We start from the raw sequence: 57,671 nt of genomic DNA on the forward strand, positions 1-57,671 counted from the left end.
TTGGTGTACTTGAAATCGGCAAACAGGCGGTCAAGAAGTTCTTTTTCGATGGCCATTTGGGCTCCTCAGAGGGTGGGGGGCTGGTGTACCCCGGAATGGCCATTTACACAAACTAAATTACACCCTCCACAGGAATTGAGTGATGTATTGCTCTTGCTATGCTTGTTTTATTCTTCTTTAAAAAGCTATTTCTGGTTGTAATAAAGTCTGGTTCTCTTCTTGCTTCAACCCATTTCTTTACAATATTTATAAGTTCTTCACTCAAAAGGTGATCTATAAAGTCCACCCTGCAAACAACAGGAGCTAGGTTTAATTCGATATCTTCCATTTCGTCTGGGTCTTTTGAGAACAAGGCTTGCATCATTTGCATTGGATTTAATTTTGATACTATTTTGACGGATAGTGTGTGTCTTTGTGGTATGGCATAGGTCGGCCATTTTACAAAAAAGTCCCATTTAATGTTAATATGTTCAACTACATCTGGTATATTCCACTTATATTGCTCGAACTCTTTCCACGTACCAAACGAAACAGACCTATTTGCTTTGTATGAGATGGCAACATTCACCAGTGATACAGGAGTTTGATGCTGAGTGAGCTTTTGCTGAACTAGATCGTTTAATTCACTAATGTCGTTATTGTTAATAACTATTGGTCTTTTAAATAGCTTTGTGTTGCTGTCATGTTTACCTGCCGCTAAATATAATAATGACTTAAGTGTTTCTTTTGGCATAGACGAAATAATCTTGCCAATTTCTGGAATACCTTTATCGGCGCACACCTCGTTGTCATTTTTTAAAATTTCGGAATTAACAGTTTCGGTCATATTCTCTCCAAATTTTTAAGCTAACATTGGTGATATGTGGAAAAATTTCCACTTATTTCCTATAGACTGGACAATTTTCCGTATGTCGACATATTAAATCTGAAACATGGAAATTAAAGTCCGTTTTTATCACTTCGGTATTTTCCATATTTACTCATATTGGTGTCTAATGGTGGAAAACACCCCTTCATCTCAACCTAACCCTGACCTCAAGCTGAAAATTCATGCCCGCCCTGCGCTGAACGGCAAGAACAAGACCCTTGCCTTCGATCATGACGACGCCAAGGTGAAGGGGTCAAAATTCGCTCAGGCCATCCCCCCAAAAACAAAAAAGCCGCTTTCACCGGCAACTCACCGCTAAAAACGACTTATATAACCGCCTTCTCTGCCTGCCCGAACCCATCGGCCATCCTCCTGAAAATCACAACAAAAATAAAAAACTAATGTGACAACTTACCCCTGCCCCCTAGCCAAAGTCAAATCTTTTGCCCGTCAACGGCAAACCCGCACCCATCCCGTGCCGCGATATTCACATCTTCAACTCCCCTCCCCCACCCGAAATCCCGCCACCACCGCCTGTCCCAGGGCCAGGCCGCCATCATTGGGCGGGACCAGGGAGTGGGTGAAGACTTCGAAGCCTTCGGCTTGCAGCAGGCGCGTTCCCCGTTCGACGAGATAGAGATTCTGGAAGACCCCGCCGGAAAGGACCACCCGGTTCAGGCCGGTGGCTTCGCGCAGGCGACGGGCGACGGCGGCCATCATCAGAGCCAGGCTGTTGTGGAAGCGGGCGCTGACGCGGCCGACGGCGACCCCGGCCAGAATCTCGCCGACCAGGGCGCGTACCAGCGGCGCCGGGTCGAAGATCAGTCCGCCCTCCCCGTCCTCCAAGTCAAAAGGATACTCCCCCTCGTCCGGCTCGATGGCCATTTCCAACTCCAGCGCCGCCTGTCCCTCGTAGCTGACCTTATCACGTAAACCGACCAGCGCCGCCACGGCATCGAAAAGTCGCCCGCAGCTGGAGGTCAGGGGCGCGTTGATCCCCCGTTCGATCATCTTCAGCAAAATCGTCCGTTCCCCGGCGGGGATCGCCTTGACTACCGGCAGCGGCGGCAGTTCCGCGCCGAAGGCCTGATGCAAATAGCTCAACGCCATGCGCGCCGGTTCCCGGGTGGCGGCGTCGCCGCCGGGCATGGGGACGTAGTGGAAATGACCGAGGCGCCGGTAGCCGCCATAGCCGCCGGCGAGGAACTCCCCGCCCCAGATGTGGCCGTCGGCGCCATAACCGATGCCGTCGAAGATCAGCCCGAGTACCTCACCGGTCAGCCCCTGTTCCGCCATGCAACTGGCAAGATGGGCATGGTGGTGCTGCACCGCGATCCGGCGCACGCCGGGCAGCGTTTCGGCATAGCGGCTGGAGTCGTAATCGGGGTGGAGATCGTGGGCGACAATTTGCGGATCGACTTCAAAGAGTTTCTTCAAGTGCTTGATTGTCCGCACGAAAGATTCATGGACTTCGAGATTCTTCAGATCGCCGATATGCTGGCTGAGATAGGCGCGATCCCCCTGGGTCAGGCAGACGGTGTTCTTCAATTCGGCGCCGACGGCGAGCACGCTCGCTTGCGCGACGGGGAGAAAAACGGCGCGGGGGACATAACCCCGGGAACGGCGCAGCATTAGGGGGCGACCGGCCATGACCCGGGCGATGCTGTCGTCGGCGCGGGTGTGAATGGCGCGGTTGTGGACGAGAAAGGCGTCGGCGATCCCCCCGAGCCGACTCCGGGCCTCGCCGTCCTCGAAGGCGATGGGCTCATCGGAAAGATTGGCGCTGGTCATCACCAGGGCGGGAAAGTCCCGCAGCAGCAGATGATGCAGGGGGGTGTAGGGGAGCATGAGGCCGAGATAGCGGTTGCGCGGGGCGATCAGCGGCGACAGGCCGTGGTCCGGACGGGCACGGAGCAGGACGATGGGCCGCTCCGGCCCTGCGAGCAGACGCCGTTCGGTCTCGTCGAACTCGGCCAGTTCCCTGGCGGCGGCCAGATCCCGGATCATGAGGGCGAAGGGTTTTTCGTCGCGGGCCTTACGCCGACGCAACTCGGCCACCGCCGCGCCGTTGTCGGCGTCCGCCGCCAGATGGTAGCCCCCCAAGCCCTTGACGGCGAGAATCCCGCCCCGCTTGAGCCGAGCCACCGCCTCAGCCAGGGGATCGCCCGCGATCGCTTGTCCGTCCCGATCGACCAGGGCCAGGCGCGGCCCGCAGACCGGGCAGGCGTTAGGCTGGGCGTGAAAGCGCCGGGAGGTCGGATCGCGATATTCTTCCAGACAATCGGGACAGAGGGGGAAATCGACCATGGTCGTGTTCGGCCGATCGTAGGGGATGGCGGTGACGATGGTGTAGCGGGGGCCGCAGTTGGTGCAGTTGATGAAGGGATAGAGGTAGCGGCGGTCGGCGGGGTCGAAGAGTTCCCGCAGGCAGTCGGCGCAGACGTGGGTATCGGGAGCGATCTGGGCGGTCTTTTCCTGGGTGGCGTCGCTGGCAAGAATGGAAAAACCGTTCTCGGCAATCGGCGGTAAGGCCGAAACCTCGAAGCGGGAGATCGCCGCCAGGGGGGGATGTTCGTCACGTAATCCGTCTAAAAAACGGGCCAGTGACTCCTTTTCCCCTTGCGCCTCGATCAGCACGCCGCGACTGTCGTTGCGGACCCAGCCGGTCAGCCCGCAACGCCGCGCCAGCTGATAGACGAAGGGGCGGAAACCGACCCCCTGGACAATCCCTTCGATACGAATCGACCTGCGTTCCATCGCCATCACTCCCCGGCCCTCGATCCCCGCTCCTGTTCCGCATTCATCACGGGTGCGGACGGCTGTCCGTCGCACCACTCTCACGAAATCCCCGGAGATTGTCAAGGTCGGCGAATTCCGAAAAACCGGCGCGCAAAAGGAAGCGGCACAATGAAATCCGCGGTTTCCGGGCTGGACACAAATGGGCGTTAATGGGAATAATGGAAGCGACTGATATTTTTCGATGGCTCGTCAAATCAAGGAGATCGGCATGACCTGGACCATGGTGGGGGGACTTCTCGGCGGGCTCGGGCTCTTTCTGCTCGGCATGCGCCTGATGACCGACGGCTTCAAGTACGCGGCGGGACGGGCCCTGCGCGGGATTCTCGAGCGCTCGACCCGCACGCCCCTGCGCGGACTCCTCTCCGGCGCCCTGATTACCGCCCTGGTGCAGGCGTCGGCGATGGTGACGGTGGCGACCATCGGTTTCGTCAACGCCGGGCTGATGAGCCTGCGCCAGGCCGTCACCGTGATCTACGGCACCAATATCGGCACGACCATGACCGGCTGGCTGGTGGCGGCGGTCGGTTTCGACTTCGACATCCAGAAACTGGCCCTGCCCGCCATCGGCATCGGCATGTTTCTGCGGGTCTTTCGCGGGGAATCCCGGGCCGGGCATCTCGGCGAGGCCCTGGCCGGTTTCGGCCTCTTCTTCAGCGGCCTCGACGTCCTCAAAGGCATCTTCGGCGATCTCGGGCAGAGCCTGCAATTCACCGCGCTTTCCGGGTACGGGCTCTTCTCCACGGCGGCCTTCGTCGGCGCGGGCTTTCTGCTCACCCTCCTCTTGCAATCGTCGAGCGCCGCCCTCGCCATCGTCCTCACCTCGGCGGCCGGCGGTGTGCTCGGCGTGACCGACGCCGCGGCGATGGTCATCGGCGCCAATGTCGGCACCACCATCACCGCCTTGCTGGTGGTCCTGGGGGCCACCAGCAGCGCCAAGCGGGTGGCGGCCGCGCATATCGCCTTCAATCTGATCACCGGGGTGGTGGCCTTCGCCACCCTCCCCCTGATTCTCAAGTTTCTTGATTTTCTCCAAAACTCCTTCGGCCTGGGCGCCGGGCCGGCGACCGAACTCGCCCTCTTCCACACCCTTTTCAACCTGCTCGGGGTGCTGCTGCTCTGGCCCCTGACCGGAACCCTGACGCGACTTCTCGAGACCCGATTTCTGGTGGGGGACGCCGACGAATCCCAGCCGAAATATCTCGACCGGACCCTGACCACGACCCCGGTACTCGCCCTGCACGCCCTCACCCGAGAACTGGCCCGCCTCGGGAAAATGACCCGGGACCTGGCCCGGGAGGCGATCAGCAGCGAGCGGGTGGCGACGCAAAGCTTCCAGCAGAAGAGTGAAACCGTCGACCGGCTGGGGGAAGCCATCGGCGACTACAGCAGTCGCATGCAGCAGAGCAATCTGCCGCCGATCCTGGCGGAAGTGCTGCCCAATGCCCTGCGCGTCTCCCGCTATTACAGTGAAATCGCCGAACTCTCCTTACTCGTCGGCCAGGCCCATCAGCAAGCCAAGGAACTGGAACATGCGGAAATCCAGACGGCGATCCATGCCTTCAACAGCCGGGTCGTGCGCCTGCTCTCCAGCATCGACGATTACACCCCCGAATATCCAACGGAAGTCTACGACGGCGAGATGAAAGAACTGCAGAGCGCCTACCAGAGCCTCAAGAGCCGCCTGCTACGCTCCGGCACCGAAGGGCGTCTGCCGGTGCGGCGTATCGTCGAGCAACTCGATACCGAAAGCAACATTCGCCGTCTCGCCGAACAAGCCGACAAAGCCGCCCGCTACCTGCAGACCCTGCTCGATTATCTGGAACAAAATGGGGCGGGAACGAAGGTGACGGAGAGCTCCGCCAAGGCATCCTGAAGAAAATTGCCGGGAGAGGATAAAAAACGCCCCGCTTCAAAGGAGGATTGAAACGGGGCCAAATAGCCCTCGGGGAAAGGGCGAAACTGTTGGGTGACGCGCTGCCCCAGGACCAGGATTAAAATGTCCCGGGGCACTTATCTCATTAGCAATAGCGATGCCAACCCTGATAAATCTTCTCAAAAACCTGACAATCAACTCTAAGTATTTATAATTAGGCGTTTAAATAAGATTTTCAAAAATCCTCCCAGCGACTACCACGCCCCCAAAAAAACGAAAGGTGGTCATTTTTGGCCACCTTTCGCACCCCATCGGGTAAATTTTAACCACTTTTGCCCTTCATCCCTCAATCGGGAGCGGCCAGCCGGTATTTTTCCAGTTTGTAGCGCAACGTCCCCCGCGCCACGTTGAGCAGCCGCGCCGTCTTCGCCACGTTGCCACCGGTGATGGTCAGGGCCTTGCCGATCAGCTCCCGCTCCAGGTTTTCCACCAACTTCTCCAGATCGATCCCCGCCGGCGGTATCTCCGAAGGAATCCCTTCGGCGCGACGCGGGGCATCCCCGAAAATCTCCTTGGGCAAGCCTTCGGGACGGATAACCTCGTCCTGGTACATGATGCAGATTCGTTCGACCAGATTGCGCAGCTCCCGCACATTCCCCGGCCAATGATAGCGCATCAGCAGGTCGAGAGCATCGCGGGAGACTTCGCGGATATTCTTGTGGAATTCGCGACTGAACCGCTTGAGGAAATGATCGAGCAGCGGCGGAATGTCCTCCCGCCGCTCACGCAACGGAGGCAAGTGGATAGGGAAGACGTTGAGCCGGTAGTAAAGATCCTCGCGAAATTCCCGGGCGGCGATGGCGCCCTTCAGGTCGCGGTTGGTGGCAGCCACCACCCGCGCGTCGATATCGATGTTGCGGGTCCCGCCGAGGCGGCGGATGCGGCGATCTTCCAGCACCCGCAGCAGCTTGACCTGCAGGCCCATATCCATTTCGCCGATCTCGTCGAGAAAGATCGTCCCCCCCGACGCCTCCTCGAAGAGCCCGATCTTGCGCGTCTTGGCATCGGTGAAGGCGCCGCGTTCGTGGCCGAAGAGCTCGGTTTCGAGAAGATTGAAGGGAAGCGAGCCGCAGTTGATCTCCACGAAGGGGCGTTCCTTGCGCCGGGAAAGATCGTGCACGGCCCGCGCCACCAGTTCCTTGCCGGTGCCGCTTTCGCCGGTGATGAGGACGGTGGCGGTCTCGTGCTTGGCCACCTCCCGCACCTGATGATAGACCTGGAGCATGGCCGGACTCGTCCCGATCATTTCCAGATCGGCGGGCGGGGCCTTGCTCTCCCGCCGCAGATGGCGTACCTCGCGACGCAGGCTGCGGGTCTCCAGCGCCAGCTTGACGATCAGGCGGATGGCGTCGGCCTTGAAGGGTTTTTTGATGTAGTCGTACGCCCCCATTTTCAACGCTTCGACGGCACTTTCCACGGTCCCGTAGCCGGTGATGATGATGACCAGCAGCTCGGGATCGATGTCGCGCAGGGCAGCCAGCACCTCCAGGCCGCTGCGAGGGCCGAGATTGAGATCGAGCAGCACCAGATCGACCTCAGCCTCGCTCACCTGGCGCAGCGCCTCATCCCCATCGGCAGCGGAGAGGGGACGATAGCCGTCCTCGGCGAGAATCCGTTCGAGATTTTCGCGGATAAAGGCTTCGTCGTCGACGATGAGAATTCTTTCCATGTAACCTCGCTTGGTGGAGCCGTAAAAAAGGAAAGCTGGAATTTAACCGGGGAACCCTGGCGAAGGCAACGGCAAAATGGCCAATTTTGGCCAGAAGAAAAATCAGCCCGCGTTATCTTCGGGGATCGGCAGAAAAAGGGTAAATTCGCTGCCGACCCTGGGAGTGCTCGCGACCGTGATGCGGCCACCGTGGTCGGCAAGGATATTTTGGGTGATGGAAAGTCCCAGGCCGGTGCCGCTCCCCTTGCCGGTATAGAAGGGCTCGAAAATCAGCGGCAACTGCTCGGCGGGAATCCCCGCGCCGCTGTCGCGAATCACGATGCGCACTTCACCGTCACTCCGGCTCGCGCGAACATCGAGCCGCCCGCCGTCAGGCATGGCGTCGAGAGCGTTGTTGAAGAGGTTGAGAAAGGCCTGCTTGAGCTTGTGAGCATCGAGGGGAAAGGTCGGCAGATCCTCGGGCAGCTCTTCGATCAGGCGGATGCCCTGGCGCTCGCAGGGTTTACGGATGAGAAAGAGGGTTTCCCGCAAGAGGCTGCCGACATTCGCCGGTTCCAGTCGCGGTTGCGGCGCCGCGGCGAAATCGAGCAGACCGTTGACCAACCCTTCGAGCCGTTCGATTTCACTCAGGGCGCGCCGGATCAGTTCCTGATCCGGCGGCCGGTTCAGCAGCCGGTCATGCAGGTCGTCGAGAAGCAGGCTGATACCGGTGAGGGGATTGCGCACCTCATGGGCGATCCCGGCGGAAAGCCGACCGAGGGAAGCCATGCGCTCCATGCGTGCCAGCTGCCGGCGCATCTCCACCCGCTCGGTGAGATCCTCGATCGTCAGAATTCGATCGGAGAAGCCCCCCGCCGCCAGGGGGACCAGGGCAAGGCGATAGACCCGCGGGCGACCGGAAACCTCCACATCAGCATAGTCGTGCCAGCGCTCGCCAGGCTGTTGCAGACCCGCGACCAGGGCCGTCCGCAGGCTTGGCCAGGCGGCCAGGACGTCGTCGAGGGCGCCCTCCGCATCCCGGCAGAGGCCGAGCAGCCGCGCCGCCGGTCCGTTGACAGAGGTGACCCGCCCGGCGCCGTCGAGGGTGAGCAGACCGATGTCGATCGTCTCGACCAGGGTCTCCTTGAAATCCCGCTCGCGCAGTATCTCCCGGCGGGAACGGTCGAGATCGTCGAGGGTGGCGAGCAGGTGCTGCTGCCGATCCTTGAGCTGCTCAGCCATACGGTTGAAGGAGACTGCCAGCTCGCCGACCTCGTCCCCGGCGGCGACCGGCACCTGGATATCCAGCTCCCCCCGGGCCATGCGCTGGGTGCCGTCGATCAGGGTCGACAGGGGGCGGGTAATCCCCCGGGAAAGAAGATAGGCGGCGGCCACGACCAGCAGGGCGGTGGCGAGAATCATCAGCGCCGCCTTGCCGACGAAACGGGTCATTTCGGCGCGGATCTGAGCCGAGGCGGAATGAGCCGCGGCATGGAAACGGCTGACTTCGGCGCCGATGGTCACGCCGCCGAAAATCCCTTTTTCGGCGAAGACGCCGTAGCCGAAACGGATCGGCGCGTAGGCCATGATCTTTTCCGAGCCGCCGATATTGGTGACGTCGGCGACCCCCGACTCCCCGCGCAACACCGCCGCCGCCACCACCGGATAGTTGGGATGGACGAAACCGGCATGAAAGAGGTTGAAGGGGATGATCCCCCGATCGACCAGGTCGGCGGGGGAATCCTCGGTGTAGGGAGGGACCGGCGCTCCCCCCTCGTCGAGACCGCGCAGATCCCAGTGTTTGGGATGGGCGATCATCCAGCCTTCGTCATCGAACATGAAGGCGTAATTGCCGCTGTCGTAGGAGGAGAAGACGGTGAAAAAGGGGGAATGGGGCAGAATGTGCTGGGTGAATTCCATCAGGTGGCGATGATCGAGGGAGAGAACCGCCACCCCGCGCAGGCGTCCCTCGTCGCCATAGACCGGCATGGCGAAGCGGATCACCCCCCGGTAGCGCTCCCCTTCCACCGCCGTTTCCGGCGTTGGCGCCCCCGCCAGCTGCCGCTGTTTTTCCAGATGCCGACCGGTGACCCGGGTGACATGCACGCCACCGGGCGGCAAGGTCCGGGCGCGAAGGAAATAGTCCTCGCTGCCGTAGGTCGTCCGCGCCGGATCGGAAATATCCCGAAGTTCCGCCGGCAAGCCGTTCGCCAGACGCAACAGTTCGCGGCCGTCGGCGGCGACCCAGGCGATTTCCGTATAGAGGGGCCGCTCTTCCCGGGCCTCGCCCGGATTCGCGTTGCTTCCCTGACGAAACCAGACGGGGCGCCGGTGATGGCGATAAAACTCCCGATAGACCTTTTCCTCAACGGGAAGCTGGGCGAGATCGCGGAGATCGGCGGTCACGTGCCGGAGAAAATCCTCCACTTCAGCGGCGACCATGCCCGCCCGAAGCTCCAGGGCCTCGGCAGCCTGCTGATCGAGAGCCCGGGTCGCGTGAGCGAGCAACTGGCTTTCCACGGAACGCAGGCTGCGGCTGGAAACGACGAGCAGCAGCAGGAGCGGCAAGAGGGAGAGCAGGCAGAAGGCCAGCAGGACTTTTTTGTGCAGGGAAAAGGAGGCGCGAGGCATGACCGGCATTATAGCAGGAGGCTGCCGCCGGCAGGGTCAAAAAGATCGGCCGGCGGCAATTCGGTCAGAAGGGAAAAGAGGGGTGAATTCAGCGGGATTCGGCGCGCAGCTCGCGGGAGTCGATGGCGAGCGGCAGCAGGCGCTGATGCTTGGCCAGCACCGCTTCGAGGGAGGGGGCATCGTTCATGATGACATCCCCCGGAGCGAAAACGGTACGGGCCACATGCGAGCCGTTGGCCCGCTGAAAAACCACCACCTCGTAGCGGCGCCCGCGAATATCGAGTTGCTCGGAATGAATCAGAGTGCCCGCGTCCATAATCCCCCCTCGGCAAGATGGTGTGTGCTCGGTTTGCCGGATTGCTGAAAAAACAATTAGCAAATCCCGAGCCAATCCATAAACCGCGAAAATCCGGGGGAATCCGCGCAAAAAAAGCCCCTCCGCAAGAAACGGAGAGGCCTTTTCACGTTGACATCCAAGCGATATGACCGACCAGCCGCTGACTATTTACGGCGGCTGACGGCGTAATCGGACAACTCCATCAGTGCGGTCTTGACCGGGCCGTCGGGGAAGACGGCGAGCTTGAGCTTGGCCCGCTCGACCAACTCCCGGGCGCGTTTCCGGGTATAGCCGATGCCGTCGTAGCGCTCGATCAGACCGACCACGTAGGCGAGATCCTCGTCACTGAGGGTTTCCAGTTCGACGATCTCAGTCAGACGTTCCCGCTCCTCTTCGCCACAGTGGCGCAGAGCATGAATCAGCGGCAGGGTCACCTTGCCCTCTTCGAGGTCGTGCCCCTTGGCCTTGCCGAACTCGGCCTGATCGGCCACATAGTCGAGGGCATCGTCCATGAACTGGAAGGCGATGCCGAGATCCATGCCGAAATCATGCAGCGCCTGTTCGCGCTCTTCGTCGACCTCGCCGAGCACACCGCCGACCTGACAGGCGGCGGCGATAAGGACGGCGGTCTTGTTGCGCACCACATCGATGTAGCTTTCCTCGCTGAGGTCGAGATCGCAGGTGCTGACGAGCTGCTGCACTTCCCCCTCGGCCATCATCGTCGTGGCGTCGGAGAGGGCCTGAAGGATTTTCAGGCTGCCGCCGCGTACCATGATGGAGAAGGACTTGGCGAAGAGGAAGTCACCGACCAGCACCGAGGCCTCGTTCCCCCAGACCGCGTTGGCCGAGGCGTTCCCCCGGCGTAGGACGGCGCTGTCGACCACGTCGTCGTGGAGCAGGGTGGCGGTGTGGATGAACTCGACCACGCTGGCCAAGCCGACATGCTTGTTCCCCTGGTAGCCGGCGAGCTTGGCGCAGAGCAGAAGAAGCATGGGGCGGATGCGTTTGCCGCCGCTGGAGAGGACATATTCGCCGACCTTGCGAATCAGCAATACTTCGGAAGTCAGGTCCTGTTTAAACTGGGCTTCGACCCCGAGCAGGTCGTCATGAAGAAGTTCCAGGGCTTTTTCCATAATCCGTCAATCATCCTCAAGTCTTGGTTAAATTCGCGCCATCTTAGGAAGCATCCCCCAACTTGTCAAAGGATTTTTCCCCGCTCGTAACGGGCAGGAGCAGGCCGAAGCGCGCCCCGCCGGCGGGAGAATCCGCGACGAAGAGGCTTCCCCCCTGCTCCTCCATCAGTTTCCGGCAGAGGGAAAGGCCGAGGCCGGTCCCCTCCCCCGAGCCCTTGGTGGAAAAGAAGGGATCGAAAATCCGCTCCCGCAACTCCAGGGGGACCCCGGGACCGCTGTCATCCACAGTCAGCGACACCTGTTCCTCGGCACGCTCCAGCGTCACCGCCACTTCCCCCGAACCGCCCATGGCCTGGGCAGCATTGAGCAGCAGATTGACCAGCACCTGCCGCAAGGGATCGGGCTCGGCGAAGACCTCCAGCGGTTCAGGCGGCGCCTGGATGCGAATCGGCACCTGGCGAAAGAGCTTCTGCGGACGCAAGGAAGCCGCCGTCGCTTCCGCCAGTTCGGCAAGGCGCAGCGATTCCCGCCGCACCGCACCGCCCCGGGCGAGACCGAGCAGGCCGCCGGTGATGCGCCGACAGCGCCGGCATTCGGCGATGATCGCCAGGACATCGTCGCGCCGAGGATCCGCTTCATCGAGATCGTCGAGCAAAAGTTCGGCATAGCCGAGAATGATCCCCACCGGATTGTCGATCTCGTGGGAAACCCCCGCCGCCAGCTGACCGATGGCCGCTAGGCGCTCGGAACGGATGAGCTGTTCCTGCACCTGGCGCAGGTTCTCGTTGGCCTCGATCAGTTCCCGGTTCTTGGCGGTGAGTTCATCGCGGCTCAGGGAGAGATTCTCGGCCATGTGGTTGAAGGCCCGGGCCAGCCCACCGATCTCATCACGGTTGGCGATCTGCAGACGGGTGTCGAGCTCCCCCCGGGCGACGGCCCGCGCCCCCTCGGTCAGGCTCTGGATCGGCTGGGAAACGCGCCGCGCCGCCAGAGCGACCAAGGGCAAGGATGCAAGAAGGGAGAGGCAGGCGATGCGGGCGAAGGAGGCGCGCATTTCGGCGAGGCGCGCGTCGACCGAGGCGTAGGTGAGCAGGTAGCGCACCGTCAGCACCTGCTCGCCCGTCGGCCCGAAGGCCGGCATCAGCAGTTCCAGGGCGCGCCCTTCGCCCCAGGGGAGGGTGCGCAGAAGCGGCTCGGCGCCGGGGGAAAATCCGCTCAAATCCTCAGGCGCCGGCGGCTCCGGCCAGGGATGATCTGCAAAAGGGCCGAAGCGGGGAGACTGGAAGAGCACCCGCCCGCCTGGAGAAATGAGGGTGAAGCCGATGAGATCGCGGTTGACGGCAAGAAATTCGACGACCTTGCCCTGGGCATCGTCCTGACCGGGCGCGAAAGAACCCCGGAAGAGTTTGAGCAGCTCGGGGGTGGCGAAGCGGACGAAGGCCCGGCTCTGGGCGTGCAGATGTTCCTCCCACTGACGCGCCTGGCTGCGTTCCAGAACGAGAAAGGTCATCAGCAGCACCAGGGTCAGGGTACCGCCGGTGTAAAGAAAGAGTTTTCGCCCGAGAGTGACCCGCATCGCCTTGACCGATTGCGCGCCGATTTCACCCGCGCCTCAGGCAAAGGGAGAAAACAGCTGCGCCTAAGAAAAATTTGCGCTAATCTGGGGAAACTTTCGGCGGCGCAGGGCCGCCGCGACTCAAATCTGCCAGGAGGTCACCGATGAAAGGATTCACCCTCTCCCTTTGCACCGCCCTGCTGCTCGCCATCCTCGCCTCGGCAACAGCGGCGTTGGCGGCGATTCCCGCCGAAGTCACCCTCGGCACGGCGCGCATGGGGGAAATCCATTTCGACCACAAACTGCATCAGAAGGTCGGCGAATGCGCCGTCTGCCACCACAAGGGGGTGGAACGGGGGGGCTGTCGCGACTGTCACGGGGTGGACACGGCGATTCCCAACATGAAGGAAGCCTCCCACGCCATGTGCCGGCACTGCCACAAGAGAATGGGCGCGCCCTTCGGCTGCAAGGACTGCCACGTCAAGTAAGTAGCATCGGGGCGGGGAGCGGCGCAGGCCGCCCCCGCTCCTGCCGTTTCAGCGCAGCAGCCGTGCCAGATAGAGAAAGGTACCCCCGACCGACAGGGACGCAAGCAGATTGCCGATCAGGTTGGTGATCTGGGAGATCTGGTAACGGGCGGGGTAGGCCTGCATCACCGCCGGCAGATCGAGGCGATAGACCTGGATATAGAGCTCCGAACCCTTCCACAGGAAGATGCAGACGAAGACCACGATAAAGGCGAGAAAACCCTTGCCGATGGGGCTGTCCTTGACGTTGAGATAGATCTTGCGGATCAGGTCGATGTTGATCAGGGAGAGAAAGACCCAGTTGGTGTTACCGACGATGCGGATGGTGCGCAGGGTATCGGCGTCGGGAGCCGGATTGATGAGGATAAAGACCTGGGAGGCGAAAATCACCGCCAGGGTGACGAGATAGACCTGGCCCTTGTTCCCTTCCAGCTCCAGTGTGCGCGAGAAGACGTAATATTCCTGAAAGCCATGGCTCATCACCAAAATGGCGATGGTGCTGATAATCAGGCCCATGGCCTCGACCTGGGGAATACCGGTGCCGGGGAGAAAGGGCATCGCCTTCGGCAGCAGTTCGCCAAAGAGGATCAGGAAGAAACCGACCGAAATACTCGTCCAGACCCGGGCGTTGCCGATGCTGAAATAGAAGGAAACCAGCCCGGCCACCAGCCAGAGAATCACCTGCAACCCGCTCAAATCCATCCCCAAACCTCCCGTCTTACCATAAGTTTTTCATCAGCCGCTTAGAGCTTTTCCTGTGCCGCCCGCCCCATTTCCTCGACCATCCCATTGACCTTGCCGTGCCCGGCGACCAGCCGCGCCGCCTTGCCCAGACGCTCGTAAAAAACGTTCAGGGCCGCCGTATCGAGAGCGCCGCTCAGGTTTTTCTCGAATTCCTTTTCTACCAGCGAGCCGCCGATCTTACCGAGATGGCGCACGGCGATCTCCCGCCAGGCGGCCAGCAGCTCATCCCGCGACTCGGCCTCGCGTGCGGCCGGGTCGACCGCTTCCGGCTCCGCGATTGGCGGCGCGGAAGGTGCGACCGGTTCCGGGGCGGGCCGGCGGGCCTCCAGAATCCGCTTCCAGAGTGCCGGCAGATCCGCCGAGGAAAGCAGGTCGGCGAGCATCCCCTCCCCGACCCCCTTGGTGGTCAGGACGTCGATCTTGGCTCCAGGCAGGCGCGCCACCGACATGGAGGTGTCGGCGGTCGTCTCAATGGCGGTGGAGCCGTCATGGAAGAAGCCCAGGGGATTGCCCTCCCGGTAGAAAATGAGCGCCACCCGGTCGCCGGTGTAGATGCGCAGGCAGCCGGTGATGGCCAACTCCTTGAGCCGCGTGAGCAGCAGCTTGATGTCGATGAGCTTGAGCTCCTGCCCCTTATAGAGCAGGTCACCGTGGAGCAGAGCATGCACGCTCAGGGCCAGTTCGGGGCTGAGGCGATAGACATCGAGTCGCCCTTGCCCTTCCAGGGACTGCTCGAAAATGGCGGCAATGGCGTCGTAAGCGATGAGCCGTTCCCGTCCGTCGTCGAGAAGGGAACTGATCAGGCGCCCCTGCTCGAAAATGATGACCCCGGTCGCCGTGGGAAAATCGAAGCGCAGATAGCCGGAGAACTTCCCCGCCTGCAGCTTTTCGAGGGCACCGGGAAGATTGATCTTCCCCGGATTGGCATTTTCCTTGACGGGATTGCCCTTGGGCAACAGAACCATGTCTTTTCCTCCCCGGAAAAAGGCTCGGGTGATATTTTCTGACAGGCAAGCCCTGCGGTTCGCCGCGTAAGCTCCAGCCGAACAAGGTTGCGTCAAGAAGACTCAGGCGCGGTCTCCTGCAACTCCTCCCAGCGGGCATAGAGGGCTTCGATCTCTTCTTTGAGCCGTGCGTGCTCCGCCGATGTCCGGCGCCAGTTCTCGCCGTCGCGGTAGAGTTCGGGATCGGCCATGCGCTCTTCCATTTCGTGCAGCAGCCCTTCCTGTGCCTCGATTTTCTCCTCAAGCTCGGCCAGCTCCTTCAGCCGGCGGCGCTCCTGGCGCTGGACCTCTTTGCGCTCTTCGTGACTGCGCTTGCGATCTTCCTTGTCGACACTTTCCGACGCCTCCGCCCCGGCCGCCGCTCCCAGCTCGACCCGCTGCCGGGAATGGCTGAGATCCCCCTGCCCGGTGCGCCAGCGCAGAAAATCCTCGTAGTTGCCGATGCAGGACTCGATCCGGCCGCCCTTCACCTCGACCACCCGGGTCGCCAGGCTGTCGACGAAATAGCGGTCGTGGGAGACGAAAACCAGGGTCCCCGAGTAGCCCTTCAGCGCCTGCAGCAGGACTTCCTTCGATTGCAGGTCGAGGTGGTTGGTCGGCTCGTCGAGCAGCAGCAGGTTGGCCGGACGCAACAGGAGAATAGCCAGGGCCAGGCGGTTGCGTTCGCCGCCGGAGAGGACCGCCACCTTCTTGTGCACCTCGTCGCCGCTGAAGAGAAAGGTGCCGAGGATGTCCCGCACCTTCGGCACCATCTCGAAGGGAGCGGCGCTGGTGATCTCCTCGATGACAGTTCGCCCGGGATCGAGCACCTTGGCTTGATCCTGAGCAAAATAGGCCAGATGCAGATTGTGCCCGGCCTCCCGCACCCCGCCCTTGGGCGCTTCATCCCCGGCGAGCAGGCGCATCAGGGTCGACTTGCCGGCGCCGTTGGCCCCGACCAGGGCGATGCGCTCCCCCTTCTCCACGCTCAGGTCAATGCCGTCAAGCACGGTCAGATCGCCGTAACGCTGGGTCACGCCCCGCAACTCCAGGGCGGTACGCCCGCCCTTGGGCGGTTCGGGAAATTTGAAGGCGATCTTCTTGCGCGCCGGCGGGATGTCGATGCGTTCGATCTTCTCCAGCTGCTTGACCCGGCTCTGCACCAGCGAGGCCTTGTTCGCCTGGTAACGGAAGCGGCTGATGAAGGCTTCGATCTTTTCGATCTCCTCATCCTGGCGGCGCTTGGCTTCCCTCAAGGCCGCCACCCGCGCCTCGCGCTCGACCAGATACTTGCTGTAATTGCCCGGATACTCGGTGAGTTTACCGTTCCAGACTTCGACGATACGGCCCACCACCTGATCGAGAAAGAAGCGATCGTGGGAGACCAGCACCACGGCGAAGGGGTAGCTGATGAGATAATCCTCCAGCCAGTCCCGGGCCGGCAGGTCGAGATGGTTGGTCGGTTCGTCGAGCAAGAGCAGGTTGGGCCGCTGCAACAGCAGCTTGGCCAGGGCGATGCGCATCTGCCAGCCGCCGGAGAACTGCTCGCAGGGTTTTTCCCAATCCCCTTCGGCGAAACCGAGACCGCGCAGCACCTTGGCGATTTCCGTCTCCATAGCGTAGCCGCCGCGCTGGCGGAAGGCCTCCTGCAGGGTCGCGTAACGGTCCATGTCGGCCGGCTCATGACGCACGGCGATCGCCTGCTCCAGTCCGCTCAGTTCCGTTTCCATGGCGAGCAGTTCGGCGAAGGCCTCGCGCACTTCGGCGAAGAGGGACCGGCCCCGGTGCTCGAGACCGTCCTGGGGGAGATAGCCGAAGGTCGTGCCCCGCGCCGTCTGCACCTCGCCGCCATCGGGACTGACCCGGCCGGCGAGCATCTTGAGCAGGGTCGTCTTGCCGGCGCCGTTCTCCCCGCAGAGACCGATGCGGTCGCCGGGACGGATATGCCAGTCAATGCCGGCGAAAATACGCCGGTCGGCAAAATCTTTAATGACATTTTTTAGCTGTAACATGGGGCTCTTTATAGCATAAGGATTGACGCCATAAAACCTTGAATTTTCTGGCTTGCCCTTTCACAGTTTCCCTCTGTTCAAAATCTCGGGGCTCTGTTATAGTTGCGACGATTTTACGGCAGCCATCCATCCTCGAACGGATGTCGAATCGGCCGCTGCGAACAACCGCCTCCATCGAGCGCCATGCTCTGGATATAGCGAACCCCTTATTGAGGGCTATGGGAGAGAGCGTCGGTTCCGCCCTTTTTCGCCGCAAGCGAAAAGCAAACGGAAACTGGCCATCCTCCGTATCCCCGGTTGCGACCCCGGTCGTTGCTGAACTCCCTGTTGCGATCCCTCCGCGGATGGATCAGAAGGAATTCCATGAGCAAAAAGATGCTGATTAACGCCTCCCACTCGGAGGAACACCGGGCGGCCATTGTCGAAGACGGCGCCCTGACCGAATTGGAAATCGAAGTCGTTGGCCGGGAACAGACCCGGGGCAATATCTACAAGGCGGTGGTGGTCCGGGTCGAAACCGGGCTGCAGGCCGCCTTTGTCGATTATGGGGCCGACCGTCTCGGCTTTCTGCAGATGGGGGAGATCCACCCCCTCTGCTACCGGCGCAGCGGAGCCGGTGCCGAAAGTAAGGGACGTCCACGCATCAACGACATCCTGCAACGGGGCCAGGAACTCCTCGTCCAGGTGGTCAAAGAAGAGCGCGGCACCAAGGGGGCGGCCCTGACCACCTACCTCTCCCTCCCCGGCCGCTATATGGTGCTGATGCCCGAGAGCGACACCAAGGGGGTCTCGCGCAAGATCGAGGAAGAATCCCAGCGCAAGAAGCTCAAGAGCTCCATGGCCTCCATGAATTTGCCCGAGAATATGGGCTACATCGTGCGCACCGCCGGGATCGGCCAGACCAAGGAAGAACTCAAGCGCGACTTCGACTACCTGTTGCGGGTCTACGACAATATCCAGGAACTGGCCCGGCGCTCCAAGGCTCCGGCGCTGGTCTACAAGGAATCGAACCTGGTCATCCGCATGATCCGCGACTACTTCAGCGCCGACATCGACGAGGTGCTGGTCGACGATGCCAAGGTTTTCCAGGAGGCCAAGGATTTTTTCCAGCAGGTGATGCCCGAATACGCCCGCCTAGTCAAACTCCACCAGGAAAAACGCCCGATCTTCTCCCGCTACCAGATCGAAGAACAGATCGAGACCATCAGCAAGAACAAAGTCCCCCTCCCCTCCGGCGGCTCCATCGTCATCGACAGCACCGAAGCGCTGGTGGCCATCGACGTCAACTCGGGGAAAATGGCTTCCGAGCAGGGGGTCGAAGCCACCGCCTACAAGACCAATCTCGAAGCCGCCGCCGAAGTCGGCCGGCAGCTGCGCCTGCGCGACCTGGGCGGTCTGATCGTCATCGACTTTATCGACATGCGCGATCGGAAACACATTCGCGACGTGGAAAAGTGCCTCAAAGAGGCGCTCAAAATGGATAAGGCGCGGGTCACCATCGGCCACATCAGCAGCCAGTTCAGCCTGCTGGAGATGAGCCGCCAGCGGATCAAGGCGACCCTCGCCGAAGGGGCCTTTCTCACCTGCCCACACTGCGAAGGGAGCGGCCGGATCAAGAGCACCGAGGCCCAAGCGGTGGCCTTCATGCGCAAACTGCAGACGGGGATCGCCAAGGGTCAGATCGGCTTGGCCGAAGGGGATGTGCCGATGGAAGTCGCCACCTACCTGCTCAACTCCCGGCGCGAGGAGCTGCTGCTCATGGAGCGCCAGCACAAACTCGCCATCGTCATCCGCGGCTGCAAGGATCTCAAACCGGGCCAGTTCGAGCTGACCTTTGCCAAACGGGAAAAGGAAGAGCAGGCGGCGGAATTTGTCGACGCGACCCTCTTCACCCGAGCGGCGGCAGAGGATTACGGACGTCCGACCACCGAAGAGGTGGAGGATCTGCCCGCCGAGGAGATGGAGACGGAAGCCGTCGCTGAAGCCGACAGCGAGGTGGAAGTTACCGAAGTTGCCGAAGGAAGCGAAGAGGCGCCGAAGAAAAAACGTAAGCGGCGCCGGCGCAAGAAAAAGAATGGCACGTCCGCCGAAACTCCGTCTGGCGATGAGACGGCGGAGGGTACGGACGATGAGGATGAAGAGGAAGAACTTCCCCCGGAAGTTCCCTCCGACCAGCCGCAAGAATCGACGGAAATCTCCGCCGAGGCGGCGGAAGGCCAAAATTCCGAATCACCCGTGCAAGAAGAAGCCAAACCCGCCAAGAAACGCCGTCGCCGTCGCAAGAAACCGGCTGGGGCCCCGACTTCCCCGTCTGAAACCGAAGGGTCGGATTCCGGCGATGCTCCGCCGATTTCGACGGACGCGACAGAGGAAAAAGTCGAGACCACTTTACCGATGGCCGCCCAATCGGAAATGCTCCAGCAGCCGGAACCCGGAACGACGGATGGGGCGCTGGAGACGGAAAGTACGCCCAAGAAAAGACCGACGCGCAGTCGGAGCCGCAAACCGGCCGGGCGGGCCACTTCTGCCCCGGAAACCCCTTCCCCCGCGGATGTCGGGACCGAAACCGGACCGAAACCTGAAGAGACCGCAGCGGCAGGGCCTGCGCCGATAGCGGCCGACCAAGAGCAAGCGCCCGTCGCCAAACCGGCCCGAAAACCCCGCGCCCCACGGAAGAAGGCAGCGGAACCGGCCACCGACGAAGCGGTCGCGAAAGATGAAGCCAAGACTGCGGAGGAAACAGAAAAACCCAAACCCAAAAGGGCGCCGCGCCCCCGAAAAGCCCCGGTGACAGCTCCCGAGATCGGGGAGCCCGAGGCGAAACCCCCACGCCGCGCCCCACGTAAGAAGGCGACGGAAACGCCCCCGGTCGATGAAACGACCAAGGACGCAACCTGATACACGGCAAAAGGCCGGAGCGACAAGCTCCGGCCTTTTGCATTCACGGGCACCAGCTTCCTGAACAAAAACCTATAGGAAGATCCCGGTCTCCTTGGCTTCGGCACTCTCCTTTGCCATCGTCTGGATGCGGGTTTCCACAGCGGCTCCATCGTAGGGATAAGCCCCGACCGGGCAATGACGGGTACATTGCTGACAGAGGATGCAGGAGTCGTCGATTACCGGGAAGGGATCGAGACGGATCGCCTCCACCGGGCAGATTTGCACACACTCCCCGCAGCGGGTGCAGATATTTTTATCCGCCGCGCGCAGCGGCTGCATCGCCTTGATCGCGGCCAGACTCTTGGCGGCGGATTGTGCTTTGAGCGCGGGGGGAAGATAGTCGAGCCGCTCCGCAGGCAGGATTTCCGTCCGGCCGCGCGCGATCTTGGTCAACACGCTCTCTACCAACGCCTCTATCCGGTTCAGATCCCCGGCGTTGGGCCGTCCGGCCGCCAGGGGCTGGAAGGACTGCCACAGGGAGGAATGCTCGGCCAGCACTTTGGCGGCGCCGAGAACGGCAAAGCCCGGTTCCGTAAGGCACGCCGCCATCTCGGGAAGGGCGAGGCCGCTGGTCACCGCCCCCCAGGTGACGAAGGGGACCGCGAAACCGCTGGTAGCGGGCAGGGAACGGACGAAATCTTCCACCAGCGGCACGGCATGGTCGCAATAGACGGGACTACCGAGCCACAGGCAGAAGGGTTGCGCGTCCGAGACGAACGACGCGGCCGGGTTTTGCCGCCGTGCCAGATCGAGCAGGCTCACCGATTGGCCCCGATCCCGCAGAAAATCCCCAATCGCCTCAGCGACTTGCCGGGTGGTTCCCGCCGGGGAAAAATAGACGATTCGATGTGTGATGGTCATGATCTTCCCTTTCCTTGAGATCTCTTGATCAGCGCTAGTCGCGAGGGGGCAGGTTTTTCTCGGCGCTCTTGAGAAAAACCGCCAGCGCCCCGTCGCCGCCGAACTGGCGCGGCGCCCTGCCCCACTCGGCAACGCGGGCGCGCCCCTCGCCGGCCAGATAGCCTTCGATGGCGGCGCGCAGCACCGGTTCGCTCTCGGAACGCAGTCCTTTGCCGGTGACGATCAGGAGCGTCTTGCGCCCGTGATAAGCAGCGTTGTCGAGAAAATGGCCCACTCGTTCCAGAGCCTCTTCCCGGCTCAAGCCGTGCAGGTCGAGGGTTGCCTCGGGCATCAGCTTACCCCGGGCGAGGAGTTTCATACGGCGCGGCGTGACGGTGGGGACGGCTTCGTCCTCCTCGGGAAACTGGTCGCTGAAAACCGCATCGAGTTGACCAAGGGCGGCGACGAAAAGGTCGGCGTCGCCGACCGGCGCCGAGGGCGGGTCTTCGACCGGGGGCATGGTTGGCCGGGGCGTTTCGCGCTCCTGGGCTTTCAGCTTACGGACCCCGATCCGCGCCATTTCTTCGGTGAAGGCGACCGGTTCCTCCGGCGCGACGGAGCGCGGTGAAGGGGCAGCTTTCGCCGGAGGGGATGGCTCCGGAGCGGAAACGCAAAACCCCTTCAAATCCTTGAAGGGGTTATTGCGCATTTGCGTCGTTTTTTCCGGTTTGCGGTCTTTTTTCTCTTTCACGCCTAACGCCTCTGAATTTTGCGCCGCCCCTGCATGGCCTTGGTCTGCTGCTTGATGAGGGTGCCCTGGCTTTCCAGGTGAAACTGGTACCAGAGATCGCCGAATTCCTGCATCTTCATCTTCTTGCCCGCCTTGAGCAGATCAAGGTTTTCCTGCAGGGTGTCGTTGCCACCGACCTTCTTGATCCCCTTTTCCATGACCGCGATGGCCCTGTCCTTCTGGCCGATCTTTTCCAGACAGTAGGCGTAGAGGTTCCAGATCATCGGTTCTTTGCGGCTGGCGGCGGTCGCCTTTTCGAAGGTATCCCGCATCTTTTCGGGCTTGTTACGCTTCATGTAGCAGATGCCGAGCATGCCCATAGCGACCCAATGGCGGACAAAGCCCTTTTGCAGGTAGTCGAAAGCCTCGTTGAAGTCCCGTTTGAGATAGAGGATGGTGCCGATCTGGGCATTGAGCTGCCCCTTGATGTAGAACTGCCACTTGGCGTACTTGAAACCGCCTTGCAGGGCCTTGACCGCCTTTTCCGCACGCCCGGCCTGCAGATCACGCTGGGCGCCCTCCATCAGGATGCCGATCTTCTTCATAATGAAGCGGGTCATCAGGAAATAGAGGAGGAAAAAGGTCACGATCGAGGCGGCGGCGGCGATCCAGGGTTCGACGCCGGCAAACAGAGTCAGTCCCAGATGCACCAGGACGGAAGCGAGCAGGGAAAGGGCGAGATTAAGCATTCTTCGGAGGGTCCTTTCGGGAAGCGTTGGCTTGCGCTGTCAAAGCCTGCGGAGTGTAGCAATCCGCCCCACAAAAGTCAAAGGGATATCCCGCGCGCTGCGGCCTTCAACGCGGCAGGCGGGGATGGCACACCAGCCGGTCGATGCCGAGGGCGGCGAGGTCGGCAGGGAGGGAATCGTGACGGAGAAACTGGGTGTTCCCCCCTTGCAGCAGGGGGATCGCCGTTTCGTCGCAGCTCAGGGTAAAGACCTCGCCGCAGGGGGCGGGGCAATCCGCTCCGCCGGGCTCCTCGCGAAAGGGGCAATGACGGCCGCTGGTGACCATGGCGTAGGGATGATGCAGGGAGGCGCGAAGGCCGGGCGGCAGCGGCGCCAGGCCTTGCAGAAGGTTATCCAGTTCGACCCGGTGGATGCCCAACTCCGCCAGCAGCGCGGCGCTCTCGCGGCCGTGCCAGCGGCTTTGGCGGAAATAGGCGCGCTGCTCGGCGGTCAGTTCCAGATCGAGGATGCGTGGCCCGCGCTTCTGACCGGAGAGGGCGCGACCAAGGATGATCGGGATGTCGGGGATCAGGGAGCGGGCAGGTTCCAGGGCGCCCCAGTCGGAGATGAGCAGTTCATCCCCGGCCTGCAGCCAGCGCGCCGCCGCCACCAGTAGCGATCGCAGGCGCGGCAGCACCGGCTCGATCAAAACCGGGGTGACTAAAGTGAAGGTGCGGCCGTCACTATGGGCGGCGCGGCAGGCCCGCTCGGCGGCTTCGGGCGTGGGGAGCAGCCAGGGACAGAACTCGGCGCCGAAGTAGATCCGGGCATAGCCCTCGGGGAGCGGTTCCTCGGGACGGGGAAGAAAAAATGCCCGCTCGGGATCAGCTGCGATTGCCATCGCGCACCAAAAGGGTCAGCTTGTCGCCCGGGCGCAGGATGTGATTCTTCGCCAACCGGTTCCAGCTCTGAATCCGCTCCGCCGAAACCGCAAATTTGCGGCCAATGGCCGACAGGGTATCCCCCGATTTGACCCGGTAGACGATCTTGCGCTCCCCCTTGACGGCGGCCGTCTTTTTCCCGGCGGCCTTGACCTTGGCCACCTTGAGAATCTGGCCGGGACGCAGGGTACTTTTGGCGGTCAAACCGTTCCAGGCCCGCAGTTCTTTCTCGCCGGTGCCGAAACGCCGGGAAATCGCCCACAGGGTATCCCCCTTGCGTATCTTGTAGGTTTTACTGGCCGTCGGCGTTGACTTCCTTTGGGCTTCGGCCGTCCCCGGCATGCCTGGATGCAGCGGCAGAAGAAGAACCGATCCCAGGGGGAGGATTCGGGGATTTTTCAGCTTATTGAGGGCGATCAGATCACCTTGCCGCAAATTGTAGCGACGGGCGATGGTGGAAAGCGTATCCCCCTTGGCAACCTGGTGGCGGTGATAATTGGCCCGGCGATCGGATGGAATCTGGGCATAGAGTTTCTCGAAGCGGGATTTGCTCCCGGCAGGGATGCGCAACTCGTAATCCTTCGCATGGGGCGGCGTACACCAACGCTTGAGTTCCGGGTTTAACGCCCGCAGTTCCTCGGTAGAAATCTCGCAGAGTTGCGCCGCCAGCTCGAGATCGGTCGCTTCGGGAAGACGCACGACGTCATAGGTGAAAGGCTCGGCTGCAGGAAGATCGGTGAAACCGTAGGCGGCGGGATCGCGGACGATAGTCAACACCGCCAACAACTTGGGAACATAGTTTCTCGTTTCGTCCCGCAGGGAAGAGTTGTCGCAGAGTTCCCAGAAATCCTCGGCACCGTTTTCGTCCATGGCCCGGGAAATCCGACCGCCGCCGGCGTTATAGGCGGCCACGGCCAGATACCAGTCGCCGTCGAAACGGTCGTAAAGCTCACTGAGAAAACGGGCCGCGGCCCGGGTCGATTTCTCGAAATCGCGCCGTTCATCCCGCCATTCGTCATTGTTCAGACCGTAAATCTCGGCGGTGCTTTGAATGAACTGCCAGGGACCGGCGGCATGGGCATGGCTGTAGGCGTGGGGATTGAATCCCGACTCGACCAGGGCGAGATAGGTCAGATCCTGGGGCAGGCCTTCCTCTTGGAAAATTCGGCGCATGAAGGGGATGTAGCGTTCGGCCCGGTGCAAGAGACGGGCGAAGACCTCCCGCCCTTCCCCGGTGTAATAGTCGATATAGGAACGCACCTGCTCGTTATCGACCAGGGGAAAATCGAAAATCAGTTCATCCTTGAGCAGGGTCAGCCCTTCGTGCCCCGCCCGGGGGGGAGCGTCGTCGGCCAGATGCAGATGTTCGAGGACATCCCCAACCTCATCGGGAGAAGGTTCCTGCGGTCGGGAAGGGCGAGGTTCGGCCAGGACCGAATAATTGGGGCGTCCGGGCACCTTGCGCGGCGGCTGAATCAGCTCGCTCTTGGCGGCGGCGGACTCCTCCGTCGCCGGGGGGGGTAAGGCCGTTTGCGGATTTTGCGTCCCCGGCAGACAGCCGGCCAACATCACAAGGAACAAAAACAGCAGGACAAATTTCATCGGTGGTTCTCCTCGAAGGGCGCGCTCCCGGCCGAAACCGGCGGCGCGCTTCTTCAATCGTCGTCAGGCCAGAAACGTCGCTGCAATTCGGCGAGCAGGCCGTCGAAAGTGCGGCGGTCCAGGGCGCTGACCGGCACGGCGTCGAAACGCCGGCACAGGGGAGCGACTTCCTCCGGCGGCACCTGATCGGTCTTGTTGAAGACCAGCAGCCGGGGAATGCGGTCCAGTTCGAGTTCGCCGAGAATCCGCTCCACCGCCTGGATATGATCCTCGAAGCGGGGGTTGGAAAGGTCGACGACATGCAGCAACAGATCGGCGTCCTCCAGTTCCTCCAAGGTGGCTTTGAAGGCACCGAGCAGGCTTTTCGGGAGTTTACGGATAAAACCGACGGTGTCGGTGATGATGACTTCCCGTTCCATGGGAAAACGCAGCCGGCGGGTGGAGGTGTCGAGGGTGGCGAAGAGCAGATCTTCGGTAAAGACTTTGCTTTGGGTGAGGGCGTTGAGCAGGGTCGACTTGCCGGCGTTGGTGTAGCCGACGATGGAAATGATGGGCACCTCGGCGCGGATGCGGCGCTGACGGCGTTGCAAGCGCCCCCGGGCGAGGTTGGCGAGCTGTTTTTCGAGGCGGGCAATGCGCTCGCGAATGCGCCGTCGGTCGATCTCCAGCTTGGTCTCGCCGGGACCGCGCCCGCCGATCCCCCCCATCAGCCGGGACATGGCGGTCCCCCGGCCGATCAGCCGGGGCATGATGTATTTGAGCTGGGCCAGCTCCACCTGCACCTTGCCGTCCAGGGTATGGGCGCGGCGGGCGAAGATGTCGAGAATCAGCTGGCTGCGGTCGATAACCTTGATTTCGGTGATGGCCGAGATGGATCGCACCTGCACCGGCGACAGATCCTGATCGAAAATCAGCACCGTCGCCCGCTGCTGCAGGGCGCGGATAATGACCTCCTTGACCTTCCCCTCCCCCATCAGGTACTTGGGGTTGAGCTGGCGGGGACGCTGCACCACCCGGTCGAGGACCACCACGTCAGCGGTGCGGGCGAGTTCGGCCAGTTCGTCGAGGGAATCCTCCGTCTCTTGGCGCGGCGCCAGGCTGACGGAGATGAGAATCGCCCGCTCGCGACCGTCGGAGAGATCGATGGTGTCGTCGACCTTGCGTTCCAGTTCCCCTTCGAGGGCGCGGGTGAAGGCGGCGAAATCGAGGTCGAGATCGTGGATCGACGGAACGCTCTCCACCTCGACAGTCTCGCCGCCGGTCACCGGCGGCAGCAGATGGGCATAATCGACCCGGCCGGGGAGACCGTCTTGGCCCACCGCCAGCGCGACCATGAGATCGAGGCGCAACAGCGCCAGGTCGGTGAGGTCATCCTGGGAGAGGGGTTCGCCTTTGAGGTGGGTATGAATGCAGCGCAGACCACGCAGGCCGCCGCGACCAAGGCCGTAGCCGGAGAGGTCGGGAATGACGATTTCGCGGTCATCGCCAACGATGACGTGTTGGATCTCCCCCTGGCGATCGATGATCACCCCGACCTGGCGGCGCAGGTCGAAGGCGCGCTCGGTCAGATAACGGGCGAGCTCGACGGAGATCACCTGGTCGACGGGAATGCGCCGCCGTTGGATGCGCTCCAGAGCCTGGATCTGCCCGGCCTTGAGGCCGGAGATATTGCCGTGAATCACCGCTCGCCTCGTATGGGCAAGGGCAGAAGGGCTTCAACGAAAAAGGGGCCTTTCCGGCCCCTTGCTCGAAGAATTTCAAAAAGGGGGGTCATGCGCCGGTAACGCTGAATCCGGCGTCGACGTAGTGGATTTCGCCGGTCACCCCGCTGGAGAGATCGGAGAGGAGATAGACGCTGGACTTGCCCACTTCTTCCTGGGTCACGCAGCGCTTGAGGGGGGCGCGGTCATCCATGAGTTTGAGCTTTTCACGGAAGTTGGCGATGCCGGAGGCGGCCAGAGTCTTGATCGGGCCGGCGGAGATGGCGTTGACGCGGATCTTTTTCTCGCCCAGTTCCACCGCCAGGTAACGGACCGAAGCTTCAAGCGCGGCCTTGGCCACACCCATGACGTTGTAATTGGGAATGGTGCGGACGGAGCCGAGATAGGTCAGGGTGACAATGCTCCCGCCCTCGGGCATGAGCGGAATGGCACAGCGGGTGACGGCGACCAGGGAATAGGCACTGATATCGAGGGCCAGCTGAAAACCGGCGCGGCTGGTCTGGCTGAAGCCGTGTTTGAGATCTTCACGATTGGCGAAGGCGACAGCATGCACGACGAAATCGACGGTGCCCCACTCCTTGCGCAGGGTTTCGAAGACCGACTCGATCTCGGCGTCGCTGCCAACGTCACAGGGGAGAACCAGGGTGGCGCCAAGGCTTTCCGCCAGGGGGCGAACCCGTTTTTCCAGCGCTTCATTCAAATAAGTAAAAGCCAGGGTAGCGCCTTGCGCCCTGAGCTGCTGTGCGATTCCCCAGGCGATGCTCATTTCGTTCGCCACACCAAAGACGATGCCGCGCTTGCCTTCCATCAAACCCATTGTCTGCATTCTCCTTCGTGATCGACCTCGTTTGAAGGCAATTCTTTAACAGATCATGTTCGATAAAGCAAGCACTTTGACCGCCCGCGCCAGCCCAGCTGAGAGAGGATTAATCATTCACCCGATTCGCCGTTGACAAAGCAAAAGGGAGAGAAGACAATTCCGCCGTCCTTTTGTTCCGGAGGAATTCCCCATGACCCTGACCACCATTTTCGGCATCGCCCTGGCCCTGGCCATGGACGCCTTCGCCGTCTCTCTGGCCGCCGGAGTAACCCTGGAGCGCATCACCGGCCGCCATCTCTTCCGCTTCGGCTTTCACTTCGGCCTCTTTCAGGGCATGATGCCGGTCATCGGCTGGCTGGCGGGGATCAGTGTGCAGCGCTGGATTGCCGACTACGACCACTGGATCGCCTTTGGCCTGCTCGCCTTCGTCGGCATCAAGATGATCCGCGAAGCCTTCGAGAAAGAGGATGAAGAGGCCGAGGCGAGCGACCCGACCCGCGGCCTGACCTTGGTCATGCTCTCCGTCGCCACCAGCATCGATGCCCTGGCGGTGGGGCTCTCCCTGGGGATGCTCGGGGTCGACGTCTGGCTGCCCGCCGCCGTCATCGGTCTGGTCTGCGGCGCCCTGACCGTCGCCGGCATGCTCCTGGGCGGCCGCATCGGCCGGATGTGGGGAAAACGGGTCGAAGTCCTCGGCGGCCTCGTCCTCTGCGCCATTGGCCTGAAGATCCTTCTCGAACATACCCTGGGACAATAGCTTTCCGGCATTTGGCGATAATTGGGTTGGGGAAAAAACGGAATTTACCGGAGAAATGGAGAATCCGCCGAATGCCGGTCGGCACGGAGAGTCCCTTTGGTCCCTGATTAACTCCAATATTCGGCATATCGCGCTTTTCGGAATATTTGTTGCTTAATCCAGGTTGACAGCGACGATTTTGCCGCGCCTATTTCGGCCCAAAGACCTGCCTGATCGACCGTTTCTCATAAGGATTCCATGCCCATCGGATTTCCACGACATCCGTTGATCCTTCTCCTGCTGCTGCCGGCTCTCTTCCTTTTCGCCTTTCCCGGGGAGGTTGCGGCGCAACCGGAGACGGATCGACGCAAGGAGATGTTGATCCTCCACTCCTACCATCCGGGCCTCCCCTGGACCGACGGGGTCATGGCCGGCATGCAGGAAATCCTCGACCAGCCTCCCGAAACCATCCACTACCATGTGGAATATCTCGACACCATGCGTCATCCGGACCCGGAGTATTTCGCCCACGTCCTCGACGCCATCCTCCACTACAAGTTGGAAAAACGTTTTTTCGATCTGGTCATGGTCTCGGATAACGAGGCCCTGAATTTCGTTCTGGAACATCGTCAGGCGCTTTTTTCCGATACGCCGGTCGTCTTCTGCGGCGTCCCCGAGTCGACCGAGGAGTTGAACAGATCGCTTCCGATGCTCACCGGCATCCTCGAACAGCCCGATTATCGCGGGTTGTTGCGCCAGGCCCTGGAGCTCAATCCCCGCACCCGGGAATTCATCGTCATCGGCAGCACCCGGGATATTTCCGGCCGTCTCGATCGGGAGGCGCTGCAGGAAGCCGCCAAGGAATTTTCCGTCCGAACCTATTTCACCTACTGGGACGATCTCCCCGCTGCGGAACTGGAGACGCGTCTGCGCCAGCTGCAACCGGGGCATGTGGTGATTGTCAATGGCCTGATCGCCGATGGGCAGGGACAACCGCTCCTGCTTCCGGAACAGGAAAAGCTCTTTCGCGAAGCCTGCCCGGTCCCTCTCTTCAGCCATCAGGAGGCGCTGCTCGGCCGGGGAAGTATCGGCGGTCCGGTCGTCAACGCCCGCCAGCAGGGGCATCTGGCGGCGGAGTTGGCGCTGCGCATCCTCCACGGGGAGGTCGTGAGCGATCTGCCACCGCAAATGCCGTCCCTATCCCCTCCGGCCTTTGACTACCAGCGCCTCAACGCCTTCCGCCTGCCCCTGGAGGTTTTGCCGGAGGGGCATCGCCTGATCAACCAGCCCTTGAGTTTCTACCGCCTGACCCATCAGCAGGCCGGGATTCTCATTGCGGTTCTGGGCGGCTCGTTGACGGTGACGCTCCTTTTGACCAGCAACACCCTCAAACGCAAAAAGGCCGAAGCGCGCCTGCGGGAGAGCGAACAGAACTACAAGCAGCTTTCCCAGCAGTTCCAGATCATTCTCGAAGGGATTCCCGACGGCCTGACCCTGATCTCCAAGGACATGAAGGTGATCTGGTCCAACCAGGGGACCGGGAGCTATTTCAACCGCATGCTCGGCTCGGTGCCGGGGGAATACTGCTGCAAAATGCTCTACAACCGCGCCGAGCTCTGCAAAAACTGCCCGGCGATTCAGGCCTTCGCCAGCGGCCGGAACGAGGAAGCGACCATCACCACCCTCGACGGGCAGATCCTCGAAGTGAAAGCTTTTCCCATTCTTGACGGCACCGGCGAGATCCTCAACGTCATCATGCACGCCACCGACATCACGGAAAAAACCCGGCTGCGGGAAGAGGCGCTGCGCAACAGCCGGCTCGCCTCCCTGGGGGAACTGGCCGCCGGCGTCGCCCACGAAATCAACAATCCCAACGGGCTGATTCTGTTCAACAGCGACCTGGTGCGCAGCAGTTGGCAAGCGGCGGAACCGATCCTCCAAGCTCACTACCAGACTCAGGGGGATTTTCCCTTGGGCGGGCTCAATTACTCGGAAATGCAAACTGAAATCCCCCAACTGCTCAACGAGATGGTCGAGGGGGCCCAGCGCATCCGGCGCATCGTCGATGACCTCAAGGATTTTGTCCGCCAGGACGGCACGGACCTCAAAGCTCGAGTCGATCTGAACGAGGTGGCGCGCACCGCCGTGCGTCTGATCAAAAATCCGATCAAAAAGGCGACGGATCATTTTGAGCTCGTCTGCGCCGAGCCCCTACCCTATTTCATCGGCAGCTTTCAGCGCATCGAACAGGTGGCGGTGAATCTCATCATGAACGCCTGCCAGGCCTTGCCGGGGCGGGAGCAGGGGATTCGCGTCGAAACCCGTTTCGATGAAAGCGGCAATCGTTTACAATTAGTGGTGCGCGATCAGGGGGTGGGGATCGCGATCCGGGATCTGCCCCACATCAGCGAACCTTTCTTCACCACCAAGCGCGAGCACGGCGGCACCGGCCTGGGGCTTTCCGTCGCCGCGCGTATCGTCGCGGAACATCGCGGCACCCTGGAATTCCAGAGCACCCCGGGGGTCGGCACCACGGCCATTCTGTCCCTGCCGGCCTTGAGCGAAGGAGAGAGTCATGACTGAAGCCCTTTACCCCGAATTGCCGATCCTTCTGGTCGACGATGAAGAGGCCTGGCTGCGCTCATTGGCCCTGACCCTGCGCGGCGCTCTCGGCATCAACAACCTGATCCGTTGCTCCGAAAGCCGCAAGGTCATGGAGATTCTTTCTGAGCAGGATATCGGGATGGTCCTCCTCGACCTGACCATGCCCTATCTTTCCGGCGAGGATCTGCTGCAGATGATCGGCCAGGAGTATCCTGAGATTCCGGTCATCATCCTCAGCGGCCTCAACCAGCTGGAGACCGCCGTGCGCTGCATGCAGCTCGGCGCCGTCGACTATTACGTCAAAACCGAGGAAAAAGAACGCCTCATCGGCGGTATCCAGCGGGCGATGGCCGCCCGCTCCCTGCGGCAGGAGAACCGCCGCCTGAAGAAACAGGTCCTTGACGGCGAACTGGAACACCCCGAAATCTTTGCCACCATCCATACCACCAGCCGCAAAATGCAGTCACTCTTCCAATACATCGAGGCGGTGGCGACGAGCAGTGAACCGATCTTGATCACCGGGGAGAGCGGCGTCGGCAAAGAACTCATCGCCAAGGCCATCCACCAGCTCGCCCGTCCCCAGGCTCCCTGGGTCGCGGTCAACGTCGCCGGCCTCGACGACAACCATTTTTCCGATACCCTCTTCGGCCATACCCGGGGCGCCTTCACCGGCGCCGACCGGGAACGCCGGGGGATGATCGAAGAGGCCACCGGCGGCACCCTCTTTCTCGATGAAATCGGCGATCTCAGCCTCGTTTCTCAGGTCAAGCTGCTGCGCCTGCTGCAAGAGGGGGAATACTTTCATCTCGGCAGCGACGTTCCCTGCAAGGCCCGCGCGTCCTTCGTGCTGGCTACCAACGTCGACCTGGAAGCGCTGCAGAACAAAGGGGCTTTCCGCCGGGATCTCTACTACCGGCTGAAAGCCCACCATGTGCACATCCCTTCCCTGCGCGAGCGCCTCGAGGATCTGCCGGTGCTGCTCGACGCCTTTTTCGATGAGGCGGCGCGCACTCTGAACAAGAAGAAGCCGGCCGTCCCCCATGGCCTCGCCGAGCTCCTTTCGACCTACGCTTTCCCCGGCAACGTGCGGGAACTGCGGGCGATGGTCTTCAACGCCCTGAGCCTGCACAAATCCCACAAACTCTCTTTCGACTACTTCAAGCAGGCCATCGGCTTCGGTCAGACCGACGCCCCGCCTCAGCCCGAATCAACTGCACCGGAAGAAGAGACCGGGGTTGCCTTCCCCAACCGACTACCGACCCTGGATGAACTGGGGGAACTGGTGGTCACCGAAGCCATGCGTCGGGCGAAAGGTAACCAGACCCTGGCCGCGAGCTTTCTCGGCATCACCCGCCAGGGTCTGAGCAAACGGCTGAAAAAGCTGCAGGTTCCGGAAGAATCCTAAGAACAAACGGCGTGGCATTGGCCCACGACGGTTGTGATTCCCCGGTTTTCCGCGATACTTTAAGCTCACGCCCACAACCGGAGTTGCCATGCCCACCCGCCCCCTGCGCCGCATTCTGTTCCTGCAATCGACCCTGGTGGCGGTTCTCCCCTTCCTCATTGCCGCGATTTTGGTCATCGCCTGGCTCTTCCCCCAGATCGACCGGGAAATCCTCGCCCGCCAGACCGAGCTCGGCCGCTCCGTCGCCGCCCAGGTCGACGACTATCTCAACTTCCCCATGCACCACGCCGAAGGGACGATTGAGCTGATCCTGGGAAAACATGACGGCTGGCCCGATCTGCAGCATGTGCTGGAGGCGCATCTGGTCATTCCCGAGTCCCTTCAGGCCCTGTACATCGCCGATCCGCAAGGAAAGATTCTGGCGACGGGGCTGCGCGACGATGATCCGGCAAAACAGCGCAAATTGAGCAGTCTCGATCTCTCCACCGCTCCCCTGGTCCGGGATGCCAACAGCCGCGGCCATGCCTGCTGGTCCGACACCTTCGTCTCCCCCCTTTCGGGAAAACTCGCGGTCGCCTTTGCCCTCCCCGGCGAAAAGACCATGGTGATCGGTGAAGTCGACCTCAGCCGCACCACCCAATTCTTGAAACGAATCGCCCTCGACCCCGAACAAGTGATTTTTATCATCGACGATCAGGGCCGGGTCGCCGCCGACCAGGACGGCCGCTACACCGCACGACAACTCGATCTCTCTGACATTCCCCTGGTCGAAAACGCGCTGACTTCATCTCGACACGGACATGGTGAGTTCAATTTCGAAGGGCGCGCCATGATCGGCAGCTTGACTCAGATCCAGGCTCTCGACTGGCATGTGCTGGTGGCGCAACCAGTGGCTCAGGTCTACCAGAGCGTCTGGACCTCGCTGCGAATTACCCTGGCAAGCCTCGCCGGTGCCCTGGCCTTTGCCGTGGCGATCGCCTTCTACATGAGCCGGCGCTCGGCCCGGATCTTCGAAAAACTCACGGAACACGCCCGCGGCCTCGCCGCCAATCAGCTTCTGCCCGCTTGGCCCGGCGCCGATATCGAGGAATTCCAGGAACTGGCGGGCAATCTGCAAAGCATGTCGGAAGCGATACGGGAACGCCAGCAGCGCCTCTCAACGTTGCTCAGCAACCTGCCGGGCATGGCTTACCGCTGCCAGGCCGATGGAGCCCGGTCGCTACTCTTTGCCAGCGAAGGCTGCCTGGAACTGACCGGGCTCAATTATCGGGATCTGCTGGAATCCTCCGCCCCCGGATTGAACGCTCTGATCACCGAGCCGGAGCGAGAAGCGGTGCGATCCGAAATCGAAATCTGCCTGCGGGATAAGCGCCCTTTTCAGCTCGTCTACCCCCTGCGCCATACTGACGGTAGCTGGCGCTGGGGATCGGATCACGGCCGCGGCATCTGGGATGAGAACGGGCAACTTCTCTACATCGAAGGGCTGATCACCGACATCAGCGCCCGGCGTCTCGCCGAAGAGGCCCTGAAAGAAGCCCTGAGCGAAACCCAGGAAACCAAAGACCGCCTCGAACTGATCCTGCGTTCGGTAGCGGACGCGCTGATCTTTACCGATATGGATGGGCGCATCGTGCTGCTGAGCACCTCGGCGGAGAGTTTTCTGGGCCTCGCCCAGACCCAGGCACGGGGATGCCGGCTCAGCGAACTGGTGGGCAATCCCGCTCTGGACGAACACCTCGGCCTGCTCCTCGAATATCACCATCAGACCGCCCAGAACGAATGTGAATTCGCCGCCGATTCCACGGGCAAGGGCCGGACCTTCCAGGTCAGTTCCACCCTGGTGAAAAGCCGCGAAGGGTTGGCCGACGGCGTCATCACGTTGCTCCACGACGTCAGCCGCGAACGGGAACTCGATCGCATGAAGAGCGAGTTCATCTCCACCGCCGCCCACGAGCTGCGCACCCCCTTGACGGTGGTCCTCGGCTTTTCCGAACTGCTCGAACGGGAAACGGGGCTGGACCCGAAGCACCGGGAATACCTGGAGATCATTGTGGAAAAGGCCTGGACCCTGCAACGCCTCATCGACGATCTGCTCGATCTCGGTCGGGTCGACACGGGGAAGCTGGTCCACCTGGAAAAAGAGCACTGCGATCTCCGCGCGGTGCTGACCCGGGTGCTTGGCGATTTCCAACTGACCTGCCCCAATCACCGCTTCGAGTCATCCCTTCCGGACCATCCCGTCGAACTTCTCGCCGACCCCTTGCGTCTGACCCAGGTGATGGAAAACCTCCTCGGCAACGCCGTCAAATTCTCGAAGCCGGAAAGTCTGGTCCGCGTCGCCTGCGAAACCCACACCGGCACCGTCCAAGTCACCGTCGAGGATCAGGGGATGGGGATATCCCCCGAAGAAACGGAGCGCGTCTTTGAAAAATTCTACCGGGTGGACGCCTCTTCCACCGGCAAACCCGGATTGGGACTGGGACTGCCTTTGGTCAAGAACATCATTGAGGCACACGGGGGGGAGATTCGCGTGGAAAGCGCCCCGGGTCAGGGCACCCGAATGATCTTCCAGTTGCCCCTGGCTGAACCGGAGACGATCTTTGCTTGATCGACCCCGGGATATCCGGTAAAGTCGGGCTTTCATTTTTTATGAAGGAGAGCTGCAATGGAACGAATGATGAGTAGAAAAGCCTGGACGGCTTGGGGGATGGGGTTCTTTCTGCTGCTGACGGGGTGTCAGACCGCCTATTTTTCGGCGATGGAAAAGATCGGCTACCACAAGCGGGATATTCTCGTCAGCCGGGTCGAGGAGGCGCGAACCTCGCAGCAGGAGGCGAAGGAACAGTTCCAGACGGCGTTACAGAAATTCACCGAACTGACCGGGTTCAAAGGCGGGTCGTTGGAGGACAAATACCAGAAACTCAACAGCGAATACGAAAACAGCAAGGCCCGGGCCGAAGCGGTGCGCAACCGCATCGCCGCCGTCGAAGATGTGGCCGAAGCTCTCTTCGCCGAGTGGAAGAACGAAATCGGCCAGTACAGCAACGCCGGCCTGCGTCAGTCGAGCCAGCGTAAGTTCGATGAAACCCGGCAGCATTACAGTCGCCTGATCGCCGCCATGAAGAAGGCGGAAAGCAAGATCCCACCGGTTCTGACCGCTTTCAACGATCAGGTTCTCTATCTCAAACACAACCTCAACGCCCAGGCCATCGCCGCCCTGCGCGACGAACTGGCCACCGTTGAAACAGACATCGGCGCCCTGATCCGCGACATGGAATCCTCCATCCGCGAAGCCGATAGTTTTCTTGACGCCATGGCCCGCGAATAGTCCTACCCTTCCCGTCCCGGGCGCCCTCCTGTCGGTTTGGGCAGGGCGCCCCCGCGCTGCACCAGGTCATTGAAGAAGTGGGGATCCTGGCAGTATTGCATCGCCGCCTCTACCGCCACCTTCTGTTCCCGCACCAACTGCGCCAGACTCACATCCAGTGAACAGAACTCATCCATACTCTGCTGCATCAGACTGCGGATCTGGTTTTCCTTGCGCTCCTTGATCAGATTTTTGGTGCGCGGGGTGTTCTCCAGTTTCTCGAAAGCCAGCACCCGCCCCTTACCGTCCTTGCTCGCCACCAGCCGCTGATTGAGAATGCAGACGAAGTTGTCCGCCAGCTGGATGCGCACCTGATGCTGCTGCTCCGGCGGGAAGACGTCGATGATGCGGTTGACCGCCATCACCGCGTTGTTGGCGTGCATGCAGCTGATCACCAGATGGCCGCTGTCCGCCGCCTGCAGGGCAATGGAAAAGCTTTCAGCGTCGCGCATCTCGCCGATGACGATGACGTCCGGCGCCTCGCGGAATATCCGCCGCAGCCCCTCCTGAAAAGACTCGGTGTCAACCCCGACCTCCCGCTGGTTGACGTTGCTCGATTTGTGGGTGTGCAGGTATTCGATGGGGTCTTCGATGGTGACGATGTTCTTCTTCTGCCGGGCATTGATGATGTCGAGCAGTGCCGCCAAGGTCGTCGTCTTGCCGTGGCCGGTGGGGCCGGTGATGAGGATCAGTCCCTGGGTTCTCAGGGCGAAATTCTCGAAGGACTGGGGCAGACCGAGAGTTGCCAGGCTGGGAATCTCTTCGACGATATGCCTGATCGCCAGGGAAATAGTCTTGCGCTGGCGGTAGGCGTTGACCCGGAAGCGTCCCCACTCGGGGAGGGAATAGGCGAAGTCCGCCTCCTGGGTCTGAAGAAACTGGTCCCACTGGAAATCGGTCATCATCCCCCGGGCGTAATCATGCACCGCCTGGGGCGTCAGCACCGGCAACGGCAGACGCACCAGCTCGTTGTTGAGTTTGAGGCTCGGCGCCACGCCGGCGACCAGCAACAGATCGGAAGCGTGGTTGACCACCATCTTGCCGAAAAGATCGCGCACGTCGGGAAGGACCGTCTCCTTCGGTTTGGCGACGCAGGCCCGGGCGATCTCGGCACCGGGGATCGTCCGTCCCGGCCGCTCACCGAGGTTCTCGATCAGCCCGAGGGCGGCACTCATCTGGAAAGAAGGCACCACCAACGGTCGAATCGACTGGCCGAGGATGAATTGCAGCTCGCCGAGGGTCTGGATATCTCCCGGATTGGCCATGGCCATAGCGATTTTGCGATCCTTGGCGGCCACCGGAATCACCTGATGCTTTTTCATCGTCTCCAAGGGCAGCAGAGCGAGCAGGGCGGACTGGAGATCGATCCGCTCCAGATTGAGCCCTTCGACCCCGGATTGCATGGCCAGGGCCTTGACCAGTTCATCGACACTCAGATAACCCAGTTCGACCAAGGTCGAGCCGAGCTTGTGCCCTTCGAAGCCCTGCTGACGCCGGGCGTTTTCCAGCTGTTCCGGGGTCACGAAACGATGCACCAGCAGCAGTTCCCCCAAGCGCAGGGTGCGCCGACTTTTGTTTTCCTGGGTCATGTCCATCTCCTTGCCGGTACGGCCGGCGCTCAATCCGCAATTACCGGGGGAGCTGTCCCCCCCGCTCTCGGTGCCTTTTGCCCTCGGGCCATCAGGTCTGCGGCAAGCCCTTCTCCCGCAATAGTTCCAGCACCTGGCTCGACCGTGGCCGTTCCAGATGACGAACCTCGCCGCCGAAGGCCCGAGCCAACCGAGCCATCTCCTGCTGGCGGGGATCGGGCGAACGGCTGTCGATGACCAGGGCAGGGATTCCCTCGCCACTCATGCGCGCGGCGATATCGAGCACTTCCTCCATGACCTTGCGCCCCGCCTCCAGGGGGACATTCGCTTCGCCGTCGGAAATAACCACGAGCAAGGGGCGCGCCCCGGGATAGCGGGCCCGCTCACGGCGAATGAGCCGCCAGGCGCTCCAGAGACCGTCAGCCAGGGGCGTGGCGCCGCCGACCGGCAGGCGCCGCAAGCGCTCCCGCGCCAGGGCGATACTGCGGGTCGGCGGCAGCAGCACCTCGGAACGCTCCCCGTGAAAAGCGACCAGCGCCACCCGGCAGCGCTCGACATAGGCCGCGCGCAAAAGGGCCAGCACCGCCCCCTTGGCCGCCGCCATGCGCGCCACCGCCCCCTCCCCCATCGATTCGGAGGCATCGACGAGAAAGACGATCAGCGGATAGCGCCAGCGGCGGCGGATTTTCTTGTGCAGATCGGCGCCAAGGATTTGCCCGGGGCCCGCGCCCCGTCGGGCCGCCGCCCGCAGGCTCGCTTCCAGCGCCACTTCGAATCCCCGTTCGCCGGAGCGCGCCGGCCGCACCGCCGTCACCGGCCCGGCCGCTTCCTGCCCCCGCCGCCGCAGCCGGGGAGGCAGACGGCGCGGACTGAGTTCGAGATCGCCCAGATCGATGCGATCATCGGCCTCTATGTAGGTTTCCGGGCTTTTTTTTTCAGGAAGGCGAAAAGGATGCTACCTGCCGCCATCGATCCGGGGACTTCCATGGAATCGGTCATTTCGTCCAGAACTTCAGGGACTTCAGCTTCCGTCTCGGCCGTGCCGGGGGGCTCCTCACCGGCGATCAGGCGACCGATGACCCCGTCCAGACGCTCATCGAGATTGGCGTCGCTATCGAGGGGCGAACGGGCCATGCGGTGGGGGAGTGCCAGCCGCGCCGCTTCGGCCACCTCCGTCGCCGTCACCGCCGTCTTTTCAAGGAGCGCCGCCAGCGCCCGCGCCCCTTTGATGATGGCCAGATCGGCCCGATGCCCCTGGGCACCGACCTCGATCGCCAGGCGCACGACCAGATCGAGCATCGCCTCGGGCACGGCGACGGCGGACAAGCGCTCACGGGCCAGGACGACCTGGTCGGCGAGCAGGCGCTCTTCGGGCTCCCAGCGCCGATGAAAAGCGGCGGCATCGGCTTCAAAAGCGAGGCGCCGGGCGACGATCTCGCGACGGGCGGCCGTGTCTTCCAGCCCCTGGGCGCCGACGCAGAGGCCGAAACGGTCGAGAAACTGGGGACGCAACTCCCCCTCTTCGGGATTCATGGTGCCGACGAGCATGAAGCGGGCCGGATGCTGATAACGCAGCCCTTCCCGTTCAACCAGGTTGATCCCCGAGGCGGCGGCATCGAGGAGCAGATCGACGAGATGGTCGGCGAGAAGATTGACCTCGTCCACATAAAGGATCCCCCGGTTGGCGGCGGCGAGCAGGCCCGGCTCGAAACGGCGCTCGCCGGTCTTCAACGCCTGCTCCAGATGCAGGGAGCCGACCACCCGGTCCTCGGTCGCCGACAGGGGGAGATTAACCACCGGCATCGGCCGGCGCAGGCGGGGCAGAGACTCCCCCCGGGCCATGCGCTCGGCGCATTCGGCATGGGAGGTCGCGGAATCGTCCGGGTCGCAATGACAGGGGCAGCCGTCCACCACCTCGATCTCCGGCAGCAGCGCCGCCAGTGCCCGGGCCGCCGTCGACTTGCCGGTCCCCTTCTGGCCGCGGATCAAAACCCCGCCGATGCTCGGATCGACGGCGTTAATGAGCAGCGCGGTCTTCATGGCATCCTGGCCGAGGATCGCAGAGAAGGGATAGAAGATCGTGGGCATGGAGGAATCCTTCAACAAATTTGGAGGTTTGCAGGCATTTCGATTAAAAATAGCAGAGCCCGGGGGGACAAGGCAAGCCTTCCCTCAGGATTCCGGGGCGTCGTAGCGGGCCAGATAGCCTTTCACCGGGAACTTGCGGGCGGTGTTTTCCGAACTCATGTAGCGCACCGTGCCGAAGATCGGCCGCTCCGGCCCCCAGGCTCGATCATAGAGTCCCAGGCACCAGCCGATGCCGCTCAAGGAATTGGGATCGCGGCCGTCCAGGGCGTAGCGGTCGTTGAGTTCCAGCATGATCGCCAGCGCCGCCTCGGGGCCCGCGCTCCATTCGAGAATCTTTTTGCCCCAGAGCATGCGCAGATAGTTGTGCATCCGCCCCTCAAGCCGCAACTGGCGCTGGGCCGCGTTCCACAGCGGGTCGTGGGTGCGCGCCGCGGCGAAATCCTGCAAATCGTAGCGATAGGGGCGAAAATCGTCGCGATGCCTGGCCAGGGTTTGTCTTGCCCAATCGGGCAGGGCCCGCCAGGGATCGTTCAGTTCGCCCAGGGCGCAACCGTTGAAACTCAGCTCCCGCCAGGTCACCAGCTGATCGACAAAGGCCTCGGCCGCCGCGCTCAATCCCCACCAGCCGCTGCGCTTGCCCCGGCTTTCCGGCGAAAGCCGACCGGGGGACCAGCCTTCGCGGGCGAAAATCGCGCCGAGGATCTCGTGGCTGCCGATCTGGCCGAAGTGCAGATAGGGGGAGAGCCCGCTGGTGAATTCCCCTTCCGGCTCACTCCGGCGTTCGTCATAAAAGGGGAGTCGTTCATCAAGAAAGCGTGCCAACGTTTCCCGGGCCGCCACGAAGCCGCCCCGGATCGGTGCCGGTGGAACCTCATGGTCGATGGGCAGACGCTTCAGAGCCTCCGGGCTTCCCGATAGCAAGGCTTCATCGGCATGGGGCCAACGGGTCGTGATGCGCTCCGGCAAGGATTTCAGTTCGGGAAGACTCACCCCCGCCAACGGATCGGCGAGGGGAACGTCGAGGAGATGACCGGGCAGGGTTTTCTGCAGAAAGCGGCGAAAGGCGTAGGCGGTGGGAAAGGCGCGGTCGGCGACGCGCAGGGGAAGAATGCCGTTGGCATCGACCGCCTCCAGCAGAACCGGGACGCGGTCGGCGGCGGCCGCGATCATGCGCGGCAGGAAAAAGGCCGGATAGTCGTCGGCGACAATGAGACAGGCGCGCGCGGCCAGGGCTTCGAGCAGGCCTTTGCCTGCTTGCGAACCCACTTCAACATAGGGATGGTAAAGCACTGGATAAGCGGCGAAATGTCGCATATGGTCGGTCATGCCATCGAGCACGAAGCGATGCAGGCGGTCACTGGCGAAGGGATAGTCGCAGCGCAGCCCTTCGAGAACAACCAGCGGCTTGCCCAATGCCAGCGACCGCTCTACCGCCCGTTGCAGAGCGAAATTGTAAAAAGGACGACGAAAGGCGGTCATCCAGTAAAGGACGAAGTCGCCGTCATCGCGGATCGGGCACGCATTCGAGGGACGGCAGCGTTCGGACGAAACGGGCATGGGCCCTCCTGCACAGGGAAATGACTTTCTTCTTTATCGCCCATCGTCCCCTTTTCTGTCCACGTAAATCCCCTCCCCTTTTGCCGTTAGTCCTGCTAGAATCCCGGCCGTCAACCAGCCCCTTCCCTTGCCTGTCGGAGTCTTAAATCCATGCGTGCCCTTGTCGCCTGCTTCCTCGCCCTGTCGCTGCTTACCTCCTGCGCCGGCGGCCACCCCCTCGATCAGATGAAATCGGGGATCTCCCACTTTGCTGAAGAAAAATTCCGCAACAGTCTCGCCGGGCAACTGGTCAAAGGCCTGGGCCAGGGGATTCACCTGGTGGCGAACGAACTGGCCCGCCCCGGCGGCTACCTCGACAACCCGCTGGTTCGCATCCTGCTGCCGCCGCCGGTGAACCTCGCCCTCGGCCTGATCCGCGACATCCAGGCCAGGCCCGATGTCAATCCCCTGCTCCTCGTTATGAACCGCGCGGCGGAAACCGCCGTCCCCGGCGCCGTACCCGTCCTGCTTGCCGCCCTTGACCAGATCGACGCCATTCGGGCGCGGGGCCTGCTCGACGCGGGGAAGACCGCCGCTACCGACTATCTGAAAGAACAGACCGAAAACAAACTCAAGGAAACCCTGACCCCGGTGGTCATGGAGACCCTGGCCAAAAACAGCGGACTCGCCCAGTACGGGCAACTTCTCGCCACCCTCCATGCCCAACGGCAAGTGCGGGATCCTGACCCGGCCGCACCGCCGACCTTCGACGAACCCCAAGTCGATCTTGCCGACTATGTCACCCAGCAGACGATCAACGGCTTGTTCAAGGCTATCGGCGTTGAAGAGGAACGGATCCGCGACGACCTGGACCGCACCGAACTGGATCTGCCGGAGATGCTCAAGCCCGCGGAAAAAAGACCTTGAAAACAAAAATCCCCGCCTGGCAGCGGGGATTTTTTTGTATCGGAAATCTTGGGGAGGGGGTCAGCGGGAGGCGGAAGAGGTTTTGTAGAGCAGCATCTGGATGCCCACGGTCACTCCGGCGATTACGCCGATCACGATCAAAAATGTCATCATGGTCGATCTCCTTTCCTCAGAGGGAAGTGGCCGGCCGCGCTCTCGCGGTGGCGCGATGGTTTATCATCAACAAAAACAGAACAACGTTAGTTATTATCAAGAAAAATCATTCGTAAAATCAGCTTGGTTAAACACTATCAAAAGACTAAACATCTAATCAAGAAAAAAATAGAACATTTTTTGATTTTGGTCAAAAAACATCTCGACGCTCAAAATCCCGCATATTTCTCATAAAAAAGGGGGCGAAAACGCCCCCCCTTTCACTCGTACCGGACTTCCATCAGACAGAGTCCCTGCGGCGGCGCGGTGCGCCCCGGCCGCAGCCCCGGTTCCCCTCGCAGCAGCCCGGCAAGCTCGTCGAGGCTGAGCTTGCCCCAACCGATCTCCACCAGGGTACCGGCCATAATGCGCACCATGTTGCGAAGAAAGGCGGTTCCCCTGACGTCGATATGGAGCAATTCCCCCTCCCGAACCAACTCCACCGAACGCATTTCCCGCACCGTGGTCAGGGCGTCGCAACCGGATGTGCGAAAAGCGGCGAAATCGTGACGTCCCACCAGCATTTCCGCCCCTTGACGCATCCGTTCTTCGTCGAGGGGGCGCGGCACATACCAGGAGAAACGGGCCGCCAGGGGGGAGCGCACCGGCGCGGTAAGTAGGCTGTAGCGATACCACTTGCCCCGGGCATCGAAGCGGGCGTGAAAATCGTCCGCCGCCTCGACCGCCGTGCGCACGGCAATATCCGCCGGCAGCAGACAGTTGAGCCCTTCGCGATAGGCGCTCATCGGCAGCTCGCGCTCGGTGCGGAAATGCGCCACCATCCCCCGGGCATGAACTCCGGCATCGGTCCGCCCCGACGAGGTGATCCGCACGGCATGGCCGAGTATCTTCGTCAGGGCCTCTTCCAGCACCTGCTGCACGGCCGTGCCGTTGGCCTGAATCTGCCAGCCGACATAGGCGGTGCCGTCATATTCGATGGTCAGGCGGATGGTTTTCATGCAATGTCACCGCGAACGGAAAGAGATCAGAGATAGGCCCAGATGAGCAGCAATGCCAAGAGGGCACCGGTAGCCAGGGAACGGTTCCAGGGGGATAGGGCGCAGGTCGCCGCGCCGATGGAATCGAAAGATTCACCAGCCGCGACGCTGGTCCGGGCCAGGGCATCGGCGCGGTCGACCAGGCCAAGGATCAACGGCGCCAGCATCCGTGCCGCCAGCCGTCCTCGCGCCGTCAGGGAGCCCTGGCCAAGCTCCTCGCCCCGGGCGCGAAAGGCCGCGACCTGCAGGGCCGTCTCCTCCCGCAGCAGAGGGATGAAACGCAACACCAGCTGCCCGAGGCGGATCGGTTCCGTCACCGGCAGCCCCAAGCGGCGCAAAGGCAAAAGGAGCGCGGCGACGGCGGCGGCCAGCGCCTCGACGGAGGTGGTCAGGGTCAGCAGCGAGGAAAAAGCCATCGCCAGCAGCAGCTGGACAGAGACGGTGAGCCCGCGCAGAAGCCCGTCGTAGGATAAAAATTCGAAGCCGAAGAGGGTCCGGCCGGGGGTCAGAAAAAGGTGCAGCAGCAGGGTAAAGAGCAGCAGCCAGCGCAGGGAACGGAGGCTCCGTAACGCGAGTCGCCAGGGCAGGCCTGAAAGAAGAAAGAAGGTGATAAAGCAAAAGACCAAAGCCGCCAGTCGCGCCGGGACAGCAGTGGCGAAGCTCGCCACCGCGAAAAGAGGCAGGACGCAGAGCTTGAGCCGGGCATCGAGACGATGTAAGGGAGAATCCCCCGACACATAGCGCCCCAGCATCAGATCATCCAGCACAGACCCCACTCCCCACTCCCCACTCCCTATGAATCACTCCTCACGCCCTAAAAACAGCAATTCCGCCACCCGTACCGCCGGCAGAGCCGCACCGGCCCGCAGGTTATCCGCCGCCAGCCAGAGATCGAGCCCGCCGGGGCGGGAGCCGTCGACGCGCAGACGTCCGACCTGCACCTCATCCTGACCGGCAGCATCGACCGGCGTCGGGTAATCCCCCTCGGCCGGCTCATCGATCAGGGCCACACCGGGGGTTGCAGCCAGGGCCGCGCGCGCCTGAGGCAGAGAGAGCGCCCCTTGCGCTTCGACGTTCACCGCCGCGCTGTAACCGTAAAAGACCGGAACCCGAACTGCCGTGGCACTGACCCCCAGTTCGGGAAGGTCAAGCAGCCGCCGCAGGTCGTGAACCAGCGCCGCCTCTTCGGCATCGACCCCATCGGCATCGAAAGGGCCATTTTGCGGCAGGCAGTTGAAGGCGATCTGTCGGGGAAAGACCTTGGCGTCGCAGGGACGGCCATTGAGCAATTCGCCGCACTGCACTCGCAGCTCGTCGATCCCCGCCTGGCCGGCTCCGGAAACCGCCTGCACGCTCGTTACCACCAGCCGCCGCAGAGGGCTGAGCTGATGTAGCGGCTTGAGCGCCACGGCCAGGGCAGCTGCCGCCGCACCGGGGATAGCGATGATTTTCTTGCCCCGGGCCCGGGCGATTTCATGGGGATTAACCTCCGGCAACACCAGCGGTACATCGGCATCGATGCGCCAGGCGCCGGAAAAATCGATACAGACCGCCCCCGCGCCGGCGGCGATGGGGCAGAAACGGGCGCTGACGGCCGCCGGCGCGCAGAAGAAGGCGAGGTCGATGCCGGCGAAGGCCTCCTCGTCCAGCCTTTGCACCAGCAGCGAACCCCCGCGAAAGTCGAGAAACTCTCCGTCGGAACGCTCCGAAGCAAGCAAGCGCAACTGTGCCACGGGAAAATCCCGCTCTTCGAGGATTTCGAGCAACTGCCGACCGACAACACCGGTGGCGCCGACCACGGCGATATGGAACTCTTTGGACATGGATTTGAGACTCCCTGGATTTCTTCGGGGCTGAAAAAACACAAGGCACGGGAGAACCGCGATTCCCCGTGCCCTGTCTCTATGGCTGTGGCGATTAAAGGTTGGCGATGATCGCGGCGCCGATTTCGACGGTGTTGACCTTCTTCTCACCGGCTTTGTTCTGGAAAATGTCGCCGGTGCGGTAGCCCTGGTTGAGGGTCTTTTCCACCGCCGTGTCGATGGCGTCGGCGGCATCATTCATGGCGAAGGAGTAGCGCAGCATCATCGACGTCGACAGGATCTGGGCGATGGGGTTGGCGATCCCCTGGCCGGCGATATCAGGGGCGCTGCCGCCGGAGGGTTCGTACATGCCGAAGGTGCCTTCGGCCAAAGAGGCCGAGGGGAGCATGCCGAGGGAGCCGGTGAGCATGGCGGCCTCGTCGGAGAGGATGTCGCCGAACATGTTCTCGCAGAGCAGCACGTCGAATTGCTTGGGCCAACGCACCAGTTGCATGGCACCGTTATCGACGTACATGTGGGAAAGCTGCACGTCGGGATACTGCTTGCCGACGCGGGTGACCACTTCGCGCCAGAGCACCGAAGTCGACAACACGTTGGCCTTGTCGATGGAGCAGAGCTTCTTGTCGCGCTTCTGCGCGGCCTTGAAACCGACATGGGCGATGCGCTCAATCTCCGGCACGCTATAACGCATGGTGTCGACACCGACCCGGGCATCCCCTTCTCCGTCGATCCCCTTGGGCTGGGAGAAGTAGATACCGCCGGTCAACTCTCGCACCACCAGGATGTTAAAACCACCGGCGATGACTTCTTCTTTGAGACTCGACGCGCCGGTCAGGGCCGGAAAGATGATCGCCGGACGCAGGTTGGCGTAAAGGCCGAAGATCTTGCGCAGGGGGAGCAGGGCGCCGCGTTCGGGCTGCTCGTCGGGAGGCAGGCTCTCCCACTTGGGCCCGCCGACCGAGCCGAAGAGAATGGCGTCGGAGGCCTTGCAGATGTCGATGGTCGTTTGCGGCAGCGCCTTGCCTTCAAGGTCGATCCCGGCGCCGCCGACATTGGCGAAGGTGCGGGCGAATTTTACGTCGAACTTCTTTTCAATGACATCCAGCACCTTCAGCGCCTCGGCCATGACCTCGGGGCCGATGCCGTCGCCGGGAAGAACCGCTACTTTGTACGTCTTTGCCATGCCTGCTCATCTCCTTTAGCCGGACCAAATAGGTTTCATGTCGAATAAACAAAAAAGACAGATTTTTCAAACGGTTGCCAATAATAAAGAGGTGCATGGGGAGAAGTCAAACCTTTTTTGCCCGGCCCGATGACCGACTCGGGCAACGGTAAAGGGAAGTCCGCTGGACTTTAACGCACGCCTGGGCTAAACTCTACCCCAATTCCCTTAAGCCTTCAGCCTTAGTCTGCTTCTCTATGCCCCTGCTGCAAAACCCCATCGTCATTCTGCTCACGATCATCGTCCTCGGCGAACTGCTGGGCAAGGCACGGCTGTGGAATCTCTCCCTCGGCCCTTCGGCGATCATTTTCGTGGCCCTGGCTTTCGGCCACTTCGGCTTTATCGTCCCCGCCGGGGTGCAGACCATCGGCCTCGCCCTCTTCATCTACGCCGTCGGCTTGCAGGCCGGTCCCGGTTTCGTTAGCTCCTTCCGCAGCCACGGCATCCCCATGACCCTTGCCGTACTCTTCATCGCCCTCTGCGGCACCCTAATCACCTGGGCCTGCTGCAAGGTGTTCGGCTTCGGCGCCGGCACCGGCGCCGGACTCCTTTCCGGAGCCATGACCAGCACCCCGTCGCTGGCGGCGGCGGTAGAGGTCGTCGGCCATGAACACGCACCCGCCGCCTACGGCGTGACCTACGGCTTCGGCGTCATCGGCATGGCCGTCCTTATTAAACTGCTGCCGCGCCTGCTCCGAGCCGACATCCGCGCCGAGGAAGAGCTCCTGGCGAAGGAACTGACGGAGGAAAACCCGCCGATTACCTCCATGCACATCGAGGTGAGCAATCCCAACCTCTTCGGCAAGCGCGTTGCCGACATCTTTCTCAAAAGCATCGCCCCAGTGACCATCACCCGCCTCCTCGCCAAGGACGCCGAAGAGCCGGTTCTGGTCGGCGCCGACACCCTATTGGAAGAAGGGGATCAGCTGCGCGTGGTGGGGCGCCCCGCCGACCTGGAGAAGGTGCAGCTCTACATCGGCAAGCCGGTGGATCGGCAGATCGCCTTCGAGCGAATGCTGGGCAGGAAGAGCATCGTCCTCTCCAAACGACAATTCGCCGGCAGCACCCTCGGCTTCTTCAACTTCCGGGAAACCTTCAATGTGCAGGTGGCGCGCATCACCCGTAACGGTATGGACCTGCCGGCCGACGCCAACACCCGCCTGCATCTGGGCGATGTGCTCCATTTCGTCGGGGACGAAAGGGCCATGCGCAACATCAGCCGGATGCTTGGAAACGACCTCAAGGCCACCTACGACATCAGCCTGCTGCCGATTCTGGTGGGCTTGCTGATCGGCCTGCTCCTCGGCAACCTGGTCCTGCCTCTGCCGCTGGTCGGACCGCTCAAGCTCGGCACCACCGGTGGCACTCTGCTCACCGGTCTCCTTCTTGGCGCCCGCTACCAGACCGGTCCCCTGATCTGGGACCTCCCCGATGCCGGCAACCGGCTGATCCGCGATCTCGGCCTGGCACTCTTCATGGCAGCGGTCGGCACCTCGGCCGGGACGACCTTTGTCGACACCTTGCGGGAACAGGGCTGGCCGCTGCTCGTTTCCGGGATGCTCGTCACCCTGGTGCCGGTGATCCTCGCCGCCCTCGTCGGGATGTATCTTCTGCGCATCCGCCTGCTGCGTCTGATTGGCGCCCTGGTCGGCGGCATGACCAGCGCCTCGGGCCTGGCCGCCGCCAACGCCCTCTCCGCCACCCCCTACGCCGCCGCCGCCTACGCCACCGTCTACCCGGTGGCGCTCATCGGCAAGATCCTCGCGGTCAAGATTCTGCTGCTGATCCTGCCGGGATAAAAAACGCGCGGCCCATCCATCGGACAGGCCGCGCGCCTTTCTTGAAAAATCCATCAAAAACTTAATTACTGCTGATAGAGAAACTTAGAGCTGATCTCTTTCGCCCCTTGTGCTTCGTCGAGCTGCAGCATTTTCACCGTCCAAGCCAGACGCTACTCTTTTTTTTTCCTCCGCCGCCTTTTCCCGGGCACGACCCAGCCAAAAACCAGCCCCTCCGCAATCATGCGCAGCTTGTCCAAGGCAGAGTATGTCGTCTTCTTCGGCGCCGGCTCGGCGATATCCTGACGCAGAAAATCGGCGATGACCTCTTTTGCCCGTGCTTCATAGGCCTCATCCACCATGATGGTCTTGCGGTTGAGAAATTCGATCTGGATGCCGACGTACAACGAACCGAAATGATCGTTGTGGACGAAAAAGGGGATCCCTTCGGCTTCAAGCAGGCTCTTCGCCAAGGCGAGTTGCACTTCGTTTTCGGGGGAGAAAAGTTTGATCAATATTTACCTCCCTGTCCGGTGCCGCGGGAATGGAGGTTCTTCGTCCTCCCTCTCGCCCAGAATCAATGAAACCGCTAACGGGATATCCCCCCGCAAGCGGCTTCCAGTTGATGATTCAATCGGCGAACTTAAGTTTAATCCAGCACTTCGACGTGGTTGATGACGATCGCTTCCTTGGGCAGGTCGTCGTGGCCGGCGACTTTGGTCGTGGCCTGCTGTTCGATGGTGTAGACCACCTTCATGCCGTCGACCACCTGACCGAAAACGCAGTAGCCGAAATCCTGCGCGCTGGTCCCGGTGTTGTCGAGGAATTTGTTGTCCTCGGTGTTGATGAAGAACTGGGCGGCGGCGCTGTCGACTTCCGTCGTCCGGGCCATGGCGACGGTTCCGGTCTTGTTCTTGAGCTTGTTGCGGGCCTCGTTGACGATGGGGGGACGGGTCGGCTTTTCCTCCATCTCCACGGTGTAACCGCCCCCCTGGATCATGAAGCCCTTGATGACGCGATGAAAAATGGTGCCGTCGTAGCGGCCGGCCTTGGCGTAGGCGATGAAGTTCTCGACGGTAACGGGAGCCTGTTCGGCAAAGAGTTCAAGGACGATCTCGCCCAGAGAGGTGTCGATCTGGACAAGGGGATTGGATGCGCTCATCGATGGTCCTTTCGTTACAGATATTCAAAAGATTCGACATCCCCCTTTTCAAAGGAGGAACGAGGGGAATTTTAACCTTTACGCACGAAGATCTCCCGTGCCAGCTCCTGGTCGACGGCAAACTCCGAATGACCGACCTTGAAGATGAAGGTCGGATAGGTGCGGCTGAGTTGCAAGGTATTGCCGGGCAAGACCCCCATGCTCATCAGCTTCTGCATCTTCTTCGGGTCGCTGGTGGAGAGGTAGGCGATCTCCCCGGTGCTGCCGGCCTTGAGTTCAGTCAGGGCGACGACGCCGGTCTCTCCTTGGCGACGGGCTTCCTCGCAGCATTCCCCGGGCGGAATCGGCTTGCCGTGGGGGCAGGTGGTGGGATGGTTGAGCAGGGTGCAGAGCTTGGTATCGACACCAAGGCGCAGCAGATGCTCGAACTCGCAGGCGCGCTCGTCACCGGAAGTGCCCTTGAGGTCGAGCACGTCCATAAGCAGACGTTCGGCCAGGCGGTGGCGGCGTACGGTCATGCGTGCCTCGGGCCAGCCTTCCTGGCGCAGATAGACCCGCTCGCCTTTGATGTCGATATAGGCGAGCCGATCGAGTTCGCGCAACGCCTCGTCATCCGGTCCGACACCGAGGGTGCTGAGATGGGCGGAATTATCCCCCTCCTCTTCCGTGGCGATCCACAGGGCCTCAAGAATATCCTCGGCTTTTTCCGATAGATTCATGAATGGTCATCCTCTTGGTGAGTTTGGCTTTTGGCCTCTTTTTTTTCCGCCAGTCGGCGCAGATAAGCGGGGGTCGCGGGGTTTTCATGGCCGCAATAGGGACAGTGTATCTTACGACAGCCGCCCTTGCACATCCCGCAGGATTGTTGGACGTGATCGGCGGGGATTTCCCGGCCGCAGAATCCGCACTTCATGAGAGTACCCCGGTGAAGAGAAGCAGCCGGTTCAGACCCCAGCCGACGGAAAAGGCAAACAAGGTGACGAAGACGAAGATGCCGCAGGCGACCTTACCGCCGCGCTCCTTGAACATGACCAGAAACTGGGCGACACAGGGAACGAAAAGGGTCAGGGTCACCGCCGCCACAGTGAGCTGCGCCGGGTTGAGCAAGCCGGCGGTCTGCAGATCATAGAGTCCGGCGGCGCCGAAGTCACGGCGGAAGAAACCGAAGATGAAGGCGGCGGAAACTTCCGTCGGCAGCCCCAGAGCCAGCATCACCGGGGACATGGCCCGAACCAGCCAGTCGAGGGCACCGGTCATCTTCCCGGCCCAGAGCATCACCGACGCGAGAATGAAGAGCGGGAAGATTTCGAGAAAATACCACTGCATGCGGGTCAGGGTCTTGACCAGCACATTGCGCGGTTGGGGCATGCGCAGAGGGGGGATTTCCATGTAGAACATCGGTCGCTCCCCCGGCACCATCCGCGCCGAGAGAAAGCCGATAAAAAGAAAGATCGCCGCCAGGGTCAGCGACCAGACGAGCAGCGAACCCGGCACCTCGGAAAGCAGGCCGAGGATGACGCCGAGTTGGGCGCTGCAGGGGATCGCCAACGCCAGCAGGATGGTAGCAATGATGCGCTCGCGCACCGTCTCCAGGGTGCGGGTGACGATGGTCGCCATGGTGTCGCAGCCGAAGCCGAGAACCAGGGGAATGACCGCCCGACCATTGAGGCCGATGCGTTTGAAAAGGCGATCGACCAGCATCGCCAACCGGGGGAAGTAACCGGTGTCCTCGATCACCGAAAAGGCGATGAAAAAGGTACCGACGATGGGGAGAACGATGGCCACGGCATAGCGGACGCCGAGGGTAAAAATACCATATTCCCCGACCAGCAATTCATAAAGCCAGGTCCAGGGGAGATAGCGCGTCCCCAGGTCGACCACCCAGGGATTGATGATTTCCTCGAAGAGCCGCCCTTCAAAGAGATCGACGATGGTCCCGGCGCCGAAGCCGCCGACAAACTGGTACAGACCGAAATAGAGGACCGCCAGCAGTAGCGGCACGCCGGTCCAGGGGTTCATGGTCCAGCCCGAAAGACGTTCGGAGAAGGTCGGGCCGCCCCCCTGCCGCTGGCTAATCACACCGTCGAGCAGCCCCTTGCAGACCCGCTTGCGTTCCAGGCTGATACGCAGATGCAGATCGACACGGCGTTCGAAGACGATGTCCTTGACCACGTTGTCGATGTCCTCGCGCCGCTCCTCCTCCACCGCCAGCACCCGCTGGTGGATTTCCTCATCCTTCTGCAAGAGCAACAGCGCCAGGGCGCGCCGGTCGAGGCGGTAGTCGCCGTGCAGCAACATCGCCACCCGGGCGATATCTCGCTCCAGGTCGGCGGCATAGGCGAAACGCGCCCGGTGCAGGGGATCAAAAGCGGCGATGGCCGCGCGGATTTCCGCCAGCCCCCGGCGCCGCCCCAGGGCCGCGCCGACCACGGGGATCCCCAACTTTTCCTGCAACAGCGGGATATCGATACTCATGCCGACACTCTCGGCTTCATCCAGGATATTGACCACCAGCAGCACCGGCAGCCCTGCTTCGATCAGTTGCAGGGTCATGGGCAGCATGCGCTCGATGTTGCGCGCCGCCAGGACATGCACCACCACCCGGGGGTCTTCCTCCAACAGGATGGTCCGCGCCACCCGCTCCTCCTCGGTGATGGGCAACAGGGCGTACATGCCGGGGGTGTCGAGAACCTCGTAGCGCTCACCGTCGATGTCGCAGTGGCCGCGGGAGACTTCCACCGAGGTACCGGGATAGTTGGAAACGGTGGTGTAGGCACCGGTCAGAGAATTGAAAAGGACACTCTTGCCGACATTGGGATTGCCGACCAGGATGATTTTGCGTTGACCGTGGGAAAGCTGCGTTTCTGACATGCGATTCACTTCCGGAGGCAATGACGAAGAAAACGTCGCCCGATAAGGATAGGCGTCCGCGCCATTTCAGGATGAACGATCATTTTCATACCGCGGGCCGGAAAAATCACCCCGCCTTTTCCTGGCAGAGAGGACAGCGGCCGAAGATTTCGTGACGATGACTGAGCAGAATGAAACCGTGTTGACGGGCAATCTCTTCCTGCAACGCTTCGATGCGCGGATCCTCGAATTCGACGATGGCACCGCAGTCCTTGCAGATGAGGTGGTCGTGATGTTCGGCGTCGGTGGTCGATTCGTAGCGGGTCTGGCCATCGCCGAAATCGCGGGAAGCGGCGATACCGCATTCGGAGAAGAGCTTCAGGGTACGGTAGACGGTGGCGTAGCCGATATTGGGATGTTTCTTGCGCAGCTTGAGGTAGAGATCTTCCGTCGAAGGATGGGAGCCGCAACGCAAAAAGGCGTCAAGAATGATCTCCCGCTGACTGGTCGACTTAAGTCCCTGCTGAGTCAGATAATCTCGAAAGATCTGTGTTTTCTCCCGCATCGGCTCGCCCCTTTATTGAAATTGGATTTCAAAATACAACAAGAGCCGAAGTTGGTCAAGGGGATTTGAGGGGTTATGAAAAAAGAAAGGTGGCATCACCACCCGTTCGCGGCGCTCACAAACACACAAGGGCAAGGAGAAAACCGGGAATTGAATCCCAGAGTCCTCCGTGCCCCTGTGGTTCAGCGCCTACCCGGTCGCCGATAATTGGCCGATCAGTTGATCAGCCGGTCATGGGGAGAAAACGGTACAGATACCCCGTGAGTTTTCCGAAGAGGTTGAAAAAGAGCATGAAGCCGACAATCATCAGCAGCCCGCCGGTAATAATCTCCATGACGCGGATGTGCTTGCGGAAGCGGTTGAAAAAGGAAAGAAAGCTGTGAAAGAGCACCCCGGCGATCAGAAAAGGGATGCCAAGACCGGCGGAATAGACCGCCAGCATAAAAATCCCCTTGGCGTAATCGGCCGAGGTCCCGGCCACCAGAGCGAGGATGCCGCCGAGAATGGGGCCGATACAGGGGGTCCAGCCGGCGGCGAAAGCCAGACCGACGAGAAAGGTGCCGAGGAAACCGCTCGGCTTCTCTCGCAACTGCACCCGCTTTTCCCCCAGCAATACGCCGAAGTGGAAGAGTCCGGACATATGCACACCGAAGAGAAAGACGAGAATGCCGCCGATGCGCTGCACCCAGACCAACCCTTCACGCATGTGTTCCTGAAAGGTCGAAGAAGCCACTCCGGCCAGGGCGCCGAGGCTGATAAAGACGACCGAGAACCCGGCAATGAAGGCCAGGCTGTGCAGGATGACCGCCATCCGCACCTTGGCCGAAGGGTTGGCGTCCTGCAGCTGGCCAAAAGAAAGGCCGGTGATGTAGGTCAGATAAGAGGGAATCAGCGGCAGCACGCACGGGGAAAAGAAGCTCAGCACCCCGGCGGAAAAAGCGATCCAGTAGGTCAGGTCGGCAGCGTTACCCATAAGGTCTTATCCCTTCGCCAGAAAGCTGAGGTAGTCGACGGTCGAAGAATCGTCCCATTCCCGGGCGCCGAGGATGTGATTGAGAATGATGCCATCCTTGCCAATGATTAAAGTTTCAGGGAAACGGAAGACACCATAGCGGTTCTGCGCCTTCGCCCCCGGATCGAGCAGAATGGGGAACGTATAGGATTTCCCCTGGAGAAAGTTCGGAACCGTGTGCTCCCCGTCGGGCTCGACGTTGAGCGCAAGCATGACGAAATCGAGTCCCGCCATCTTGTCGTTGAGGCGCTGCATGGCCGGCATCTCGGCCCGGCAGGGAGGACACCAGGTCGCCCAGAAGTTAAGCATGACGACCTTCCCCCGAAACTGTTCAAGGGTGACGGTCTTACCGTTCAGATCGACAAGCTGAATATCGGGCGCCAGAGCACCGACCTTGACCCCGGCCGAAGGCGGGACTTCGGGGCGCGAAACACCGGCGAAAGCCGGCACGGCCGAGCCGAGCAGAAGTGCAAAAAGGCTGACTAAAAGGGATGAACGCATGAATGGTCCTTTCATATGAAAAATTCGATATTTGAAATTTGTACTATTGGATACGAAAAAAGTCAAGATTCGCCCGCACCCGGTTTCACTGCCAGGCCGTCCGAGGCCTCCGCCCAGAGCGCTTCGATGACATCCATCTGCTCTTCGCTGAAACCGAAATAATGGGCCAGTTCGTGGATGATCGTCTCGCGCACGATCTTGCCGATCGACTCGCTGGTTTCGTCCCGGTAATTTTCCACCGCCCCCTGATAGATGGTGATGACGTCGGGCAACCCGGTATAATCGTGGGTCCGTTCATCCAGCGGCACCCCGCGATAGTAGCCGAGCAGGTCGCGGGGATCGTCAAAACCGACCTCGGCCAGGGTCTCGGCGTCGGCCCAGGTTTCGACTTGAAAGGAGAGATTACGCACCTCGGCGAGAAACTCCCCGGGGATTTTGGCGACCATACGCGTCACCAGATGTTCAAAGGTGCGCCGATTCACGCCTCGAAACCCTGATTGCGGGCGACGCGGAAGACCGAAGTGAAATGGGCGACCTCCGTCCCCTGCTCGTCGAAAAGACCGGCCTCGCCGTAAAAAGTACGACCTTCCGGTCCGCGCACCTCGGCCCGGGCCGTCACCCTTCCCTCTTTGACCGGCGCCAGAAAGCGCGTGGTCAACTCGGTCGTGGCAAAAATCGTCCCCGGCGGCAGCAGGGATTTGATCGCCATGGCCACCGCCGTATCGGCCAGGGTCGTCAGCGCCCCGCCGTGCATGAAACCACCCCCCATGGCCAGTTTCACCTGGAAATCGACGGTCAGCAGCGCTCGGCCTCCTTCCGCCTCGACAATACGCAACCCCACCAGATCCTCGAAGGGCGCGGTGTCGATCCAGCCATCCAGAGCAAACTGCCGCTCCAGCGGCCGCCGCAAAGCCTCCCCATCCACCAACAAACGCGCCATAAAATATCCTCTCACAACGTCGATTTAAAGCCCCTTCAGTCTTCAGTCTTCAGCCTTCAGCCTGCTACAACTCCACATAATACCCGCGGCCGCCCCGCACCACCAGAAAACGCAGAGGCTGCCGGCCATAGAGGCGTTCCATCAGGCGACTGAACTCATCGACCGAGGAGAGCCTCACCCCGGCCACCTCGGTGACGAAGTCGCCGGGGCGGATACCGATCTCTTCCGCCTTGCTCCCGGCACTCACCCCTTGCACCCGCAATCCCTGGCGGCTGTCGGCCAGGCGCAGGCCGAAAACGCGCTCGGCATAATCGACGGCATAGCCTGCGGGAATTTCGGCCAGCTTCAACGTCAGCGCCAAAGGCTCAGCGCCACGCAAAATCCCCAGGCGCAGAGGGTCACCGGGGGTATAGGTACGCAGCAGAGAGCGATATTCATCGGTGGTGCCGATGGCATCATCGTCGATGGTGAGCAGCACATCGGCAATCCGCAACCCGGCCTTTTCCGCCGGAGAGCCGGGCTCGACGCCGTGAACCAGCACCCCGCCCGCCCCGAGGCTGTTGCTGAACGCCTGCCCCACTTCACCGGGAAGAATGCCGGTAAAGGCCGGGCGCACCCGGCCGAACTCGATGAGGTCGTCGAGTACCCGCTTGGCCGTGTCGATGGGGATGGAGAAGCCGATTCCCTGAGCCTGCTGGATGATCGCCGTGTTGATGCCGATGAGATCACCGTTGATGTTGATCAGCGGCCCCCCGGAGTTACCAGGGTTGACCAGCGCATCCATCTGGATAAAAAGCCCGAATTCGTTATTTTCGGTGGACATGCGGCGCCGGGTCGAGCTGATGACGCCGGTGGTGATGGAATGGCCGAGCCCCAGGGGGTTGCCGATGGCGATGACCGTCTCCCCCACCAGCAGATCGTCGGAGCGGGCCGGTTTCAGCGCGGGGAAGGGTCCGGCGCCGAGAATGCGCAGTACCGCCAGATCGAGCTGATGATCCTGGCCGACCAGTTCCGCCTCCAGTTCGCGGCCGCCGGTGGTCAGGGCCACAAAAATTTTCGAGGCCTTTTCGATAACATGGGCGTTGGTCAGCACCAGCCCTTGCGCATCGATGATCACCCCGGTGCCAAGGGACTGGGTCTTGTACGTGCGTGGCGAAGCGAGTTCCCGAAAAAACTGCTCGAACAGGGGATCAGAGAAGCCGAAGAAGGGCGTTCCGCCGCGCCGAACCAGCTTCTCGGTGCGGATGTTGACCACGGCCGGTCCGGCTTTTTCCACCGCCGCGACGACCGGGGTGCGCCGCTCCGCAGCGACGGCATTTCCACCCCAGAAAAGACTCAACAAAAGAAGAATCAAACCGCAGCCGATGCGCCGAAAGATCATGACAGGCCTCCAGATTCAGGGTTTGCGAATCTCGTATTTTTCCATGCGGTAGAGCAGGGTATGGCGAGGAATCCGCAGAAAGGCGGCGGCGCGGGTCTGGTTCCAGTCGTTGCGCCGCAGGGCCTCGAAGACCGCCTCCTTCTCCAGTTCCTCCAGAGGGTAGCCCTCCTCGGGGAGATTCAGCACCCCGGCGACGGGAACGGCGACCGACGGCCGCGGGCGCCGGATCTTCGGTGGCAGGTCGTCCAGCTCAATGCCTGCACCCCGACGGAGGATCAACATGCGCTCGACGGCATTTTCCAGCTCCCGCACGTTGCCCGGCCAGTCGTAGTCGGCCAGCGCTTCCAGCGCCGCTTCAGAGCAGACCACCGGCGGATTTTTTCCGTGCTTGTCGAGAAAATGCCGGACCAGCAGGGGGATATCGTCACGACGCTCGCGCAGCGGTGGCAAATGCAAAGGGATGACGGCCAGCCGGTAATAGAGATCCTCGCGGAAACTCCCGTCCCCCAGGGCCGCTTCCAGATCGCGGTTGGTCGCCGCCACCAGGCGGACGTCGATTCTGCGCGCCGTCCCCCCGACCGGTTCGATCTCCCGTTCCTGCAGGGCGCGCAGGAGCTTGGGCTGCAAATCCAGGGGGAGTTCCCCCACTTCATCGAGAAAGAGCGTCCCCCCTTCCGCCTGCTCGAACTTCCCTTTGCGCTCCTTGATCGCGCCAGTAAAGGCGCCGCGGGCGTGGCCAAAGAGTTCGCTTTCGAGCAGATCGCGGGGAATGGCCGCGCAGTTCACCGCCACGAAGGGACCAGTCTGCCGCTCGCTCCCTGAATGAATCGCGCGGGCGACCAGCTCCTTGCCGGTGCCGCTTTCGCCGCCGATGAGGACCGTCGCCTCGCTCGCCGCCACCTTGCGCACCAGCGCGAAGACTTCGCGCATGCTCTCGGAGATCCCCACCAGCCGGGAAAAATCGGCCTTGTCTGACAACTCTTCGCGCAGCTTGCGGTTTTCTTCGCGCAGCCCGTCGTAGGCCAGAGCCTTGCCGACGGTCAGGGTCAGCTCGTCGCGGCTGAAGGGTTTGGTCAGATAGTCGTAAGCGCCAAGCTTCATCGCCTCGACCGCCTTCTCCACCGTGCCGTAGGCGGTGATGACGATGACCAGCGCCGCCGGCGAGAGCTCCTTGATCTTTTTCAGCACCTCGTAGCCCGAAAGCCCCGGCATCTGGATGTCGGTGATGACCAGAGCGGGATTTTCCTGCGCGAAGAGGCGCAACCCCTCGCCGCCGTCGGCGGCGGTCAGCACCCGGTAGCCCGCCTCGTGCAGGGTGAATTCCGTGACCCGGCGCAGGGATTGATCGTCGTCGATGAGGAGGATGGTGGGACGGGGCACGAAAGTCTCCTACGAATGAGTCGGTCGGGGCAGATGCAGGGTAAAGGCGGTTCCCGCGCCTGGGGAGCTGGCGACCTCGATGCGTCCGCCGTGCCCCTGAACGATGCGGTGGGTAATCGCCAG

The 57,671-nt window shown here is 61.7% G+C and carries 48 protein-coding genes (1 of these 48 running past the window's edge); 11 read left to right on the plus strand and 37 right to left on the minus strand.

Features of this window, described 5'->3' with window-relative positions; translation table 11 throughout:
- Positions 1–112: 112 nt before the first annotated feature.
- Complete coding sequence (locus BQ4888_RS17400; RefSeq protein WP_140396664.1) at positions 113–826, minus strand: hypothetical protein; 714 nt, start codon at positions 824–826, stop codon at positions 113–115.
- 106 nt (positions 827–932) lie between these two features.
- Here BQ4888_RS17400 and BQ4888_RS17405 point away from each other — a divergent pair, with 106 nt between their 5' ends.
- Positions 933–1,187, plus strand: coding sequence for a hypothetical protein (locus tag BQ4888_RS17405; RefSeq protein WP_140396665.1), 255 nt, complete (start codon positions 933–935; stop codon positions 1,185–1,187).
- 176 nt (positions 1,188–1,363) lie between these two features.
- On the opposite strand, the gene hypF is transcribed toward BQ4888_RS17405, so the two are convergent.
- Positions 1,364–3,631: a carbamoyltransferase HypF gene (gene hypF, locus BQ4888_RS13700; RefSeq protein WP_092057834.1), complete on the minus strand. Its 2,268-nt coding sequence runs from the start codon at positions 3,629–3,631 to the stop codon at positions 1,364–1,366.
- Positions 3,632–3,875: 244 nt separating this feature from the next.
- Here hypF and BQ4888_RS13705 point away from each other — a divergent pair, with 244 nt between their 5' ends.
- On the plus strand, positions 3,876–5,540 hold the full coding sequence (locus BQ4888_RS13705; RefSeq protein ID WP_170232875.1) for a Na/Pi cotransporter family protein: 1,665 nt from the start codon (positions 3,876–3,878) through the stop codon (positions 5,538–5,540).
- A 346-nt stretch (positions 5,541–5,886) separates the two neighbouring features.
- Here the strand turns inward: BQ4888_RS13705 and BQ4888_RS13710 are convergent, their stop codons facing one another.
- The 5 genes from BQ4888_RS13710 to BQ4888_RS13730 all read right to left on the minus strand — a co-directional run bounded on the left by BQ4888_RS13710 (position 5,887) and on the right by BQ4888_RS13730 (position 12,925).
- Entirely contained in the window at positions 5,887–7,269 is a 1,383-nt protein-coding gene (locus BQ4888_RS13710; RefSeq protein ID WP_092057836.1) for a sigma-54-dependent transcriptional regulator, read from the minus strand.
- A gap of 102 nt (positions 7,270–7,371) precedes the next feature.
- On the minus strand, positions 7,372–9,888 hold the full coding sequence (locus tag BQ4888_RS13715) for a PAS domain-containing sensor histidine kinase (protein ID WP_092057837.1): 2,517 nt from the start codon (positions 9,886–9,888) through the stop codon (positions 7,372–7,374).
- Between the two features lie 79 nt (positions 9,889–9,967).
- Positions 9,968–10,195 carry a hypothetical protein gene (locus BQ4888_RS13720; RefSeq protein WP_092057838.1) on the minus strand — a complete coding sequence of 76 codons (228 nt, stop codon included), beginning with the start codon at positions 10,193–10,195 and terminating at the stop codon, positions 9,968–9,970.
- A 185-nt stretch (positions 10,196–10,380) separates the two neighbouring features.
- Positions 10,381–11,349, minus strand: coding sequence for a polyprenyl synthetase family protein (locus tag BQ4888_RS13725; protein ID WP_092057839.1), 969 nt, complete (start codon positions 11,347–11,349; stop codon positions 10,381–10,383).
- Positions 11,350–11,392: 43 nt separating this feature from the next.
- Positions 11,393–12,925: a sensor histidine kinase gene (locus tag BQ4888_RS13730; RefSeq protein WP_092057840.1), complete on the minus strand. Its 1,533-nt coding sequence runs from the start codon at positions 12,923–12,925 to the stop codon at positions 11,393–11,395.
- Positions 12,926–13,068: 143 nt separating this feature from the next.
- Here BQ4888_RS13730 and BQ4888_RS13735 point away from each other — a divergent pair, with 143 nt between their 5' ends.
- Positions 13,069–13,392, plus strand: a complete 324-nt coding sequence (locus BQ4888_RS13735; RefSeq protein WP_092057841.1) for a cytochrome c3 family protein — start codon at positions 13,069–13,071, stop codon at positions 13,390–13,392.
- 48 nt (positions 13,393–13,440) lie between these two features.
- Here the strand turns inward: BQ4888_RS13735 and BQ4888_RS13740 are convergent, their stop codons facing one another.
- The 3 genes from BQ4888_RS13740 to BQ4888_RS13750 form a co-directional block, all read right to left on the minus strand.
- Positions 13,441–14,133 carry a hypothetical protein gene (locus BQ4888_RS13740; protein ID WP_092057842.1) on the minus strand — a complete coding sequence of 231 codons (693 nt, stop codon included), beginning with the start codon at positions 14,131–14,133 and terminating at the stop codon, positions 13,441–13,443.
- Positions 14,134–14,174: 41 nt separating this feature from the next.
- The gene (locus BQ4888_RS13745) at positions 14,175–15,140 is read right to left on the minus strand and encodes a DUF2226 domain-containing protein (RefSeq protein WP_092057843.1); all 966 of its coding nucleotides are present in this window, start codon (positions 15,138–15,140) and stop codon (positions 14,175–14,177) included.
- Positions 15,141–15,232: 92 nt separating this feature from the next.
- Complete coding sequence (locus BQ4888_RS13750; RefSeq protein WP_092057844.1) at positions 15,233–17,170, minus strand: ABC-F family ATP-binding cassette domain-containing protein; 1,938 nt, start codon at positions 17,168–17,170, stop codon at positions 15,233–15,235.
- Between the two features lie 363 nt (positions 17,171–17,533).
- Between BQ4888_RS13750 and BQ4888_RS13755 the strand changes: the two genes are divergently transcribed.
- Positions 17,534–20,068 (plus strand): Rne/Rng family ribonuclease, encoded by a 2,535-nt coding sequence (locus tag BQ4888_RS13755; RefSeq protein ID WP_092057845.1) that lies wholly within the window; start codon positions 17,534–17,536, stop codon positions 20,066–20,068.
- Between the two features lie 72 nt (positions 20,069–20,140).
- Here the strand turns inward: BQ4888_RS13755 and BQ4888_RS13760 are convergent, their stop codons facing one another.
- The 7 genes from BQ4888_RS13760 to BQ4888_RS13790 form a co-directional block, all read right to left on the minus strand.
- Positions 20,141–20,971 (minus strand): EFR1 family ferrodoxin, encoded by an 831-nt coding sequence (locus tag BQ4888_RS13760; RefSeq protein WP_092057846.1) that lies wholly within the window; start codon positions 20,969–20,971, stop codon positions 20,141–20,143.
- A gap of 34 nt (positions 20,972–21,005) precedes the next feature.
- On the minus strand, positions 21,006–21,701 hold the full coding sequence (locus tag BQ4888_RS13765; RefSeq protein ID WP_092057847.1) for a Smr/MutS family protein: 696 nt from the start codon (positions 21,699–21,701) through the stop codon (positions 21,006–21,008).
- A 2-nt stretch (positions 21,702–21,703) separates the two neighbouring features.
- Positions 21,704–22,429 carry a tetratricopeptide repeat protein gene (locus tag BQ4888_RS13770; RefSeq protein WP_092057848.1) on the minus strand — a complete coding sequence of 242 codons (726 nt, stop codon included), beginning with the start codon at positions 22,427–22,429 and terminating at the stop codon, positions 21,704–21,706.
- Between the two features lie 106 nt (positions 22,430–22,535).
- Complete coding sequence (locus tag BQ4888_RS13775; protein WP_092057849.1) at positions 22,536–23,309, minus strand: hypothetical protein; 774 nt, start codon at positions 23,307–23,309, stop codon at positions 22,536–22,538.
- Positions 23,293–24,951: a lytic transglycosylase gene (locus BQ4888_RS13780; RefSeq protein WP_092057850.1), complete on the minus strand. Its 1,659-nt coding sequence runs from the start codon at positions 24,949–24,951 to the stop codon at positions 23,293–23,295. The genes BQ4888_RS13775 and BQ4888_RS13780 overlap by 17 nt, the downstream gene beginning before the upstream one ends.
- Positions 24,952–25,004: 53 nt before the next feature.
- The gene (gene hflX, locus BQ4888_RS13785; RefSeq protein ID WP_092057851.1) at positions 25,005–26,633 is read right to left on the minus strand and encodes a GTPase HflX; all 1,629 of its coding nucleotides are present in this window, start codon (positions 26,631–26,633) and stop codon (positions 25,005–25,007) included.
- 88 nt (positions 26,634–26,721) lie between these two features.
- Positions 26,722–27,489, minus strand: a complete 768-nt coding sequence (locus BQ4888_RS13790; RefSeq protein WP_092057852.1) for an enoyl-ACP reductase FabI — start codon at positions 27,487–27,489, stop codon at positions 26,722–26,724.
- Between the two features lie 193 nt (positions 27,490–27,682).
- Here BQ4888_RS13790 and BQ4888_RS13795 point away from each other — a divergent pair, with 193 nt between their 5' ends.
- The 5 genes from BQ4888_RS13795 to BQ4888_RS13815 all read left to right on the plus strand — a co-directional run bounded on the left by BQ4888_RS13795 (position 27,683) and on the right by BQ4888_RS13815 (position 35,565).
- Positions 27,683–28,249, plus strand: coding sequence for a manganese efflux pump MntP (locus BQ4888_RS13795; RefSeq protein ID WP_092057853.1), 567 nt, complete (start codon positions 27,683–27,685; stop codon positions 28,247–28,249).
- A gap of 237 nt (positions 28,250–28,486) precedes the next feature.
- Complete coding sequence (locus BQ4888_RS13800) at positions 28,487–30,811, plus strand: sensor histidine kinase (RefSeq protein ID WP_092057854.1); 2,325 nt, start codon at positions 28,487–28,489, stop codon at positions 30,809–30,811.
- A complete protein-coding gene (locus tag BQ4888_RS13805) occupies positions 30,804–32,237 on the plus strand; it encodes a sigma-54-dependent transcriptional regulator (protein ID WP_092057855.1) in 1,434 nt (477 codons plus the stop codon). Before BQ4888_RS13800 ends, BQ4888_RS13805 begins: the two co-directional genes overlap by 8 nt.
- Before the next feature lie 88 nt (positions 32,238–32,325).
- On the plus strand, positions 32,326–34,845 hold the full coding sequence (locus BQ4888_RS13810) for an ATP-binding protein (RefSeq protein ID WP_092057856.1): 2,520 nt from the start codon (positions 32,326–32,328) through the stop codon (positions 34,843–34,845).
- A 57-nt stretch (positions 34,846–34,902) separates the two neighbouring features.
- Positions 34,903–35,565, plus strand: a complete 663-nt coding sequence (locus tag BQ4888_RS13815) for a DUF2959 domain-containing protein (protein ID WP_240746350.1) — start codon at positions 34,903–34,905, stop codon at positions 35,563–35,565.
- Between the two features lie 2 nt (positions 35,566–35,567).
- Here the strand turns inward: BQ4888_RS13815 and BQ4888_RS13820 are convergent, their stop codons facing one another.
- The 4 genes from BQ4888_RS13820 to BQ4888_RS13835 all read right to left on the minus strand — a co-directional run bounded on the left by BQ4888_RS13820 (position 35,568) and on the right by BQ4888_RS13835 (position 40,838).
- Complete coding sequence (locus tag BQ4888_RS13820; protein ID WP_170232878.1) at positions 35,568–37,193, minus strand: PilT/PilU family type 4a pilus ATPase; 1,626 nt, start codon at positions 37,191–37,193, stop codon at positions 35,568–35,570.
- Positions 37,194–37,284: 91 nt separating this feature from the next.
- On the minus strand, positions 37,285–38,007 hold the full coding sequence (locus tag BQ4888_RS13825) for a VWA domain-containing protein (RefSeq protein WP_092057858.1): 723 nt from the start codon (positions 38,005–38,007) through the stop codon (positions 37,285–37,287).
- Between the two features lie 95 nt (positions 38,008–38,102).
- The gene (locus BQ4888_RS13830) at positions 38,103–39,281 is read right to left on the minus strand and encodes a magnesium chelatase ATPase subunit I (protein WP_092057859.1); all 1,179 of its coding nucleotides are present in this window, start codon (positions 39,279–39,281) and stop codon (positions 38,103–38,105) included.
- A gap of 84 nt (positions 39,282–39,365) precedes the next feature.
- Positions 39,366–40,838, minus strand: coding sequence for a cryptochrome/DNA photolyase family protein (locus tag BQ4888_RS13835; protein WP_092057860.1), 1,473 nt, complete (start codon positions 40,836–40,838; stop codon positions 39,366–39,368).
- Between the two features lie 150 nt (positions 40,839–40,988).
- Here BQ4888_RS13835 and BQ4888_RS13840 point away from each other — a divergent pair, with 150 nt between their 5' ends.
- Positions 40,989–41,744, plus strand: coding sequence for a DUF4197 domain-containing protein (locus BQ4888_RS13840; RefSeq protein ID WP_092057861.1), 756 nt, complete (start codon positions 40,989–40,991; stop codon positions 41,742–41,744).
- Positions 41,745–42,157: 413 nt separating this feature from the next.
- Here the strand turns inward: BQ4888_RS13840 and truA are convergent, their stop codons facing one another.
- From truA to leuB, 4 genes are all read right to left on the minus strand, one after another.
- Complete coding sequence (gene truA / locus BQ4888_RS13845) at positions 42,158–42,895, minus strand: tRNA pseudouridine(38-40) synthase TruA (RefSeq protein WP_092057862.1); 738 nt, start codon at positions 42,893–42,895, stop codon at positions 42,158–42,160.
- Between the two features lie 26 nt (positions 42,896–42,921).
- On the minus strand, positions 42,922–43,701 hold the full coding sequence (locus BQ4888_RS13850) for an energy-coupling factor transporter transmembrane component T family protein (protein WP_092057863.1): 780 nt from the start codon (positions 43,699–43,701) through the stop codon (positions 42,922–42,924).
- A 33-nt stretch (positions 43,702–43,734) separates the two neighbouring features.
- Positions 43,735–44,757, minus strand: coding sequence for an aspartate-semialdehyde dehydrogenase (locus tag BQ4888_RS13855; protein ID WP_092057864.1), 1,023 nt, complete (start codon positions 44,755–44,757; stop codon positions 43,735–43,737).
- Positions 44,758–44,851: 94 nt separating this feature from the next.
- Positions 44,852–45,940, minus strand: coding sequence for a 3-isopropylmalate dehydrogenase (gene leuB, locus BQ4888_RS13860; protein ID WP_092057865.1), 1,089 nt, complete (start codon positions 45,938–45,940; stop codon positions 44,852–44,854).
- A gap of 236 nt (positions 45,941–46,176) precedes the next feature.
- On the opposite strand from leuB, the gene BQ4888_RS13865 reads away from it, so the two are divergent.
- Positions 46,177–47,778 (plus strand): aspartate:alanine exchanger family transporter, encoded by a 1,602-nt coding sequence (locus BQ4888_RS13865; RefSeq protein WP_092057866.1) that lies wholly within the window; start codon positions 46,177–46,179, stop codon positions 47,776–47,778.
- Positions 47,779–47,930: 152 nt separating this feature from the next.
- Here BQ4888_RS13865 and BQ4888_RS13870 read toward each other — a convergent pair whose 3' ends face one another.
- The 12 genes from BQ4888_RS13870 to BQ4888_RS13930 all read right to left on the minus strand — a co-directional run.
- Entirely contained in the window at positions 47,931–48,272 is a 342-nt protein-coding gene (locus tag BQ4888_RS13870) for a putative signal transducing protein (RefSeq protein ID WP_170232880.1), read from the minus strand.
- Positions 48,273–48,406: 134 nt separating this feature from the next.
- Positions 48,407–48,919: a peptidylprolyl isomerase gene (locus BQ4888_RS13875; protein WP_092057868.1), complete on the minus strand. Its 513-nt coding sequence runs from the start codon at positions 48,917–48,919 to the stop codon at positions 48,407–48,409.
- A 71-nt stretch (positions 48,920–48,990) separates the two neighbouring features.
- Positions 48,991–49,638: a metal-dependent transcriptional regulator gene (locus tag BQ4888_RS13880; RefSeq protein WP_092057869.1), complete on the minus strand. Its 648-nt coding sequence runs from the start codon at positions 49,636–49,638 to the stop codon at positions 48,991–48,993.
- A gap of 190 nt (positions 49,639–49,828) precedes the next feature.
- On the minus strand, positions 49,829–51,790 hold the full coding sequence (gene feoB / locus BQ4888_RS13890; protein WP_092057871.1) for a ferrous iron transport protein B: 1,962 nt from the start codon (positions 51,788–51,790) through the stop codon (positions 49,829–49,831).
- A gap of 106 nt (positions 51,791–51,896) precedes the next feature.
- On the minus strand, positions 51,897–52,334 hold the full coding sequence (locus BQ4888_RS13895; protein WP_092057872.1) for a Fur family transcriptional regulator: 438 nt from the start codon (positions 52,332–52,334) through the stop codon (positions 51,897–51,899).
- 223 nt (positions 52,335–52,557) lie between these two features.
- A complete protein-coding gene (locus BQ4888_RS13900; RefSeq protein ID WP_092057873.1) occupies positions 52,558–53,307 on the minus strand; it encodes a cytochrome c biogenesis CcdA family protein in 750 nt (249 codons plus the stop codon).
- Positions 53,308–53,313: 6 nt separating this feature from the next.
- Positions 53,314–53,847, minus strand: a complete 534-nt coding sequence (locus BQ4888_RS13905) for a TlpA disulfide reductase family protein (protein ID WP_170232881.1) — start codon at positions 53,845–53,847, stop codon at positions 53,314–53,316.
- A 62-nt stretch (positions 53,848–53,909) separates the two neighbouring features.
- Complete coding sequence (locus BQ4888_RS13910; protein ID WP_092057875.1) at positions 53,910–54,329, minus strand: metallopeptidase family protein; 420 nt, start codon at positions 54,327–54,329, stop codon at positions 53,910–53,912.
- The gene (locus tag BQ4888_RS13915) at positions 54,326–54,787 is read right to left on the minus strand and encodes a PaaI family thioesterase (RefSeq protein ID WP_092057876.1); all 462 of its coding nucleotides are present in this window, start codon (positions 54,785–54,787) and stop codon (positions 54,326–54,328) included. Before BQ4888_RS13915 ends, BQ4888_RS13910 begins: the two co-directional genes overlap by 4 nt.
- A gap of 64 nt (positions 54,788–54,851) precedes the next feature.
- Positions 54,852–56,168, minus strand: a complete 1,317-nt coding sequence (locus BQ4888_RS13920; protein ID WP_092057877.1) for a trypsin-like peptidase domain-containing protein — start codon at positions 56,166–56,168, stop codon at positions 54,852–54,854.
- 15 nt (positions 56,169–56,183) lie between these two features.
- Positions 56,184–57,548, minus strand: coding sequence for a sigma-54-dependent transcriptional regulator (locus tag BQ4888_RS13925; RefSeq protein ID WP_092057878.1), 1,365 nt, complete (start codon positions 57,546–57,548; stop codon positions 56,184–56,186).
- A 9-nt stretch (positions 57,549–57,557) separates the two neighbouring features.
- On the minus strand, positions 57,558–57,671 hold the 3' portion of the coding sequence (locus BQ4888_RS13930) for a two-component system sensor histidine kinase NtrB (RefSeq protein WP_092057879.1). Its footprint extends 984 nt past the window's final position; only the last 114 of its 1,098 coding nucleotides appear in the window; its start codon lies off the right edge, out of view — the gene reads right to left on this strand; it ends in the stop codon at positions 57,558–57,560.

Source organism: Desulfuromonas acetexigens, assembly GCF_900111775.1.
GTDB lineage: Bacteria > Desulfobacterota > Desulfuromonadia > Desulfuromonadales > Trichloromonadaceae > Trichloromonas > Trichloromonas acetexigens.

What these genes read in the sequence shown, in the direction of transcription:
- BQ4888_RS13760 (WP_092057846.1), bottom strand. Translation starts at nt 20,971, where the DNA reads ATGACCATCACACATCGAATCGTCTATTTTTCCCCGGCGGGAACCACC.
- BQ4888_RS13775 (WP_092057849.1), bottom strand. Translation starts at nt 23,309, where the DNA reads ATGGCAATCGCAGCTGATCCCGAGCGGGCATTTTTTCTTCCCCGTCCC.
- BQ4888_RS13875 (WP_092057868.1), bottom strand. Translation starts at nt 48,919, where the DNA reads ATGAGCGCATCCAATCCCCTTGTCCAGATCGACACCTCTCTGGGCGAG.
- BQ4888_RS13815 (WP_240746350.1), top strand. Translation starts at nt 34,903, where the DNA reads ATGGAACGAATGATGAGTAGAAAAGCCTGGACGGCTTGGGGGATGGGG.
- BQ4888_RS13720 (WP_092057838.1), bottom strand. Translation starts at nt 10,195, where the DNA reads ATGGACGCGGGCACTCTGATTCATTCCGAGCAACTCGATATTCGCGGG.
- BQ4888_RS13735 (WP_092057841.1), top strand. Translation starts at nt 13,069, where the DNA reads ATGAAAGGATTCACCCTCTCCCTTTGCACCGCCCTGCTGCTCGCCATC.
- BQ4888_RS13880 (WP_092057869.1), bottom strand. Translation starts at nt 49,638, where the DNA reads ATGAATCTATCGGAAAAAGCCGAGGATATTCTTGAGGCCCTGTGGATC.
- BQ4888_RS13800 (WP_092057854.1), top strand. Translation starts at nt 28,487, where the DNA reads ATGCCCATCGGATTTCCACGACATCCGTTGATCCTTCTCCTGCTGCTG.
- BQ4888_RS13805 (WP_092057855.1), top strand. Translation starts at nt 30,804, where the DNA reads ATGACTGAAGCCCTTTACCCCGAATTGCCGATCCTTCTGGTCGACGAT.
- BQ4888_RS17405 (WP_140396665.1), top strand. Translation starts at nt 933, where the DNA reads ATGGAAATTAAAGTCCGTTTTTATCACTTCGGTATTTTCCATATTTAC.
- leuB (WP_092057865.1), bottom strand. Translation starts at nt 45,940, where the DNA reads ATGGCAAAGACGTACAAAGTAGCGGTTCTTCCCGGCGACGGCATCGGC.
- BQ4888_RS13780 (WP_092057850.1), bottom strand. Translation starts at nt 24,951, where the DNA reads ATGAAATTTGTCCTGCTGTTTTTGTTCCTTGTGATGTTGGCCGGCTGT.
- BQ4888_RS13795 (WP_092057853.1), top strand. Translation starts at nt 27,683, where the DNA reads ATGACCCTGACCACCATTTTCGGCATCGCCCTGGCCCTGGCCATGGAC.
- BQ4888_RS13865 (WP_092057866.1), top strand. Translation starts at nt 46,177, where the DNA reads ATGCCCCTGCTGCAAAACCCCATCGTCATTCTGCTCACGATCATCGTC.
- BQ4888_RS13715 (WP_092057837.1), bottom strand. Translation starts at nt 9,888, where the DNA reads ATGCCGGTCATGCCTCGCGCCTCCTTTTCCCTGCACAAAAAAGTCCTG.
- BQ4888_RS13730 (WP_092057840.1), bottom strand. Translation starts at nt 12,925, where the DNA reads ATGCGGGTCACTCTCGGGCGAAAACTCTTTCTTTACACCGGCGGTACC.
- BQ4888_RS13855 (WP_092057864.1), bottom strand. Translation starts at nt 44,757, where the DNA reads ATGTCCAAAGAGTTCCATATCGCCGTGGTCGGCGCCACCGGTGTTGTC.
- BQ4888_RS13770 (WP_092057848.1), bottom strand. Translation starts at nt 22,429, where the DNA reads ATGCTTAATCTCGCCCTTTCCCTGCTCGCTTCCGTCCTGGTGCATCTG.
- BQ4888_RS13710 (WP_092057836.1), bottom strand. Translation starts at nt 7,269, where the DNA reads ATGGAAAGAATTCTCATCGTCGACGACGAAGCCTTTATCCGCGAAAAT.
- truA (WP_092057862.1), bottom strand. Translation starts at nt 42,895, where the DNA reads ATGAAAACCATCCGCCTGACCATCGAATATGACGGCACCGCCTATGTC.
- BQ4888_RS13820 (WP_170232878.1), bottom strand. Translation starts at nt 37,193, where the DNA reads ATGACCCAGGAAAACAAAAGTCGGCGCACCCTGCGCTTGGGGGAACTG.
- BQ4888_RS13755 (WP_092057845.1), top strand. Translation starts at nt 17,534, where the DNA reads ATGAGCAAAAAGATGCTGATTAACGCCTCCCACTCGGAGGAACACCGG.
- BQ4888_RS13790 (WP_092057852.1), bottom strand. Translation starts at nt 27,489, where the DNA reads ATGGGTTTGATGGAAGGCAAGCGCGGCATCGTCTTTGGTGTGGCGAAC.
- BQ4888_RS13915 (WP_092057876.1), bottom strand. Translation starts at nt 54,787, where the DNA reads ATGGCGCGTTTGTTGGTGGATGGGGAGGCTTTGCGGCGGCCGCTGGAG.
- BQ4888_RS17400 (WP_140396664.1), bottom strand. Translation starts at nt 826, where the DNA reads ATGACCGAAACTGTTAATTCCGAAATTTTAAAAAATGACAACGAGGTG.
- BQ4888_RS13895 (WP_092057872.1), bottom strand. Translation starts at nt 52,334, where the DNA reads ATGCGGGAGAAAACACAGATCTTTCGAGATTATCTGACTCAGCAGGGA.
- feoB (WP_092057871.1), bottom strand. Translation starts at nt 51,790, where the DNA reads ATGTCAGAAACGCAGCTTTCCCACGGTCAACGCAAAATCATCCTGGTC.
- BQ4888_RS13705 (WP_170232875.1), top strand. Translation starts at nt 3,876, where the DNA reads ATGACCTGGACCATGGTGGGGGGACTTCTCGGCGGGCTCGGGCTCTTT.
- BQ4888_RS13900 (WP_092057873.1), bottom strand. Translation starts at nt 53,307, where the DNA reads ATGGGTAACGCTGCCGACCTGACCTACTGGATCGCTTTTTCCGCCGGG.
- BQ4888_RS13835 (WP_092057860.1), bottom strand. Translation starts at nt 40,838, where the DNA reads ATGCCCGTTTCGTCCGAACGCTGCCGTCCCTCGAATGCGTGCCCGATC.
- BQ4888_RS13750 (WP_092057844.1), bottom strand. Translation starts at nt 17,170, where the DNA reads ATGTTACAGCTAAAAAATGTCATTAAAGATTTTGCCGACCGGCGTATT.
- BQ4888_RS13905 (WP_170232881.1), bottom strand. Translation starts at nt 53,847, where the DNA reads ATGCGTTCATCCCTTTTAGTCAGCCTTTTTGCACTTCTGCTCGGCTCG.
- BQ4888_RS13830 (WP_092057859.1), bottom strand. Translation starts at nt 39,281, where the DNA reads ATGCCCACGATCTTCTATCCCTTCTCTGCGATCCTCGGCCAGGATGCC.
- BQ4888_RS13740 (WP_092057842.1), bottom strand. Translation starts at nt 14,133, where the DNA reads ATGGATTTGAGCGGGTTGCAGGTGATTCTCTGGCTGGTGGCCGGGCTG.
- BQ4888_RS13745 (WP_092057843.1), bottom strand. Translation starts at nt 15,140, where the DNA reads ATGGTTCTGTTGCCCAAGGGCAATCCCGTCAAGGAAAATGCCAATCCG.
- BQ4888_RS13810 (WP_092057856.1), top strand. Translation starts at nt 32,326, where the DNA reads ATGCCCACCCGCCCCCTGCGCCGCATTCTGTTCCTGCAATCGACCCTG.
- BQ4888_RS13725 (WP_092057839.1), bottom strand. Translation starts at nt 11,349, where the DNA reads ATGGAAAAAGCCCTGGAACTTCTTCATGACGACCTGCTCGGGGTCGAA.
- BQ4888_RS13920 (WP_092057877.1), bottom strand. Translation starts at nt 56,168, where the DNA reads ATGATCTTTCGGCGCATCGGCTGCGGTTTGATTCTTCTTTTGTTGAGT.
- hypF (WP_092057834.1), bottom strand. Translation starts at nt 3,631, where the DNA reads ATGGCGATGGAACGCAGGTCGATTCGTATCGAAGGGATTGTCCAGGGG.
- BQ4888_RS13840 (WP_092057861.1), top strand. Translation starts at nt 40,989, where the DNA reads ATGCGTGCCCTTGTCGCCTGCTTCCTCGCCCTGTCGCTGCTTACCTCC.